54 protein-coding genes (1 of these 54 running past the window's edge) are annotated in these 54,944 nt (G+C 67.2%); 21 read left to right on the forward strand and 33 right to left on the reverse strand.

Annotated elements, in window-relative coordinates:
* Positions 1–176: 176 nt before the first annotated feature.
* Positions 177–1,037: a fumarylacetoacetate hydrolase family protein gene (locus AC07PA_RS28035; RefSeq protein ID WP_494608067.1), complete on the reverse strand. Its 861-nt coding sequence runs from the start codon at positions 1,035–1,037 to the stop codon at positions 177–179.
* Positions 1,034–1,675, reverse strand: a complete 642-nt coding sequence (locus AC07PA_RS28040) for an FMN-dependent NADH-azoreductase (RefSeq protein ID WP_494608065.1) — start codon at positions 1,673–1,675, stop codon at positions 1,034–1,036. The genes AC07PA_RS28035 and AC07PA_RS28040 overlap by 4 nt, the downstream gene beginning before the upstream one ends.
* Before the next feature lie 131 nt (positions 1,676–1,806).
* On the opposite strand from AC07PA_RS28040, the gene AC07PA_RS28045 reads away from it, so the two are divergent.
* On the forward strand, positions 1,807–2,709 hold the full coding sequence (locus AC07PA_RS28045; protein ID WP_494608063.1) for a LysR family transcriptional regulator: 903 nt from the start codon (positions 1,807–1,809) through the stop codon (positions 2,707–2,709).
* 17 nt (positions 2,710–2,726) lie between these two features.
* On the opposite strand, the gene AC07PA_RS28050 is transcribed toward AC07PA_RS28045, so the two are convergent.
* From AC07PA_RS28050 to AC07PA_RS28095, 10 genes are all read right to left on the reverse strand, one after another.
* Positions 2,727–4,853, reverse strand: a complete 2,127-nt coding sequence (locus tag AC07PA_RS28050) for a hybrid sensor histidine kinase/response regulator family protein (protein ID WP_494608060.1) — start codon at positions 4,851–4,853, stop codon at positions 2,727–2,729.
* Between the two features lie 149 nt (positions 4,854–5,002).
* A complete protein-coding gene (locus AC07PA_RS28055; RefSeq protein WP_494608058.1) occupies positions 5,003–7,657 on the reverse strand; it encodes an excinuclease ABC subunit UvrA in 2,655 nt (884 codons plus the stop codon).
* 59 nt (positions 7,658–7,716) lie between these two features.
* Entirely contained in the window at positions 7,717–8,508 is a 792-nt protein-coding gene (locus tag AC07PA_RS28060) for an SDR family NAD(P)-dependent oxidoreductase (protein WP_494608056.1), read from the reverse strand.
* Positions 8,509–8,823: 315 nt separating this feature from the next.
* On the reverse strand, positions 8,824–9,309 hold the full coding sequence (locus AC07PA_RS28065) for a CZB domain-containing protein (protein ID WP_494608054.1): 486 nt from the start codon (positions 9,307–9,309) through the stop codon (positions 8,824–8,826).
* Positions 9,310–9,468: 159 nt separating this feature from the next.
* Complete coding sequence (locus AC07PA_RS28070) at positions 9,469–10,260, reverse strand: DUF72 domain-containing protein (protein WP_494608052.1); 792 nt, start codon at positions 10,258–10,260, stop codon at positions 9,469–9,471.
* The gene (locus AC07PA_RS28075) at positions 10,257–11,066 is read right to left on the reverse strand and encodes a hypothetical protein (RefSeq protein ID WP_494608050.1); all 810 of its coding nucleotides are present in this window, start codon (positions 11,064–11,066) and stop codon (positions 10,257–10,259) included. The genes AC07PA_RS28070 and AC07PA_RS28075 overlap by 4 nt, the downstream gene beginning before the upstream one ends.
* Before the next feature lie 113 nt (positions 11,067–11,179).
* On the reverse strand, positions 11,180–12,640 hold the full coding sequence (locus AC07PA_RS28080) for an iron-containing redox enzyme family protein (protein ID WP_494608048.1): 1,461 nt from the start codon (positions 12,638–12,640) through the stop codon (positions 11,180–11,182).
* A gap of 129 nt (positions 12,641–12,769) precedes the next feature.
* Positions 12,770–14,068 carry a phosphoribosylamine--glycine ligase gene (locus tag AC07PA_RS28085; protein ID WP_494608046.1) on the reverse strand — a complete coding sequence of 433 codons (1,299 nt, stop codon included), beginning with the start codon at positions 14,066–14,068 and terminating at the stop codon, positions 12,770–12,772.
* The gene (locus tag AC07PA_RS28090; protein WP_494608045.1) at positions 14,065–15,018 is read right to left on the reverse strand and encodes a methyltransferase; all 954 of its coding nucleotides are present in this window, start codon (positions 15,016–15,018) and stop codon (positions 14,065–14,067) included. The genes AC07PA_RS28085 and AC07PA_RS28090 overlap by 4 nt, the downstream gene beginning before the upstream one ends.
* A gap of 7 nt (positions 15,019–15,025) precedes the next feature.
* On the reverse strand, positions 15,026–15,238 hold the full coding sequence (locus AC07PA_RS28095) for a hypothetical protein (protein ID WP_494608043.1): 213 nt from the start codon (positions 15,236–15,238) through the stop codon (positions 15,026–15,028).
* A gap of 244 nt (positions 15,239–15,482) precedes the next feature.
* Between AC07PA_RS28095 and AC07PA_RS28100 the strand changes: the two genes are divergently transcribed.
* On the forward strand, positions 15,483–15,698 hold the full coding sequence (locus AC07PA_RS28100; RefSeq protein ID WP_494608041.1) for a hypothetical protein: 216 nt from the start codon (positions 15,483–15,485) through the stop codon (positions 15,696–15,698).
* 69 nt (positions 15,699–15,767) lie between these two features.
* Here AC07PA_RS28100 and AC07PA_RS28105 read toward each other — a convergent pair whose 3' ends face one another.
* The 5 genes from AC07PA_RS28105 to AC07PA_RS28125 all read right to left on the reverse strand — a co-directional run bounded on the left by AC07PA_RS28105 (position 15,768) and on the right by AC07PA_RS28125 (position 20,561).
* On the reverse strand, positions 15,768–16,400 hold the full coding sequence (locus AC07PA_RS28105; RefSeq protein ID WP_007857152.1) for a response regulator: 633 nt from the start codon (positions 16,398–16,400) through the stop codon (positions 15,768–15,770).
* A 50-nt stretch (positions 16,401–16,450) separates the two neighbouring features.
* Positions 16,451–18,994, reverse strand: a complete 2,544-nt coding sequence (gene ligD, locus AC07PA_RS28110) for a DNA ligase D (protein WP_494608039.1) — start codon at positions 18,992–18,994, stop codon at positions 16,451–16,453.
* A gap of 3 nt (positions 18,995–18,997) precedes the next feature.
* Positions 18,998–20,005 (reverse strand): non-homologous end joining protein Ku, encoded by a 1,008-nt coding sequence (ku, locus tag AC07PA_RS28115; RefSeq protein WP_494608037.1) that lies wholly within the window; start codon positions 20,003–20,005, stop codon positions 18,998–19,000.
* Between the two features lie 13 nt (positions 20,006–20,018).
* On the reverse strand, positions 20,019–20,156 hold the full coding sequence (locus AC07PA_RS28120; protein ID WP_494608035.1) for a DUF3606 domain-containing protein: 138 nt from the start codon (positions 20,154–20,156) through the stop codon (positions 20,019–20,021).
* A gap of 105 nt (positions 20,157–20,261) precedes the next feature.
* A complete protein-coding gene (locus AC07PA_RS28125; protein WP_494608033.1) occupies positions 20,262–20,561 on the reverse strand; it encodes a hypothetical protein in 300 nt (99 codons plus the stop codon).
* Between the two features lie 264 nt (positions 20,562–20,825).
* On the opposite strand from AC07PA_RS28125, the gene kaiC reads away from it, so the two are divergent.
* From kaiC to AC07PA_RS28145, 4 genes are read left to right on the forward strand one after another with little or no spacing between them, the layout of a single operon-like run.
* A complete protein-coding gene (gene kaiC / locus AC07PA_RS28130) occupies positions 20,826–22,595 on the forward strand; it encodes a circadian clock protein KaiC (RefSeq protein ID WP_494608031.1) in 1,770 nt (589 codons plus the stop codon).
* A gap of 5 nt (positions 22,596–22,600) precedes the next feature.
* Complete coding sequence (locus AC07PA_RS28135; RefSeq protein ID WP_007857158.1) at positions 22,601–22,927, forward strand: circadian clock KaiB family protein; 327 nt, start codon at positions 22,601–22,603, stop codon at positions 22,925–22,927.
* Positions 22,928–22,932: 5 nt separating this feature from the next.
* Positions 22,933–23,268, forward strand: coding sequence for a circadian clock KaiB family protein (locus tag AC07PA_RS28140; protein ID WP_494608029.1), 336 nt, complete (start codon positions 22,933–22,935; stop codon positions 23,266–23,268).
* The gene (locus tag AC07PA_RS28145; protein ID WP_494608027.1) at positions 23,265–25,571 is read left to right on the forward strand and encodes an ATP-binding protein; all 2,307 of its coding nucleotides are present in this window, start codon (positions 23,265–23,267) and stop codon (positions 25,569–25,571) included. The genes AC07PA_RS28140 and AC07PA_RS28145 overlap by 4 nt, the downstream gene beginning before the upstream one ends.
* Before the next feature lie 54 nt (positions 25,572–25,625).
* On the opposite strand, the gene AC07PA_RS28150 is transcribed toward AC07PA_RS28145, so the two are convergent.
* The 5 genes from AC07PA_RS28150 to AC07PA_RS28170 form a co-directional block, all read right to left on the reverse strand.
* Positions 25,626–26,054 (reverse strand): hypothetical protein, encoded by a 429-nt coding sequence (locus AC07PA_RS28150; protein ID WP_007857161.1) that lies wholly within the window; start codon positions 26,052–26,054, stop codon positions 25,626–25,628.
* A 143-nt stretch (positions 26,055–26,197) separates the two neighbouring features.
* On the reverse strand, positions 26,198–28,606 hold the full coding sequence (locus AC07PA_RS28155; RefSeq protein WP_494608025.1) for a catalase: 2,409 nt from the start codon (positions 28,604–28,606) through the stop codon (positions 26,198–26,200).
* Positions 28,607–28,827: 221 nt separating this feature from the next.
* Positions 28,828–29,073, reverse strand: a complete 246-nt coding sequence (locus AC07PA_RS28160; protein ID WP_494608023.1) for a hypothetical protein — start codon at positions 29,071–29,073, stop codon at positions 28,828–28,830.
* Between the two features lie 15 nt (positions 29,074–29,088).
* Complete coding sequence (locus AC07PA_RS28165; protein WP_494608021.1) at positions 29,089–29,769, reverse strand: glycosyltransferase family 2 protein; 681 nt, start codon at positions 29,767–29,769, stop codon at positions 29,089–29,091.
* Between the two features lie 49 nt (positions 29,770–29,818).
* A complete protein-coding gene (locus tag AC07PA_RS28170) occupies positions 29,819–30,076 on the reverse strand; it encodes a hypothetical protein (RefSeq protein WP_494608020.1) in 258 nt (85 codons plus the stop codon).
* 222 nt (positions 30,077–30,298) lie between these two features.
* Between AC07PA_RS28170 and AC07PA_RS28175 the strand changes: the two genes are divergently transcribed.
* From AC07PA_RS28175 to AC07PA_RS28185, 3 genes are read left to right on the forward strand one after another with little or no spacing between them, the layout of a single operon-like run.
* Positions 30,299–31,363, forward strand: coding sequence for an acyl-CoA dehydrogenase family protein (locus AC07PA_RS28175; RefSeq protein ID WP_494608018.1), 1,065 nt, complete (start codon positions 30,299–30,301; stop codon positions 31,361–31,363).
* Complete coding sequence (locus AC07PA_RS28180) at positions 31,351–32,157, forward strand: PIG-L deacetylase family protein (RefSeq protein ID WP_494608016.1); 807 nt, start codon at positions 31,351–31,353, stop codon at positions 32,155–32,157. The genes AC07PA_RS28175 and AC07PA_RS28180 overlap by 13 nt, the downstream gene beginning before the upstream one ends.
* The gene (locus tag AC07PA_RS28185; RefSeq protein ID WP_494608014.1) at positions 32,154–32,771 is read left to right on the forward strand and encodes a class I SAM-dependent methyltransferase; all 618 of its coding nucleotides are present in this window, start codon (positions 32,154–32,156) and stop codon (positions 32,769–32,771) included. The genes AC07PA_RS28180 and AC07PA_RS28185 overlap by 4 nt, the downstream gene beginning before the upstream one ends.
* A gap of 12 nt (positions 32,772–32,783) precedes the next feature.
* Here AC07PA_RS28185 and AC07PA_RS28190 read toward each other — a convergent pair whose 3' ends face one another.
* The 7 genes from AC07PA_RS28190 to AC07PA_RS28220 form a co-directional block, all read right to left on the reverse strand.
* A complete protein-coding gene (locus tag AC07PA_RS28190; protein ID WP_494608012.1) occupies positions 32,784–34,733 on the reverse strand; it encodes a hybrid sensor histidine kinase/response regulator in 1,950 nt (649 codons plus the stop codon).
* Between the two features lie 3 nt (positions 34,734–34,736).
* A complete protein-coding gene (locus AC07PA_RS28195; protein ID WP_007857170.1) occupies positions 34,737–35,609 on the reverse strand; it encodes a sensor histidine kinase in 873 nt (290 codons plus the stop codon).
* Between the two features lie 4 nt (positions 35,610–35,613).
* Positions 35,614–36,588: an ATP-binding protein gene (locus AC07PA_RS28200; RefSeq protein ID WP_007857171.1), complete on the reverse strand. Its 975-nt coding sequence runs from the start codon at positions 36,586–36,588 to the stop codon at positions 35,614–35,616.
* A gap of 29 nt (positions 36,589–36,617) precedes the next feature.
* Positions 36,618–37,022: an anti-sigma regulatory factor gene (locus AC07PA_RS28205; protein ID WP_007857172.1), complete on the reverse strand. Its 405-nt coding sequence runs from the start codon at positions 37,020–37,022 to the stop codon at positions 36,618–36,620.
* On the reverse strand, positions 37,012–37,386 hold the full coding sequence (locus AC07PA_RS28210) for an STAS domain-containing protein (RefSeq protein ID WP_494608009.1): 375 nt from the start codon (positions 37,384–37,386) through the stop codon (positions 37,012–37,014). Before AC07PA_RS28210 ends, AC07PA_RS28205 begins: the two co-directional genes overlap by 11 nt.
* 12 nt (positions 37,387–37,398) lie before the next feature.
* Complete coding sequence (locus AC07PA_RS28215; RefSeq protein ID WP_494608007.1) at positions 37,399–38,250, reverse strand: STAS domain-containing protein; 852 nt, start codon at positions 38,248–38,250, stop codon at positions 37,399–37,401.
* A 248-nt stretch (positions 38,251–38,498) separates the two neighbouring features.
* A complete protein-coding gene (locus AC07PA_RS28220) occupies positions 38,499–39,791 on the reverse strand; it encodes a sensor domain-containing diguanylate cyclase (RefSeq protein ID WP_494608005.1) in 1,293 nt (430 codons plus the stop codon).
* Here AC07PA_RS28220 and AC07PA_RS28225 point away from each other — a divergent pair.
* The 4 genes from AC07PA_RS28225 (at position 39,790) to rbp (ending at position 43,168) form a co-directional block, all read left to right on the forward strand.
* Complete coding sequence (locus AC07PA_RS28225) at positions 39,790–40,209, forward strand: BLUF domain-containing protein (RefSeq protein WP_494608003.1); 420 nt, start codon at positions 39,790–39,792, stop codon at positions 40,207–40,209. The genes AC07PA_RS28220 and AC07PA_RS28225 overlap by 2 nt on opposite strands.
* Positions 40,210–40,535: 326 nt before the next feature.
* Positions 40,536–42,188 (forward strand): methyl-accepting chemotaxis protein, encoded by a 1,653-nt coding sequence (locus AC07PA_RS28230; RefSeq protein WP_494608001.1) that lies wholly within the window; start codon positions 40,536–40,538, stop codon positions 42,186–42,188.
* Positions 42,189–42,487: 299 nt separating this feature from the next.
* Positions 42,488–42,697: a hypothetical protein gene (locus tag AC07PA_RS28235; RefSeq protein WP_007857184.1), complete on the forward strand. Its 210-nt coding sequence runs from the start codon at positions 42,488–42,490 to the stop codon at positions 42,695–42,697.
* A gap of 117 nt (positions 42,698–42,814) precedes the next feature.
* Entirely contained in the window at positions 42,815–43,168 is a 354-nt protein-coding gene (rbp, locus tag AC07PA_RS28240) for an RNA-binding regulator (protein ID WP_007857185.1), read from the forward strand.
* A 385-nt stretch (positions 43,169–43,553) separates the two neighbouring features.
* Here rbp and AC07PA_RS28245 read toward each other — a convergent pair whose 3' ends face one another.
* The gene (locus AC07PA_RS28245) at positions 43,554–44,369 is read right to left on the reverse strand and encodes an EAL domain-containing protein (RefSeq protein WP_494607998.1); all 816 of its coding nucleotides are present in this window, start codon (positions 44,367–44,369) and stop codon (positions 43,554–43,556) included.
* A 100-nt stretch (positions 44,370–44,469) separates the two neighbouring features.
* Positions 44,470–45,021 carry an ATP-dependent Clp protease proteolytic subunit gene (locus AC07PA_RS28250; protein ID WP_494607996.1) on the reverse strand — a complete coding sequence of 184 codons (552 nt, stop codon included), beginning with the start codon at positions 45,019–45,021 and terminating at the stop codon, positions 44,470–44,472.
* Between the two features lie 211 nt (positions 45,022–45,232).
* On the opposite strand from AC07PA_RS28250, the gene AC07PA_RS28255 reads away from it, so the two are divergent.
* Positions 45,233–45,727 (forward strand): hemerythrin domain-containing protein, encoded by a 495-nt coding sequence (locus tag AC07PA_RS28255; RefSeq protein WP_007857189.1) that lies wholly within the window; start codon positions 45,233–45,235, stop codon positions 45,725–45,727.
* Between the two features lie 46 nt (positions 45,728–45,773).
* Here AC07PA_RS28255 and AC07PA_RS28260 read toward each other — a convergent pair whose 3' ends face one another.
* On the reverse strand, positions 45,774–46,901 hold the full coding sequence (locus AC07PA_RS28260; RefSeq protein ID WP_494607994.1) for a YihY/virulence factor BrkB family protein: 1,128 nt from the start codon (positions 46,899–46,901) through the stop codon (positions 45,774–45,776).
* Positions 46,902–47,110: 209 nt separating this feature from the next.
* On the opposite strand from AC07PA_RS28260, the gene AC07PA_RS28265 reads away from it, so the two are divergent.
* Positions 47,111–47,560: a CBS domain-containing protein gene (locus tag AC07PA_RS28265; RefSeq protein WP_494607992.1), complete on the forward strand. Its 450-nt coding sequence runs from the start codon at positions 47,111–47,113 to the stop codon at positions 47,558–47,560.
* Here AC07PA_RS28265 and AC07PA_RS28270 read toward each other — a convergent pair.
* The gene (locus AC07PA_RS28270; RefSeq protein ID WP_494607990.1) at positions 47,557–48,486 is read right to left on the reverse strand and encodes a restriction endonuclease; all 930 of its coding nucleotides are present in this window, start codon (positions 48,484–48,486) and stop codon (positions 47,557–47,559) included. The genes AC07PA_RS28265 and AC07PA_RS28270 overlap by 4 nt on opposite strands.
* A 193-nt stretch (positions 48,487–48,679) precedes the next feature.
* Here AC07PA_RS28270 and AC07PA_RS28275 point away from each other — a divergent pair, with 193 nt between their 5' ends.
* From AC07PA_RS28275 to AC07PA_RS28300, 6 genes are all read left to right on the forward strand, one after another.
* Positions 48,680–50,311, forward strand: a complete 1,632-nt coding sequence (locus AC07PA_RS28275; RefSeq protein ID WP_494607988.1) for an esterase/lipase family protein — start codon at positions 48,680–48,682, stop codon at positions 50,309–50,311.
* Positions 50,312–50,536: 225 nt separating this feature from the next.
* Positions 50,537–52,759, forward strand: a complete 2,223-nt coding sequence (locus AC07PA_RS28280) for a putative bifunctional diguanylate cyclase/phosphodiesterase (RefSeq protein WP_494607986.1) — start codon at positions 50,537–50,539, stop codon at positions 52,757–52,759.
* 172 nt (positions 52,760–52,931) lie between these two features.
* A complete protein-coding gene (gene hemP / locus AC07PA_RS28285; protein ID WP_007857198.1) occupies positions 52,932–53,177 on the forward strand; it encodes a hemin uptake protein HemP in 246 nt (81 codons plus the stop codon).
* Between the two features lie 596 nt (positions 53,178–53,773).
* Positions 53,774–53,956 (forward strand): hypothetical protein, encoded by a 183-nt coding sequence (locus AC07PA_RS28290; RefSeq protein ID WP_007857199.1) that lies wholly within the window; start codon positions 53,774–53,776, stop codon positions 53,954–53,956.
* A gap of 294 nt (positions 53,957–54,250) precedes the next feature.
* On the forward strand, positions 54,251–54,622 hold the full coding sequence (locus tag AC07PA_RS28295; RefSeq protein ID WP_007857200.1) for a hypothetical protein: 372 nt from the start codon (positions 54,251–54,253) through the stop codon (positions 54,620–54,622).
* A 92-nt stretch (positions 54,623–54,714) separates the two neighbouring features.
* Positions 54,715–54,944, forward strand: the 5' portion of a protein-coding gene (locus AC07PA_RS28300) for a VOC family protein (protein ID WP_494607983.1). The gene runs 211 nt beyond the window's last position; only the first 230 of its 441 coding nucleotides appear in the window; its start codon is at positions 54,715–54,717; the stop codon falls past the right edge of the window.

The raw sequence follows: 54,944 nt of genomic DNA on the forward strand, positions 1-54,944 counted from the left end.
GACCGCCACCGCTGATTCGATCCTCGAAAAGTTGCATCGACTTTGCTCACGTATCAGCGGGACAGCACACTAGGCGCAAAGCGCAGCCATAGCCCGTGCTATGGCGAGCATTTGCAACGCCGCAGACCGCCCAAACCAGGGTGCGCGGCGCGCGAAGGACTTGGTTTTGCGTTGCCCTAGGGCTCGGCGATCACACGGTTTTCTATGGTGCCGATGCCCTCGATCTCCACGCGCACCACATCGCCCACCTGCAGGTAGCGCGGCGGGTCCATCAGGCCGCCCACGCCGGCGGGGCTGCCGGTGGTCAGCACGTCGCCCGGCTCCAGGGTGAAGGCGGTGGTGAGCTCCACGATCATGTCTTCCACGCGGTAGGTCATCTCGCGGGTGTTGCCGTCCTGGCGCAACTCGCCGTTGACCCAGGTGCGCAGGCGCAGGGCATGCGGGTCGGGCAGCTCGTCGCGCGTCACGATCCAGGGGCCGAAGGGGCCGTGCGTGTCGAAGGACTTGCCCAGTGTGTGCGTGGGCGATCGCATCTGCCAGTCGCGCACGCTCAAATCGTTGGCCACCACGAAGCCGGCCACCATGTCCATGGCGTCCTCGCGGCGCACGTGGCGGCAGCGCCGGCCGATGACCACGCCCAGTTCGCCTTCGTAGTCGAACTCGTGCGAGACGCGCGGCAGGTGCACCGGCGCGTAGGGGCCGTTGACGCAGGTCACCTGCTTGTTGAACCAGGCCTGGCCGGGGTTGCGCACCAGGTTGACCTTGCGCGCCTCTTCCAGGTGCGAGGGGTAGTTGCCGCCCAGGCCCAGGTACTTGCGCGGCGCGGGGATGGGCGCGAGCAACTGCACGGCGGCCAGGTCCAGCCGGGGGGCGCTGGCGGCGGCGGTGCGGGCCCAGTCCAGCCCCGGCGGGCCCAGGGCGAGCAAGGCCATCAGGTCCCGGGGGGCGCCGGCGATGGCGCCCAGGTCGGCCACCGCGGCGCCTTCGACCACGCCATAGCCAGCGCGGCCGTCGATGGAGAAACTGGCGAGCTTCATGGTGCCACCGCCTCTTGCGCGGCGAAGAGCTGGGCGATAGCGGCCCGGGCCGAGGCCAGCGCGGCATCGCGCACCTCGGGCCCGCGGTTCACGCCCTCGGCGCGCACCACGTCGAAGCGGGTGATGCCCATGAACTGCAGGGCCGCGACCAGGTAGCGCTCCTGGAAGTCCTTGTCCTGCATCTGCGGCGGGGTGCTGTAGATGTTGCCACGCGACGAGGCGATGACCACGCGCTTGCCGCCAGCCAGGCCGCGCGGGCCCTGGGGGGTGTACTCGAAGGTGCGGCCGGCCTGGGCCAGCGCGTCGATCCAGGCCTTGAGCTGGGTCGGTACGCCGAAGTTGTACATGGGCGCACCGATCACGATGGCATCGGCCGCCAGGAACTCATCGAGCAGGGTGTTGATGTGCGCCAGGTCGGCCTGGCCCTGGGCGCTGGCGGGTTCGCTGCGCAGGCGCAGCGCAGCCACGGTCTCGGGCGTGAGCTGGGGCGGCACGGTCACCGCCAGGTCGCGGTAGGTGACGCGCACGGAGGGATCGGCAGCGCGCCAGGCGTCCACCGTTTCGCGGCCCAGCAGGCGCGAGACGGAGGCCGGGCCGGTGAGGCTCGAATCCAGGTGGAGAAGGTTGAAGGGGGTCATGGTTTTCTTGCACGAGCGGTGGAAAACCGATGATCGGCGCGCACCTCGTTCCAAACAACGGGGTCTGGCGCAACGCATCGTTCCTCCAATGGAACGATAATGGCGCAGATCATGGGCACGGGAGACACGCTATGGAAGACCTGAACGACCTGATGTTCTTTGCCAAGATCGTGGAGCACGGCGGCTTCAGCGAGGCCGGGCGGCGCCTGGGCGTGCCCAAGTCGCGCCTGAGCCGGCGCATGGCCGCGCTGGAAGAGCGCATGGGTGTGCGCCTGCTGCAGCGCTCGCCGCGGCGCATCACGCTGACCGGCGCGGGCCAGGGCGTCTACGAGCGCTGCCGCACGCTGGTGGAGCTGGCCGAATCCACCCACGAGCTGGCGCGCCAGGCATCGGCCACGCCGCAGGGCGAGGTGCGCATCAGCTGCCCGATCACGCTGGCGCAGGTCTGGCTCACGCCCATCCTGCCGGGCTTCATGCAGGCCTGCCCGCTGGTGCGCCTGCATGTGACGGCCACCAACCGCCGCGTCGACCCCATCGAGGAGCGCATGGACGTGGTGATCCGCGTGCGCCGCCCGCCCCTGCCCGACTCGGACCAGGTGGTGCGCAAGCTCGGCGAGTCGACCGATGTGCTGGTGGCCGCCAGCCGCCTGTTCGACACCCTGCCCCGCCCCCGCGAGCCCGAGGACATCGCCCGCCTGCCCACGCTGTCCTGGCCCGGCCGGGGCGAGCGCGTGGGCTGGAGCCTGGCCAGCGCCGGGCGCACGCTGGAGCTGCAGCATGTGCCGCGCCTGGTGACCGACGACATGTTCGCGCTGCGTGAGGCGGCCCGCGCCGGCATGGGCGTCGCCCTGCTGCCCCGGCGCATCTGCCAGGCCGATATCCGCGAGGGGCGGCTCGAACAGGTGCTGCCGCACTGGGCCTCGCCGCGTGCCGATGTGCTGGCCGTGTTCACCAGCCGGCGCGGCATGGTACCTGCGGTGCGCGCCCTGCTCGACTACCTGGACCAGAACCGCGAGGACGATACGGATGCATGAGCCTGCAGGAGATGGCCCTACTGGGTGATGCGCGCAATGGCCACGTGCAGCATCTGCGGTGTGCAGGGCTTGGGCAGCACGTCGAAGCCCATCTGGTGGATGTGGTCCAGCTGCTCGGCGTAGCCCGTCATCAGCAGCAGCTTCTGCGCGGGCCAGGTCTGGCGGATGTGCCGGGCCAGGCCCACGCCGTCGATCTCGCCGGGCATCACCACGTCCGAGAGCACCAGGTCCGGGCGCTGCCCCTCCTCCAGCAGCGTGCGCGCCTTGGCGGCGCGGTCCACGCGCGTCACCCGGCAGCCCAGCGATTCGAGGATGGGCACCAGCGATGCCGCCACCTCGTCGTTGTCCTCCACCACCAGCAGGCTCTTGCCCAGCGGGGCCAGGGCCGGTGCGGGGCCGGCTGCATCCTCGCGCGCCGCCTGCGGACCGGCGCCCGGAAAGAACAGGCGGATGCGGGTCCCCGTGCCCAGGGTGCTGGCGATCTCCGCGCGCCCGCCCACGCGCTGGCACATGCCGTACACCTGGCTCAGGCCCAGGCCCGTGCCCTCGCCCACGGCCTTGGTGGTGAAGAAGGGCTCGAACACCTTGCTGAGCAGCTCCGGCGGTATGCCGCTGCCCGTGTCGGTGACCTCGATGAGCACCATGGCGGGCATGCCCTGCCCGGCCTCGCTCTCGCTGGCGTTGCGCGCGCGGATCACCAGGCTGCCGCCCTGGGGCATGGCATCGCGCGCGTTGATGGAGAGGTTCAACAGCGCCAATTCCAGCTCCGCCAGGTCGAGCACCACGGGGGCGGTCGCGGGGTCCACCTGCACGTCCAGCTGGATCTGGCTGCCCAGCACCGGGGCGATCAGGTCCTTGGTGGGCGGCAGCTTGTCCTGCAGCACCACGTGCTCGGCCACCAGGGGCTGGCGGCGCGAGAAGGCCAGCAGCTGGCGTGTGAGGTTGGTGGCCGACTTCACGGCCCGCGCCATGGAGTCGATCTGCTTGGTGCCCACATCGGGCACGGTGCGCTTGAGCAGGTGCAGGTTGTTGCTGATGACCATCAGCGCGTTGTTGAAGTCGTGCGCCACCCCGCCCGTAAGCCGGCCCAGGGCCTCGAGTTTCTGCGCCTGCAGCAGGGCTTCCTCGGCGCGGCGGCGCGTGGCGATCTCCTTTTCCAGGCTCTCCGTGGTCGACAGGGCCGTGCGGGCATTGCGCAGCGCCATGCGGGCAGCGAAGAACAGCGCCGCCACGGGCAACGCGCCCAGCGCGAACAGGGCCCCCAGCTGGCGCAGCACCTCGTTGCGCAACGAGGTCAGGTTCATGCCCGTGCCCACGTACATCGGGTAGGCGCCGACCTTGCGGTAGGCAATGATCCGGTCCTGCCGGTCCACCGACGAAACGCCGCGCATCTGCGCCGAGGCCTCGCCCTTGAACAGCCGCTGCATCACCGGGCTGTCCGGCGCCAGCCGCTCGGGGGCATTGCCGACCAGGGGCCAGCGGGTGTAGATGGCCCCGTCCTCGCGGAAAAGGTTCACGGCCAGGCCGGGCTCGTCGGCCACCAGGTCGCTGTAGAAGTCCTGGAAATAGGCGCTCAGCAAGCTGACGTTGATGACCCCGCCGAAGTGGCCGTTGTGGTCCTCGTAGCCGATGCTGATGTCGACGATCTTCTCCTTGGTGGTGCGCGTGACCAGCGGCGCCGAAATGTAGCGCTGGCCCGGCGGCCGCAGGCGGTGGAACTGGAAATAGTCGCGGTCCGACACCTCGAAGACCGGCAGCTGCGCAAACCGGCTGCTGGCGATGGGCTTGCCCTCCGAGTCGATGATCCAGATGGACTGGATCTGCGGCTGGTCCTTGACCCTGGCGAGCAGGGCCGCATGCAGGTCCGCGGCATGGATGCGCAGCTCCTGCGGGCTGCGGCCGCTGACCATGGCCAGCACCCGGTCCTGCAGCGCCTCGGACGCGGCCATGACCTTGGAGGCGTGCTCGTGCGCCACCCTGAGCGAGCGGCTCACGCGCAGCTCGGCCTCCTCGCGCGCATCCACGTAGCCCACCGCACCGAACACCAGGTAGATGAACAGCGGCACGGCCACGCTCAGGATGACCAGCAGGCGCAGCCATTTCACCGAGGCCTGGGCTTTGGACTGGTTGTCTTCACGAGCCACTGCGGTATCCCATGTCGTGGCGCCCGGCAAGGCGCGCCCGTTGTTGTTTCAAAGCTGGCGCAAGCCCGCCGGTCCTGGGGCCCGCGGCAAGGCCCCCCAAAGTATCAACCAAAAATGCACTCCCCAGTCGGTACTGGGCTTGCGGCCCTTCAGCCCAGGCTGCGGGCCAGGTAGGGCGCCGTGCGGCTGCCCCGGCTTTGTGCCACCTGCGCCGGGGTTCCCTGTGCCACGATGCGCCCGCCCTCCTTGCCCGCGCCGGGCCCGATGTCCATCACCCAGTCGCAGGCAGCCACCACGCGCATCTCGTGCTCGACCACCACCACCGTGTTGCCGGCGGCGACCAGGCCATCGAGCTGCACGAGCAGGCGGTCCACGTCGGCCGGGTGCAGCCCGGTGGTGGGCTCGTCAAGCACGTAGAGGGTGCCGCCGCGCTGCGTGGGCCGCTGCAGCTCGGTGGCGAGCTTGATGCGCTGGGCCTCGCCGCCGCTCAGCTCGGTGGCGGGCTGGCCCAGGCGCAGGTAACCCAGGCCGATGTCGCGCAGCACCGCCAGCGGGCGCAGCACCTGGGGCTCCTGGGCAAAGGCGTCGCAGGCCGCATCCACCGTGAGGCCCAGCACCTCGGCGATCGACAGGCCGTTCCAGCGGATTTCCAGCGTCTCGGTGTTGTAGCGCGCGCCGTGGCAGGCAGGGCATGGCGCGTACACACTGGGCATGAACAGCAGCTCCACGCTGACGAAGCCCTCGCCCTCGCAGGTGGCGCAGCGGCCCTTGGCCACGTTGAAGGAAAAGCGCCCCGCGTCGTACCGGCGCTTGCGCGCGGCCGGCGTGGCCGCAAACAGCTTGCGCACCCCGTCGAACAGGCCCGTGTAGGTGGCCAGGTTGGAGCGCGGCGTGCGGCCGATGGGCTTCTGGTCCACCTGCACCAGGCGCCGGATGTGTTCGCTGCCGGCCGCAATGCGCCCGGCCTCAGGGCCCCCCAGGGGCGAGGCATCGCCGGCAGCGGCCTCGCCATCGTCGGGCACGGCCACACCCTCATCCTCGTCGGCCGCCAGCGGCCGGCCCAGGTGGGCGGCCACCAGCTCCAGCAGGGCCTGGCTCACCAGGCTGGACTTGCCCGAGCCCGACACGCCGGTCACTGCCGTCATGCACGCCAGCGGAAACGCGGCATCGAGCCCCTGCAGGTTGTTGCGCGTGATGCCTTCGAGCCGCAGCCAGCCCTGGGCGGTACGGGGCGCGCGGGCAGGCAAGGCAGCACCGGCCTCGCCGAACAGGTAGTGCCGGGTCTGCGAGCGCTGCACCTGGGCCAGGCCCGCCGGCGGGCCGCTGTAGAGCACCTCGCCGCCCTGCTCGCCGGCGGCCGGCCCCACGTCCACCAGCCAGTCGGCGCGGCGCATGGTGGCCACGTCGTGCTCCACCACGAAGAGCGAGTTGCCCGCCGCCTTGAGGCCCTGCAGTGCCGCCAGCAGCGCCTCGCCGTCTGCCGGGTGCAGGCCGGCCGAGGGCTCGTCGAGCACATAGACCACGCCGAACAGCTGCGACGAGAGCTGCGAGGCCAGGCGCAGCCGCTGCAGCTCGCCCGGTGAGAGCGTGGGCGTGCTGCGGTCCAGCGAGAGATAGCCCAGGCCCAGTTCGATCAGTGCCAGCACGCGCTTGCGCAGGTCGCCGGCCAGGCGCTGGGCGGCGATCACCTTTTCCTCGGACAGCCAGGGCGTGCGGTGCACGTCGGGGGCGGCGGCATGGGCGGCAGGCCGCTTGCGCCGGGCGCGGCCCGCGGGCGCATCGGGGGCGGGGTCGCCCTCGCCCAGCCGACCATCGGCGGCCGGCCGCAGCAGCTCGGCCAGCGCGGTGAGCGGCAGCTGCGACAGGCTGCCGATGTCGTGCCCGGCGAAGGTGACGGTCAGCGCCTCGGGCTTGAGCCGCTTGCCCTTGCACACCGGGCACAGCGTCCCCACCATGTACTGGGCCACGCGCTTTTTCATGAGCGCGCTCTGGCTGTGGGCAAAGGTGTGCAGCACATGGCGCCGGGCACCGGTGAAGGTGCCCATGTAGCTCGGGGTGAGCTTGCGCCGGATGGCATCCTTGACCTCGGCCACGCTGAAGCCCGCATACACCGGCACAGTGGGCTGCTCGTCGGTGAAGAGGATCCAGTCGCGCAGCTTTTTGGGCAGCTTGCGCCAGGGCACGTCCACGTCGTGGCCCAGCGTGGTGAGGATGTCGCGCAGGTTCTGCCCCTGCCAGGCCAGCGGCCACGCGGCCACGGCGCGCTCGCGGATGGTCAGCGTGTCGTCGGGCACCATGGACTGCTCGGTCACCTCGTACACCCGGCCCTGGCCATGGCAGTGCGGGCAGGCCCCCTGCGGCGTGTTGGGCGAAAAATCCTCCGCATACAGCATGGGCTGGCCGTCGGGATAGTGGCCGGCGCGCGAGTACAGCATGCGCAGCGGGCTCGATATCGCCGTGACGCTGCCCACCGACGAGCGCGTGCTCGGTGTGCCGCGCTGCTGCTGCAGCGCCACCGCGGGCGGCAGGCCGTCGATGCTGTCCACCTTGGGCACGCCGGCCTGCACGATGAGCCGGCGCGCATAGGGCGCCACCGACTCCAGGTAGCGCCGCTGCGCCTCGGCGAACAGCGTGCCGAAGGCCAGGGACGACTTGCCCGAGCCGGACACCCCCGTGAACACCACCAGCGCATCGCGCGGAATGTCCACATCCACGTCCTTGAGGTTGTGCTCGCGGGCGCCGCGCACGCGCACCATGCCGGGCAAGGGGGATACGGAAACCTGGTCGGGGTCAGCAGAAGGCATCGGGGCAAAGCACAAGGTCGGGGAACCGGGGCGACTATCCTAACGGGGACGCCCGCGGATCAGCCCTTGAGGGCGGAGCCCGGCTCGGCCAGCTTGCGGTGCTGCTCGGCCAGCACCTGTGAGGGCGTGACCTTGGCCATGATGGCCTGCAGCTTGTTCTTGAGGCCATGCACGACATCGGCCTCGCCGTCCATCATGGCTGCAAAGCCCACCTTGGCCACATCGGCCGGATCGGCCTTGCCGTCGTCGGCGCCCACCTGGGTGTCCAGCATGTCGGCGCGCGCGAAGAACTCCGTGTCGGTGGCGCCCGGCATCAGGCAGGTGACGGTAACGCCCGAGTCCTTGAGTTCGTTGCGCAGCGCCGCCGCGAACGAATCGATGAAGGCCTTGCTGCCGTTGTAAACCGCCTGGAAGCTGCCCGGCAGAAAGCCCGCGATGGACCCGGTGATGAGGATGCGCCCCCGGCCGCGGCGGCGCATCGGGTGACCCAGCTTGTGCAGCAGGTACAGGGTGCCGGTGATGTTGGTGTCGATCACATGCTGGATGTCGCCGAACTCCTGCTCCAGGAAGCCCTTGCCCAGGCCATGCCCGGCATTGGCCAGCAGTGCATCCACCGGCCGCCCGGCGATGGCGTCCACCAACTGGTCCACGCCCTGGCGGCTGGCCAGTTCGGCCTGCACCACCTGCACCGTGGCGCCGAGCATGCGCAGGTCGCTGGCCGCCTGGTCGAGCGCCTGGTCGGCCGCGATCACCAGGTCGAAACCATTTTCTGCACAACAGCGTGCCAGGTGGTAGCCGATGCCGGACGAGGCTCCAGTGACGACGGCGAGAGGACGGGTGGTTGTGGACATGGCAGCACTCCTGAAACGCACCATTCTGGAATGGCCCGTCGGGCCGGGCCGTCAGCGGCCAGCGCGATGCCCGGGGTGCACCGTCCTACACCCCGCCTGGCGGCAACAGAGTTGAGGCAAGACGGCCGCCATGTAGGACAACAGGCCGAAAGCGGGGAAACTGCTTCCTTCGCCCGGCCACCGTGATTACATTGCACCTGCCGTGCATGCCTTGCGTTTCAGAGCCGCAATGCATGCATGGTGCAAACTCCGCCAGGCGCAAGCTTGGGGGAGTTTTGTCTTTCAGGGAGGTGGGGGCGGTCTGCAGGCTGCGGCTCAGCGCACGGCGTTGTTCTTGAGCTCCTTGAGCAACAGAACCACCTGGTTGGAGGCGTGCCGGCAGCTGGTCTTGAGCACCTTCTGCGACTGCTGCAGATCGCCTGCCTGGAACAGGGTGACCACGGCGGCCGCCTGCTGGTGGAAGTACTTGTGCCGCGCCACCAGCATGCCAAAGGCAGTGTGCTGGCCCAGGCGTGCGCGCCCGGCCCCCTGCAGCCAGCGGCCGAGCTGGCAGCGGTGGTCCTGGCAGACCCGTTCCGGGCGCATCACCTCGGTGCTGCGGCCGTGGACCATGTCCTCCAGGCGCGCGCGCCAGTTTTCGTGCAGGGCAATGCCGGCATCGATCTCCATCTCCATCGCCAGGTGGTCGGCGTACTCGGCATCGAGCACGAGTTCGCTGGCGTTGTCCTCTGCGTTCCATGCCGCTTCCGGGCTGGATCGGACCTGCTCGCGGACCCTGAGCAGCCGGCTGAAAAATCCCATCTGCATTCCTCTTGTTCTTGTGGCGCCGGTGGACTGCCGGCCAAACAGGTAGCCTGTCGATCCGCGCGCCCCATCCACTGGGTGTCGAGAGCGCGGTGTGGATGCTGAGGCAAGCGCCTCCCGAAATCCATAACCCAAATGATCTAGCCGCACGCGGATTCAGGCCCCCAACGCCCCGTGCAGATCGAGGGCGTTGTCGGTCGCGGCGCCGCTGGCCGTGTTGTCGAAGATGCACCACACACTGCCGGCTTCATGGGTGGCGGCCTGCAGCCGTGCGGCCAGGGCGCCGATGAGTGCGCCGTCGTAGGCCGAGTAGTACACGCGTGGCGATCCGTGCAGCCGGCAGTACACCAAGCCAGGCCAGCCGCCGGGCGCCCGCCCCGGGTCATGAAGCACCGGGTCGGCCAGCACCCGGGCCGCGCGCCAGTGGGCCAGCAGTGCGTTGCCTTCCGGCGTGAACCAGCTGGCATGGCGCGGCTCGACCGCAACCCCGCCCTCGCCATGCAGGTGCCGCAGGCTGCGAAAGAAAGCATCGGTCACCGGCCGGTCGAGCGCCAGGCTGGGCGGTAGCTGCACCAGCAGGCAACCCAGGCGATCGCCCAGTCCCGCTGCCTGGCCCAGGAAGGCCTGCAGCAGGGGTTCGGTGTCCTTGAGGCGCGCCGTGTGCGTGATGCTGCGCGGCAGCTTGGCGCAAAAGCGGAACGCAGGCGGCGTGGCCGCGGCCCAGCGCTCGTAGGTGGTGCGCTGGTGCGGCCGGTAGAAAGACGAATTGATCTCGACGGCCGAAAGGTGCTGCGCGTAGCGCTGCAGGTGGGTTGCGAGCGGGTCTGCCGTGGCAAAACGGTGCTGGCTGCTGTGCGGCAGGCCCCAGCCGGCGGTGCCTACGAACAGCGGGGCCGCAGGGGGATCGCCCGCAGGCAACGGGCTGCGTCCGGCCTCGGAGGGCTTCATCCGGGAACCACGGACGCGCGGAACTTGGGACGGGGCTTCGCGCTGCGGGCGTAGGGGCGCCATGCATGCAGCGGCTGGGCAAGGCGGTCCGCCACCACCCTCAGCACGGCCGGATTCCAGGGCATCCCGCAATGGCTGCCTTCGATCTCGATGGATTCGGACCGCCCCGTGCGCTTCATGTCCCTGCACGCTTGCCATGCCACCACGCCGTCGCTACGGCTGTAGATCGACGTGGTAGGAACGGGGGGCGCCTGGCGCAACCTTGCCAGCAACGCCGGGTGCGATGGTGGCATGCTGCCGTTCAAAAGGCGGTAGACCAAACCAGCATTCGTGTGCTCCGCGGCACCCGCAAAAGGCGTTCCGATGGTGATCACCTGCCGCACGCGCGAGCGCAGCCGCTTGGCGACCTCACGCGCATAGATGCCACCCAAGCTCCAGCCCACCAGGCTGATGGGGGCGGTGTGGCCAGCGGTGCGCTCCCGAACGCGTTGCGCCAGCGCGTCAAGCCAGCCATCGATCTCGCCCTTGGGGCCGGTGTTGAGCCCCTGCCCCCAATCAAGGACGCGGTAACCCAGGCGCTCGCAAAATGCATGCAATGGGCGTACCACGGTGGCGTTGGTGGCCAGTCCCGGAAATACCACGACCGCATGCCGGTCGCCTCGGGGCAAGGCGGCTTCCCCCATCACATGGTGCCCCGCAAACTCCAATGCGGCGCGCACGGGTTCCAGCGCAAGCAACGCATACGAAGGGCGGCGGATGGGCGAGGTCGATCTGTGCATGAAGGCTCCGATGTGAATGGCCTCCATGGTGCGGCCACAAATGCCGGTGCAATGCACCATTTATCCCCCAGTTGGGGTCGGAGCGTTCTTACGCTGTCCACCCAATGTCGGGCGAGCCCCTTGCGATACTTGCCAGGAACTCACGCCCGGTTCAGGAACATCCGTGTGGCCTTGAGCCCCACGGGCGTCCAGTGCAGCGCCGGCGACATGGCCTGGACCAGCAGATCCCGCCGCTCGACGGCGTCCAGCGTGGGATAGCGCTGCTCGAAGATCTCGAGGTCCGTGTCCAGGGCCGCTGGCGCAGGCTCGGAGCGCCCCCCCTTGGCGGCCTTGAGCCGTTCGGCCACGCGAAAGCTCATCTGCCGCTTGCCCGTGGCCGGGGTGGCGCCGGTCTCGAAGGGCGCCCCATCGGCACTTGCCGCGCCACGGATCCAGTCGTGGATCACCTGCAGTTCGTAGGGCGAGAACACGCCGAACATCTCGGCACGCTCGCCCTGCAGCAGGTGCCAGAAGCGGCTGTCGGTCACGGGCTGGTTGCGTTTGATCCAGTGGGCCTGTTCAAGCACAGCCAGAAACGCAGGCAGGTCATCGGCGTTGGACAGCCAGTCGTTCACGCTGCGGCCGGCCACCTTGCAGAAGTCGGAATGCGCGCCATGGCCTGACGGCGCCTTGCGCGCCAGGATGGCCAGCACCTCCCTGTCGATGTCGAAGCCGTTGATCACGTCCAGCGTGCTGATCCCCACGTTGCCCAGCTTGGCACCTGCACGCACCCGACGCCAGTAGTCGCCACCATCGTCGATGCGCGGTGCGGCCTCCAGCGCTGCCACGCAGGCGCGCTTGGCATGTCCCGTGTCGGCATTGTCGACCGTGACGTGCAGCGTGAAATAGTAGGGGTCGATACCCAGTTCATTGAGTTCGTAGGCGGTGATGAGCAGGTGCAGGGGCAACTGCTCGTAGCCCAGGTTAAAGCCCACGATCTCGGGCAGGAAATCCTGCGAATTCCATCCCAGCGCGACCTGCACCAGCCCCTGCTGGTACAGCGCGTCGGGCAGGTCATCGACGGGGTCAAGGCCGTAGTGGGCGAGCAGCGCGCGGTACAGCTTCACGTGGTTCTTGTCGGCCAGGCCGTCACCCAGTTCTTCCACATAGGTGGTGACCAGGTCCGACAGGCGGGAGTTGTCCGCATGCGCGCACAGGCCATACAGCCACGACCCGTCGACCAGCTTGGTGGGCGCGACATTGCGAAGAAAGTACAGGGCGTGGGCCCGGTTGGTGAAGTACCGGCGTGGTGCGCCGGCCTTGCGGGCATCCAGGTAGGCCTGGTACTGGCCGTGGACCCGCAAGATATTGGACTCCATCCAGGCCATCAGATCGGCAGGGTGTGCGGGCAGATCGTCGTCGCCCAACTCCAACCCGTGCAGGGTCTCGCGCAGCAAGTCTGCAGCGGCCCCACGCTCCTGCGCGCCGGGGATATGGTTTGCCAGGCGGTCATAGAGGGGCGCGTAGAGCGCTGCTGCTTGTGCGCCCGGGGCGGATGCGATGGCGGCAAGGGAAGCGATGGTCGTTTCGGAACGTGGGCGTTCCTGCAAATGGAGGTACATGGTGTGTTGTCGTTGGATATGGCCTCAGGGTGGGCCCTTGCCATCTCCGCCACTATCGGGGCAAGGCTCCCATGGGCGTGGGCAGCCTCCTACGACCGCTGGCTCGCCACCCCTTGCGGCCAAAGAAATCTACAGATAGCCCCATTGCCGCAGACGGGCCAGGCTTTCATCCGATACCCGCGCACCGATATCGTTGCGGTAGCGCAGATTGGGCACGTAGACCTTGCGCGCCACGTCGAGCGCGCGAAGGCGCGCCGCCTCCACCGTCGGTGCGCACCCGGTGGCCACGCCCACGTAGCCGCAGGTGCCGCTGGTGACCAGGGAGCCCTGGCGCATCTCCACCTCGGCGAAGGCGATGGCCGCGCGCTCCGCGTGCGACAGGCTTTCGTCCAGGATCACCGGAATGCCCTTGGAGAGCTCTTCATATCCCTGTGCATAGGGAAACGGCGGTACGGTGAGCACCACGCCCACCGCAAAGCCAGGTACCGTGGCGAAGCGGGTGTGCGAGCGGCGAAGCATTTTCAGGAAGATCGCTTCCCACGGTTCCCGGTGCAGGCTTTCGCAGATGGCGTAGCCGGGATAGCCAAAGCGGCTGGTGAACTCCAGCGGCCACAGCCCTTGTGCGTTGGCCATGAGGTTCACATTGATGTAGCCGCAATAGCCGCCATCGCGCAGCACGCCCGCCAGGGGTTCCAGGACCAGCTCGCGCAGCCTGCCGCTGCCGCCGTAGCTGACCACCGTGCCCATCTCGCCCGTCAGCTCCCCCAGCTCCCCGGGAAAGAAGCGCTTGTGCTCGAAGTCGATGCATGCCGTCTCGAGAAACTCGGCACCGTTGAAGTACCCGCCCACGCCAATCTCGATGCCATCGATGTATTCCATGAGCACGAAATCCGGGGAGGGCACGGGTGCTTCGTGCGCCGCGTAGAACTCCAGCAGCGCGGCCAGGTCGCTGCTGTCGCCCTTCTGGGCAATGTAGCTCCTCGTGCGCGGGCTGGCGGCGCCGTTGAACTTGAGCACGAAGCGCTGGCGCCGGGCGGCGAGAAAGTCCACGGCCTGGCGGTAGGAGGTGAACGAATGGCTTGCCGCAGTGCGCAGGCCAGCCTGCCGGAGCACGGACTGGCCATACTCGCGCTCGGCCTCCAGCCGGTCGCCCAGGGCGCTGCCACCGATGACCTGGAAGCCTTGCGCCCGCAAGGCGTCCTGCACTTCGCCCTGGTCCGCTGTCTCGAAAAGGATCAGCCCCTCGGGCCCGGCCTGCCGGACCCAACCGAGTTCCATGTTCCAGTCGTCCGTGCGCGTGAGCATGCCCGCGAACACGCCATGGCTGGCCGGATCACGGACGAACACCCTGACCTCGTGCCCCCGCGCCTGCATACCGCCGTACATGGCGGCCAGGTCGTTGCTGGCCCCGATGCCCAGGATCCTCATGCTGCCGGCTTGTGCACCACCAACCCGATGGCGGCGATCCGGTCCACCGGGGCGTACTCCGGCCGGTCGAGTTCCTCGCCAAAGACATCGGGGTCGATCTCGCGCCGCGTGAACTGGCAAGCCGCGCGTGCTGCCGTGGCAGCAGCCCACTCGGAAAAGGGGTCCACCCCCTGTACCACGGCGGAGCCTGTATACAGGATGACCCGGCCACCAGGGCGCAGGTGGGCGATGGATTGTTCGAGGATGCGCTGCGAGAGCCCTTCGCCATAGTCGCCGCCACCGTGCCGGTAGGTGCGCTTGTCCGCATCGACCAGGTACGGCGGGTTGGAGACGATCAGATCGAAATCGCCCAAGACATCCTGGAACAGATCGGTCTGGGCGAAGGTGCAGCAAGTGCTCTGCGCAAGGCGGGCATTGGCCTGCGCCAGCACCAGCGCCTGGGGATTGATGTCCGCAAGCACCAGCTCCTGAACGCTGTTTGCGGCCGCGCGCGCCGCCACGATTCCACCCGGCCCACCGCCGCAGCCCATGTCCAGCAACCGGCTCGCGGCCCCCACGGGGCGCACGGCCAGTTCGGATCCGATCAGGGCCGCGAACCGGTAGGTATCGGGGCCGAAGAAAACCGCATCCTCCTGCAGCGTGGGAAACCCCGAGTGGGCATACAACCCACCGGCCAGGCTGCTGTACCGCACGGCGCTTTGGTGCAGGCCGCCCTCCAGCTCCGCGATGAGCTGTGCTGACACCAATTTCTCCGATAAAAGCGCTGGCAGCAGCGCGCCATCGAAGGGCAGGTTCCAGCCAAAGGCATCGCGCAGATCGCGCGCCGGCAGGTCGCCCCGGTTGCGCAGCACCCGCTGGTGGGTCAAGGGCGTGACCGTCGTGAATTCGTAGTTACGGGCTTGCAGGTAGGCGCCCAACTCGACCAGTGCAGCAATGCAGTGTTCGTCCATGGCGTGGTCAGCATCCCCGGTACGGGTAGGCCTCGAAGCGGTTTCCCAGGCATTTTCCCAGTTCGCTCTGCGGAATATCCGCCGTTGCGGCAGGTACCTTGGCAGGGGCTTCGACCCCCTCCACCAACCCCACGGCGGCAGACGCCCCATAGGCGACCATGGCCAAACCTGCGCCGATGAACGACACGGCGCTGGCCGCGGGGGGAAATGGCTGGAACATGGTGACCTCCAAGGGGTGTCGAGAGCACATCATGTTCCCAGGCCAATAGGCTGCCCTGTAGGAAAAGTGGCAGAACCCCGGTCATCGGGGCAGGACGTTCATCACCTCTTTGAGCGGAACTCGCGAGCGCCGGACAGGGCGACACCCTGGCCGGCATCATCGCCGTTGTCTTACCCCGGGTACCGTGACGCGCTGAAAGAATGGACCGATCCGGCGGACATCACCCGCCAAGCAGGAGCAGGCCATGACCACGCATACCACCCAATCCCCTTCCTCCTGGCCATTCCCGGCTGCCGACCATTTCCGAGCCGCCGCCACCCGCCCGGAGCCCGAACCTGAGGAACAGGACGACACACCGGACCATGTGGAGCAGGAGCTCGTGGACGAGCAACTCGAACGCGACCGCAAGGCCTCGCGGGCCGTGGACAGCAAGATTCCCGGCCGCAGCGCCCCACCGTGAAGGCGCTCGCAGGCCCCGCAGACGGCGCGGCGGCTGGGGCCGCCAAGCCCCTGCCCCGCCGACCGCCGCTCACTGGATCAGGTTGTTCTTCAGTGCGTAGTAGGTCAGGTCACTGTTGGAATCGAGGTGCAGCTTTTCCATCAGGCGTGTGCGGTAGGTGCTCACGGTCTTCACGCTCAGCGACAAGTCTTCGGCGATCTCGCCCACGTTGGCGCCCTGGGCGAGCTTGAGGAACACCTGGAACTCGCGCTCCGACAGGTGCTCGTGCGCGGGCCGTTCGCCGGGGCGGTTGAGCTGCTGGGCCAGCAGTTCGGCCACGGTGGGCGTGAGGTAGCGTTTGCCCAGCGCGATGACGCGGATCGCCTCGACGATTTCGGAGGGCTTGCACTCCTTGTTGAGGTAGCCGCTCGCACCCTGGCGGATCAGGTTGATGGCGTAGTGCTCTTCGGGGTAGCCGCTGAGGATGAGGATGCCCATGTCGGGCGCCTTGGCGCGCAGCATGGACATGGCATCAAGGCCGCTCTGCCCGGGCATGGCCAGGTCCATCACGAGCACGTCGATGTCGTGCTCGCGGATGAGGTCGATGGCTTCGCGCCCGTTGCCGGCTTCTCCTTCCACCCGCAGGTCCACGTGGTCGGCCAGGAACTGGCGCAGGCCTGCACGAACGATTTTGTGGTCATCCACGATGCCGATCTTGATCATTTTGGTTTTTTCTATGGTTGATGAGAAAGCTGAAATGGGGTGAATTCGGTTCAGTCCTTGGCGCTGTAGCCCAGCAGGCGCATGGCGCCCGACAACGAGACGGCGGCCGCCGCGTAGCCCTGCCAGGGCGCATTGCCCTGGCGCAGGCGCTCGCCTACGGTGCGCACCGTCCAGTGCGCGCCGCTGGTGAGCGCGTCCAGTTCCTTCCAGGCCACGGGCACCGAAATGCCCATGCCCTCGCGCGAGCGCGCGGACCAGGCGCTCACGGTGGTGGCCCCACGCCCGTTGCGCAGGTAGTCCACGAAGATCTTGCCCACCCGGTTGCGCGGGCCGCTCTTGGCAACGAAGCGCGCGGGAATGGTCTCGGCCAGGTGCTGCACCACGGCCTGCGAGAAGCCCTTGACCGTGTCCCAGCCCTGCAGCCGCTTGATGGGCACCACCACGTGCAGGCCCTTGCCGCCGCTGGTCTTGAGGAAGGCCGGCAGGTGCAGCTCCTTGAGCATCACCTGCACCAGCTGGGCCGCCTGTTGTACCTGCTCCCAGGACACGCCCTCGCCCGGGTCCAGGTCGAAGGTCATGCGGTCGGGGCGCTCGATCCGGTCCTTGCGCGCGTTCCAGGTGTGGAACTCCAGCACGTTCATCTGCGCGGCCGACAGCAGGCCCTCGGGCCGGGCCACTTCGAGCAGCGGCGCATGGCCTGCGTCGAGCGCCGGATCGAGCAGCGCCACGCCTTCCATGCTCCCCTTGTCCAGGTGCTTCTGGAAGAACAGCTCGCCGCCCACGCCGTCGGGCGCGCGCACCAGCGAGACGGGCCGGCCCTTCAAGTGTTCCAGCATCAGCTGCGCTACGGTGGCGTAGTAGCGCACCAGCTCGATCTTGGTGATACCGGTTGTGGCATCGATCACGCGGTCGGGGTGGGAGATGCGCAGCGCATCCGGCAGGGATGCCGCGGCGGCCGTGGCCTTGCGTACGACCGGTGGTTTCTTCTTTTTCTCGATGGCGGCCATGGCCTGGGGTTTCTCCTGCACGATGGCTTTGGCGGGCTTGTCCGCGCGCAGGCCATGGAACACCGAATGGCGAATGCGCCCTTCCTTGGTCCACTCGGCAAACGACACCTCGGCCAGCAGGCGCGGCTTGACCCAGTGGGCCGGCTTGCCAACTGCCGTGCCCTCGGGGAACGGGCTCTTGGCGGTGGTCAGCGCGGTGAGCTGGGTGTGCAGCTCCCGCAGCGTGCGCTCGCTGAAACCTGTGCCCACGTTGCCCGCATAGCGCAGCGCGCCATCGTCGCCATGCACGCCGAGCAGCAGCGATCCGATGCCGGTGCGCGAGCCCTGGGGATCGGTGTAGCCGCACACCACGAACTCCTGCCGGTGGCTGCACTTGAGCTTGATCCAGTCGGCATTGCGCCGCGAGGCATAGGGCGCCGACTTGCGCTTGCCGATCACGCCCTCGAAACCCAGGTGGCAGGCCGAGGACACCAAGTCCGCAGGCTGGGCCTCGAAGCTTTCGCTGAAACGCACGCGGTCGCTGGCCCCCTGCTCCACCAGGGCGCGCAGCCGCTCGCGGCGCTGCGCCACGGGCAGGCCGCGCAGGTCGTGCCCGTCGGCATAGGGCAGATCGAACGCATAGAACACGAGGTCCTTGGCCACGCTGGCATCGAAGGCGTTCTGCAGCGCCTGGAAGTCGGGTGTGCCGTGTTCGTCCATGGCCACCACTTCGCCGTCGAGCCAGCCCGAGGACAGCGGCAGCGCGCCGATGGCCTTGACCAACTGCGGCATGCGGTGCGTCCAGTCGTTGCCGTTGCGCGTGAACAGGCGCACGGAGCGGTTGTGCACCCGCGCCAGCAGGCGGTAGCCGTCGAACTTGAGCTCCCACAGCCAGTCGCTGGTGTCGGCCGGGGGCTTGTCCACCAGGGTGGCCAACTGGGGTGCCAGGGTGTCGGGCAGCGGCACCTTGGCCAGCTTCGCGGCGCGGGCCGGCGGTGCTTCGGCGCGGGCGATGCCTACAGCCCCAGGGGGAGGCAGGGGCGCGAGCGAGGTCACGCTGTCGGGCATCTCCTCGACGATGCTGAACTCGGCCGCAGGGCGTTCGAAATCATCGTGCTCCTTGATCAGCAGCCAGGGGGCCTGTTTTTCACCGCCCTTGCCATGCATGCGCACCAGCGTCCAATGGCCCTTGAGCTTGTGGCCGTGCAGCGCGAACTTGAGCTTGCCCTTGCGGTAGCCCTCGGCCGCATCGCCCACGGGCACCCAGTAGCCCCGGTCCCAGACGATGACCTTGCCGGCACCGTACTGTTTGGGAGGGATCTGGCCTTCGAAGCTGTTGTACGAGATGGGGTGGTCCTCCACCTGCACGGCCATGCGCTTGTCGGCCGGGTCCAGGCTCGGGCCCTTGGGCACGGCCCAGCTCTTCATGGTGCCATCGAGTTCCAGGCGCAGGTCGTAGTGCAGGCGGCTGGCCCAGTGCTTCTGGATCACGTACTGCAGCGCCGGCCCGCCCGCCTCGCCGCCCTCGGCCGGCTCGGGCGTGATGGCGAAGTTGCGCTTTTGCTTGTAGAGAGCGAGCGAGTCGGCCATGTGCGGGTCTTTCGCCATGGCTCAGGCCGCCCGGCGCGCAGGCGCCTTCTTGGCGACCGTTTTCTTGGCGGCTGCCTGCTTGGCTGGAGCTTTCTTGGCAGCGGGCTTGGCCGCCGCCTTTTTCTTCGCGGCGGGCAGCGGCGTCACGGATGCCGCCTTGCCCTTGGCGTCTTTGGCCGTGGCCTTGCCGCCCTTGCCCTCCAGGCTGCGCTTGAGCAGTGCAGTCAGGTCCAGCACATCGGCACCGGCCGGGGCGCTTTCCTTGCCACTGTCGACCTTGACCACCGTGGCGGTCTCACCCGAGGCCACCTTGGTCTCGACGAGCTTGTGGATCTCCTGCGCGAACGAGTTGCGAAAGCCGTCTGCGTCCCACGGTTGGGTCATGTCGTCGATGAGCTGCAGCGCCATGTCCATCTCGGCCGGCTTGATGCCGGCGGCCTTGGCATCCAGCGGCGGCAGGTTCAATTGCTCGAACGAGCGGATCTCGCCGCCCCAGCGCAGCAGGTTCAAAATCAGCGCGCGCCCGCAGGGGATCAGCACCGCCAGGTGCTGCTTGGTCTGGATGACCACCTTGGCCACGCCCACCTTGTTGCTCTGGCGCAGGGCCTCGCGCAGCAGCGCGTAGACCTTCTCGCCGCGCTTGAGCGGGGCCGTGTAGTAGGGCCGCTCCAGGTAGACGAAGGGGATCTCGTCGGCATCGAGGAAGGTCTCGATCTCGATGGTCTGCGTGATCTTGGGGTAGGCCGCGGCGATTTCTTCGGGCGTGAGCACCACGTAGTGCCCGTCCTCGTACTCGATGCCCTTGACGATGTCGGCCGTGGCGATCTCCTTGCCCGTGACCTTGTTCACGCGCTTGTAGCCCACGGGCTCCATGGAGCGCTTGTCGAGCCAGTCGAAGTCGATGCCCGAACTCACCGTGGCCGAGTACAGGCCTACGGGAATGTGCACCAGGCCAAAGCTGATCGCCCCCTTCCACATCGTGCGGGTGGAGGTGGGTGCCTTGCCTTCATCTTCTGTTGCCCGGGCCATCGCGCCGCCCTCTTCAGCGGGTGTGGCTCAGGTACTCGCGCAGCTGCGCCTCGGTCACGCCCAGGCTGTTGCACCAGTCGCGCACTTCGTAGTGCTCGCTGAGGTTGATGAAATGGCGGTCCTGTGCAGTCTTGTCCTTGTCGTCGCTCATGGCGCTTGTCCTTTCCAGAAGGTGCTCTGGAAAGTAACACCCGCCCAGGGGCGGCCTTGTAGGACAGCAGCCGCTCCGCCTCCCGGCCAAGCGCCCGAAATCGGGCTAGGAGACTGGCAGCCGGATGTTCAGGTGCGGCCCGGCCGTGAGGTCGAACACATCGGCCTTCGCCAGGTCGGGGCTGTGGTGGAACTGCGCCTCGATGTACTCCGCCGTGAGCTGGCTGGCGATGGCCTCCAGCAGGGCATGGGCCGTGTCCAGCCCGCCGGCTGCGAAGCCGTTGCCCTCCAGCGTGTAGCTGTAGCGGCCATTGCGGTGGCTGACCAGTGCCAGCGCGATCAGGTGCCCCTCGGTATCGCCCGCGTACACCCGCCCCCCTGGGTAAAAGAGGGTGTAGCAGCGCACTTTCTGCAGCTGGTCCTGACCGGGCGCGTGGGAAATGGCAACCTCCGGAGGTGGGCGGGTTGAAAAGCATGTGGGCTGCGGCGGCAACCGACCTGGCAAATTCTGCGGCGTGAACCGCGTCTGCGCAAGGGCCGGTGCCCACCGCGCAGCGCAATCCGGTCGTGTCCTACAGTGAGGCGGTCAGGGATTTCCTACGATGCTTACGTCCGGTCACGGCCGGAGCATCGCCAGCCCTTCATTCCATCTCCACCTGATCGCGCACCGATGGCCGCCACCCGTAAAAAGCAGAAAGCCCCGCCCACAACGCCCGCCGGCATTGCCAAGTCGCCCACCGGCATCTCCGGCCTCGATGAAATCACCGAAGGCGGCCTGCCCGCCGGGCGCCCCACCCTGGTGTGCGGCGCAGCGGGCTGTGGCAAGACCATGCTGGCCGCGGAATTCCTGGTCCGAGGGGCTACCGAATACGACGAGCCCGGCGTGTTCATGATGTTCGAGGAGTCGGCCGAGGAACTGGCCGAGAACATGCGTTCTCTGGGCTTCGACCTCGAAAAGCTGCAGCGGCAGAAGAAACTGGCACTGGACTTCGTGCGCGTGGAGCGCAGCGAGATCGAGGAGACCGGCGAGTACGACCTCGAAGGCCTGTTCATCCGCCTGGGCTATGCCATCGATTCGATCGGTGCCAAGCGCGTGGTGCTCGACACCGTGGAGGCCCTGTTCGCGGGCGTGCCCAACCATGCCATCCTGCGCAGCGAACTGCGCCGGCTGTTCCGCTGGCTCAAGGACAAGGGGGTCACGGCCATCATCACCGCCGAGCGCGGCGACAGCGCCTTCACCCGCTATGGACTGGAGGAGTATGTAGCCGACTGTGTGATCCTGCTGGACCACCGCATCGCAGAACAGGTCTCCACCCGACGCCTGCGTGTGGTGAAGTACCGCGGCTCGGCCCATGGCACCAACGAGTACCCCTTCCTGATCGGCCGCACCGGCCTGTCGGTGCTGCCTATCACCTCGCTGGCGCTCAACCACCAGGCCTCACGCGAGCGCGTCTCCACCGGCATCGCCGGCCTGGACGACATGCTGGGTGGCCGAGGGGTATATCGGGGCAGCAGCCTGCTGGTCTCGGGCGCGCCCGGCACGGGCAAGAGCAGCATTGCTGCCAGCTTCGCGAATGCCGCCTGCGCACGTGGCGAAAAAGCCGTGCTGTTCGCCTACGAGGAATCCGAGAGCCAGTTGCTGCGGAACATGGAGTCCATCGGACTGAACTTGCGCCGTTGGGTAGACAAGGGCCTGCTCAGGATTGAATCCACGCGCCCCACCCTTCAGGGCCTGGAGCAGCACCTGGTGCACATGTACGACCTGGTGCGCGAATTCGCGCCCAGCGTGGTTGTCGTGGATCCCATCAGCAACCTGACCTCGCAGGGCGATGACGCCGGGCTCAAGATCACGCTGATGCGGCTCATCGACTTCCTCAAGACTCAGGGCACCACGGCGCTGTTCACCAGCCTGACGGCCGATGCGGCCAACACCCCCCTGGCCACCTCGGAGGTCGGCGTGTCCTCGCTGATGGACAGCTGGCTGCTGCTGGCCAACGTGGCCGTCAACGGCGAGCGCACGCGCACGCTGCAGGTGCTCAAGTCGCGCGGCATGCCGCACTCCAACCAGGTGCGCGAGTTCGTCTTTTCCGACACGGGCGTGGACCTGGTGGACGTGTACCTCTTTGGCGACCAGGTGCTCACCGGCACGGCACGCATCGCCCACGAGGCACAGCTGCTGGCCACCAACGACCTGCGCGGGCGCGACCACGCGCGCCGCCTTCGCGACCTGGCCAACCGCCGCAAGACACTGGATGCGCAGATCGCGGCCCTGAATGCGCAAGCCCTGGAGCGCGCCGGCGAGGTGGAGTTCGAGATCGAGCGCGAGCAGCTGGAAGCCCAGGGCGTGCAGGATCGCGCGCGCAGCATCGCGGCCAGGCGCGGCACCAGCGGCAGCGGCAGCGGCAGCGCCGCCAGCAAAACCGCCGCACGCAAAGGCTGACTTCCATGGCAACAATCACCCCCCTGCGCGAAAAGGCATCCGCCACTTCCGCCAAGCCCGAATGGCAGCTCAGGCTGTACGTGGCCGGCTCCACGCCCCGCTCCGCCGCCGCGCTGGAGAACCTCAAGCGCCTGTGCGAGACGCACCTGGCGGGCCGCTACAGCATCGAGGTAGTGGATCTGCTGGTCAACCCGCAGCTGGCGGCCGGCGACCAGATCCTGGCCGTGCCGACGCTGGTGCGCAAGTTCCCCGAGCCGATCCGCAAGATCATCGGCGACCTTTCGAACGAGGAGCGCGTGCTCGTCGGGCTGGACGTGAAGCCCCTCGTCTGAACCCCATGACCGAAACCCGCCATGTTGCGCACCGCGATCAGCCAGCCGAGGTTTCGCCCCTCAACGACTACCGGCTGTATGTGAGCATGGCCTCGCCCATATCATTGCGTGCCATCGCCAACGCGCGCCGTATCCTGCAGGAGGCCTATCCCGGCGCGCACCAACTCACGGTGTTGAACATCGCCGAGAACGTAGATGCGGCGCGGGCCGACCAGATCATCGTGTCGCCCACCCTGCTGCGCCTGGCGCCGCTGCCGCAGCGCCGCTTTATCGGTGACCTGTCGGACCTGGGCCGCTTGCGCAAGGCCTTCGGCCTGCTGCCATCGCCGGGGGCCGTATGACGGCGGACGCATTCGAACCTTCCCCGAGCCTGGGCAGCGAGGGCGACCTCACCGCCGAGAACGCCACCCTCCGGTTGCGGCTGCAGGAGCTGGAGGAAACGCTGCACGCCATCCACACCGGCGACGTCGATGCGCTTGTGGTGAACAACGCCATCTATACCCTGGAGAGTGCGCACGCGGCCACTGACCAGTTGCGCCAGGACGTGCTGGGCCAGATGGAGGACGCCGTCTTCGCCTTCGACCAGGACGGGCTGGTGATGTACGTCAACACCGCCGCGGAGCGGCTCTACGGCGTGCAGTCCTCCGACGTGCTGGGCCAGCCCCGGCAGTTCATCTTCACCGAGATGCCCGGCAGCGGCGGGGAGGACTCCGCTGTGAGCGCCCCCGGCGCCCCCCTGGCCACGTTGGGCACCGTGCACCGCGTGAACGATGGCCGGCTGATCGACGTCGAGGCCGTGGTCTCGCCCCTGCTCGGCCCGCTGGGCCGGCCCCTGGGCTCGCTGGCCGTGGTGCGCGACGTCACCCAGCGCCGGCGCGCCGAGCATTGGCGCAACCTGCTGGCGCGCCTGCCTGAGCGGCTGCGCGAGGTGGGCGAGCTGCCGGCCATCGCCGCCGAAGGCGCGCGCCTGCTGGGCGAAGCACTGCGCGTGGACCGGGCCTGCTACGGCAGCATCGACGCCACGGGCGAGCTGTGCACCATCGACCAGGACTGGAGCGGCCATGGCCTGGCCACGCTGGCTGGCACCTGGCGCGTGAAGGACCTCGCCTCCTTCTCCGATGTGCTGCGGCGCGGTGACCCCCTGGTGGTGGCCGACACCGCAGCCGACCCCGCCCGCTACCCCCGGGGAACGCTAGATACCCAGGGGGTGGGAGCCCTGCTGAGCGTGCCGCTGATCGAGCAGGGCCAGCTCGTGGCCATCCTCTTGCTGCACTACGGCGGCACGCGCCAGTGGACGCTGGAGGAAGTCGACTTCGTGCACGAGTTCGCCGAGCGCATCCGGTCGGTTTCCGAACGCGTGCGCAGTGCCAACGCCCTGGCACTCAGCGAAGCACGGCTGCGCGATGTGAACGAGAATCTCGAAGCCGCCGTGGCGGCGCGCACGGGCGAGCTGATGGCCGTGGAAGAGGCACTGCGCCAGTCACAGAAGATGGAGGCCGTGGGCCAGCTCACGGGCGGCATAGCCCACGACTTCAACAACCTGCTGGGCGCGGTGAGTGCCAGCCTGCAGGTGCTCAAGGTGCGCATGCGCCAGGGCAAGCTCGACCAGGCAGAGCGCTACATCGCCATGGGCCAGGACTCGGTCAAGCGCGCAGCGGCGCTGACCCAGCGACTCCTGGCCTTTGCCCGGCGCCAGACACTGGACCCCAAGGCTACCGACCTGAACCGCCTGGTGGCCGGGCTCGAAGAGCTGGTGCGCCGCTCGGTCGGGCCGGACGTGCAGGTCGAATGCACGGCGGCCGAGGCCCTGTGGACCACCCGCGTGGACCCTTCGCAACTCGAGAACTCGCTGCTCAACCTGTGCATCAACGCGCGCGACGCCATGCTGCCCGGCGGCGGGCGCCTGGCCATCGCCACTACCAACATCGCGGCCACGGACGGTATGGTGCGCAGCCAGGGCCTGCCGGTGGCCGACTATGTGTGCCTGTCCGTCACCGACACCGGCTCGGGCATGCCGGCCGAGCTCATCGAGCAGATCTTCGACCCCTTCTTCACCACCAAGCCCACGGGCCAGGGCACGGGCCTGGGCCTGTCGATGGTGTATGGCTTCGTGCGCCAGTCGGGTGGCCACGTGCGCGTGCAATCCGAGGTGGGCGTGGGCACCACCATGCGCCTGTACCTGCCACGCCACGACGGTCAGGTGCTGGAAGACGCGGCGGAAAGCCCCACCGACAGCGTGCAGCAGGGCGATGGCGAAACCATCCTGGTGGTGGAGGACGAAAGCACCATCCGCACCCTGACGGTGGAGGTGCTCAAGGACGCCGGCTACGTGGTGGTAGAGGCCCACGACGGCCCCAGCGCCCTGCGCACCCTGGCTTCCATGCGCCGCGTGGACCTGCTGCTCACCGACGTGGGCCTGCCCGGCGGGCTCAACGGCCGCCAGGTGGCGGACGCGGCACGGCAGGACCGGCCGCAGCTCAAGGTGCTGTTCATCACCGGCTTTGCCCAGAACGCTGCCGTGGGCAATGGCCTGCTCGATGCGGGCATGGAAGTCATGACCAAGCCCTTCGAGCTCACGGCCCTGGCCCGCAAGGTGCGCGACATGATGGATGGCCAGACCGACCGTACCCGGGCCGCACGCTGACCCTGGCCCGTACCTGGCGGTGGTCCTGCCAGTACCGGCTGGGTTGGAAGAAGGTTAGGTCAGGAACGTCGCATCGTTGGCAATGGCGTTGCAGTAACCGTCGCCCCCCATCCGGAAATACAGGGGCGAGGCATGGACGATGGCCAGGAAGGCCCCGAACAGATGCGCCGGCAGCGTGAGCGTGCCGATCGCCTCGCGAGATGCAATGCTGAAGCTGGGCGCCGGCAGATCGGGTGCCAGAGAAAAGCCGATCAGCAAGGTGGTATGGGTCTGCCCCGCCTTATTGCCCGTCAGCTCGATGGAGCCGACACAACGCTCCACCGTGTAGACCCCGTTGGAGCAGGCTTCATGGCCTGCGTGCGCGGCCACGCGAAACGCCCTGGCCTTGATAATGCCGCCCACTTGCCAGTCGGTCGAGAGATCGACCGGCGCGAAGGGATGGGTTTTTCCTCGGGGTCGGGAATGGGGAAGAAATTCTTGCATGGTGAACAACAGGGCATGCAGGCATACCGCTAATTTGGGTTGACGCATCCGGCCATGCCGGTACGCGCGGATTTCTTCCAGTGCCTTGTGGCCACACCGGGCCGCAAAGCTGCGAACGAATGGCCTGCGGGTTGGGCCTGGCCTCACACAGCAGGAGGATCGGTCTCCCGCTCAGGATGGCGATGGCGGGCAATGCCCTGGATGAAGGCCCCGAAGTCCGCTGGCGTGGAACCCAGGAACAGCCCGGGATCGGGATCTCCCGAAGGCAGCGTCGACGGGATCTGGGCCTTGAGCATCAAGGCCGAGGACGCGGGCATGACCAGGATGGTCTTGCAATGCCGGTGCTGGTCCTTGAGGAACTCCATCGTGTGGCCGTCGGTCGCCAGCATCCGCACACCCTCTTCCCCATCGGGCAGCGCCAGCGCATCGAACAGGAAGCCCGGTTCGTTCTCCAGCGATGCATCCGCGTCGATGGCTACCTGGTCGGCCGTCTTCACCGGACCAATGCGGGGCGCCACGAAGCGCGGCACGGCGCCCTGCGCAAACAGGGCCGCGTGCAGTTCCACGGCGCTCTGACCGACGATGCCATCGGCCACCAGGATGGCAATCTTTCGCCCCTGGATGCTGCCGTCGCCAGGGCGTGCAAGCAGTGACAGTGCGGGCGAAGCTGCCACCTCGGGCTTGGGCGGCTTGGCCAGGGCCCGGGGCATGGCGTCCGGCAAGGCCGCCATGCCGATGCCGGTGGCGACCTGCCGGGCCAGGTCATCCGACACGTTGCGCAGCGAGGAGACCATGCGCTCACGGATCGCCGGCACCGTGACCTTGCTCAGCTCGAAGCGGAAGGCGGCGGCGATGTGGGCCTGCTCTACCGCGGTCTGGCTGTCGAAGAACAAGGTGGCCTGGGTGTAGTGGTCGGCAAACTTCTCGGGCTTGGCACGCACCTTGCCCTGGGCTTCCTTGGCCTCGATGCGGGCGGGCACAGAGACAAAACCCTGCGCTGCCCCGGCCTGGAACGGGCAACCACCCCCTAGCGAGTTCGGCTCGTACGCCACCTTGCCGCGATGGATGGCCTGGCGGTGCATGCCGTCGCGCTGGTTGTTGTGCACCGGGGCGATGGGCGAGTTGATGGGCAGCTCGTGGAAGTTGGGTCCGCCCAGTCGCGAGATCTGCGTGTCCACGTAGGAGTGGATGCGGCCCGCCAACAGGGGGTCGTTGGAGAAGTCGATGCCCGGCACCACGTGCGCAGTGCAGAAGGCCACCTGCTCGGTCTCTGCAAAGAAGTTGTCGGGGTTGCGGTTGAGCACCATGCGGCCGATGGGGCGGATGGGCACCAGCTCCTCGGGGATCAGCTTGGTGGCATCCAGGATGTCGAAGCTGAACGCGTCGCCCTGCTCTTCCGTGAACACCTGCACGCCGAGTTCGAACTCGGGGTAGGCGCCGCCCTCGATGCGCTCCCACAGGTCGCGGCGATGGTAATCCGGATCGGCGCCGGAAATCTTCACCGCCTCGTCCCACACCAGCGAATGGGTGCCGGCCTTGGGAGTCCAATGGAATTTGACGAACACCGACTCGCCCGCCGCATTCACGAAGCGGAAGCTGTGCACACCGAAGCCCTGCATGGTGGCATAGCTGCGTGGAATGCCGCGGTCGGACATCACCCACATCAGCATGTGGGTGGACTCGGGCATGAGCGAGACGAAATCCCAGAAGGTGTCGTGCGCGCTGGCGGCCTGCGGCATCTGGTGGTGCGGCTCGGGCTTGACGGCATGCACCAGGTCCGGAAATTTCATCGCATCCTGGATGAAGAACACGGGCATGTTGTTGCCCACCAGGTCCCAGTTGCCTTCGTCGGTGTAGAACTTGACAGCAAAGCCGCGCACGTCGCGCGCCGTGTCCTTGGAGCCGCGTTCGCCCTGCACGGTGGAAAAGCGCACGAACACCGGGGTGACCTTGCCGGCCTCCTTGAACGGTGCGGCGCGCGTGAGGTCCGTCAGGGGTTTGTAGCACTCGAAGAAGCCATGGGCGCCCGAGCCCCGGGCATGCACGATGCGTTCCGGAATGCGCTCATGGTCGAAGTGCGTGATCTTCTCGCGCAGGATGAAGTCCTCGAGCAGTACTGGGCCGCGCTCGCCGTACTTGAGCGAGTTCTGGTTGTCGGCTATGGGCACGCCCTGGTTGGTGGTGAGCACCTGGCCGGCGGAATCGACACGCACGCGGTCCAGCGGCGCGATGGTGGCGTTCACGCCTTCTGGCGCCACCGTGCCGGTCTTGGCGCTGCTGTTTTCCTCGGAGACAGTGCTGCCCGATGGCAGGCGCGAAGCCGGCTCGGCAGTGGCGCCCTGCGCGGGGTTCACGCCGTTGGCAAAGCCGTGCTCGCCGGCCTTGTTGGGGTTGTAGGGCCTGGCGGCGACAAGGTCGTTGGTCTGTATCGCCCTGGCGGACAGCGCATCGACAGCGCCCGCCATGGCAGAGGGTGCACTGTCGGTATTTCTGGCGGGCGCAGCATCTGCGCTTTTCTTGCCGGCCTTGGCGCTCTTGGGGTCTTGGATCATGGGGAACCTTGCTTCAGGTGATGGAAAATTGGCGAGAAGCTTCAGGGTAGGCGCATGGCCTCACGAAGATGTAGGACACACGCTGCAGTTGGCCTGACCGCATGGCTGCATGTACACCACTGGCGGGCTGTCGACCACGTGCAGCATGGCTTACCGACGATTGCGGGGCGCCGGACTGCGACGACAGACGAGCGCCTGTCCTACGACGGGCAATGGGCAGCTCAACTGTCTGAAGCGTCTTCCGTCTTGAACAGGCCGCGGATGTTCATAGCCGCCAGGCAGACTTGCAGTGCGATCAATGCAATCGCATGGGAGTGCACGCCCCAGGCCACCCACAGCAGGTTGCTGCCCAGAAACACCCAGAATCCTGCGTTGCGGCGCCGGGACTCCTTGGAGCCCACCAGCCACGCAGCCAGCACCGAGGCGGCGAAGGCCGGCCACTGTATCCAGTCAAGCCAATCGTTCATGGGGCAGGTCTTTCGTCACCCAAGCAGGGCAGGCAGCGCCGTCAGCGTGGTCCCCAGCTGCAGCAGCGTGGCGCCAAAGCCGGCTGGCGCACGGAACTGCTTGCGCGCACTGGTCGTCACGCGGGTGGCAGAGGTCCAGGCGATGGACAGACCGCGTTCCTGCAGCCGATGCACGAGGGCCACGTCCTCCCCCGTGGCCAGGGGCTCGAAGCCGCCGACCTCGCTGTAGGCCTGCGCTGTGAGCCCCAGGTTGGCACCGTGGATGTGCCGGTGACCGTCGCGGTCCTGGTAGAGCGCATCGAACTGCGCGCGCACGGCATCGCCATGCGTGCCCCAGTCGCGCACCTGCACGGTGCCGCACACGGCATCGGCCTGCTGGCACAACTGCTGCGCAATCCAGGTGGAGGCCACCTCGCTGTCTGCATCGGTGAAGGCCAGCCAGCGCGCACCGGCCGCCAGTGCCAGATGCGCGCCAATGGCCCGTGCCGTGCCGACGTTGCGAGCCTGGCAGTCCACGGTGCGCGCGCCCAGTGCGGCAGCAATGCCCTGGGTGCCATCGCTGCAATCGTCCAGGACCACGATCACCAGCACGGCTTCGCCCATCAGATCGGGGCAGGCCGAGGCGGCCGCCAGCGAACGCAGGCAGGCCCCGATGTGGTCCTCTTCATTGTGGGCCGGGACGATGACGGCAATCATGTGCGGGCCCCGCCCGGCGCTTGTCGCAGAGCGTGTGTGGGGGCCGGCTTCATTCCGAGGACTCTGAAGACGGCGCGGCCGTGACCAGGGTCGCCTTGGGTGCCGGCTGCACCTGTGCCTGCACCGCACCGGCCGTGGTGGGCCAGAACCCAGGATCCATGCTATTTGCCAGCACCAGCGCCAGCACCACCAGGGCCCCCGCCACTTCGGCGTACAGAAGGCCACGGCTTTCCCATGGCGAAACGGGCTGCGGGAATTCGCCGGCAGGGCGGCGGACGGAGGTGGCGGGCGGGGGCTGGGTGGTCACGGCATGCTCCTTGTCAGGTGGGTGGCTGAAAGTAACCTTTGGCCTGCGCCGGGCTTGTCAGACAGCATCCTCAAGCGTTGTCATGCACGCAAAAAATGGGCCTTGCAGCCTGCGGTCCCGTGCTTGGGCACCTGTCCCACAACGCAGGCCGCCACGGGCCGACCAGGCACCGCGCGCACTGCCGCGACAGTGGTGGGATCGAACCATACAAGGGCCGAGCGCATGCCAGTTTCCCCCAACCGCCAGGCCACCATCCCCCGCCCGCCCACCACGACCCATGCACTGGCCGCTGCCTTGCCCGGCATGGCCACTTTGCCGATTGCAGCCCAACTGCGGCACCTGGCAGGCCAGGGCCTGGCCCACCTGCCGCAGCCCGGCACGGGCAGCACCCTGCAGCGCTGGCAGGCCCTGAGCCGCGTGGCGCAGCACAGCCTGGCCCTGGCCAAGCTGTATGAAGGGCACACCGATGCACTGGCCATCCTGCACGAGCTGGGCGCTGACCGCAGCCGTGCAGGAGAAACCTGGGCCATGTGGGCTGCCGAGGCGCCCGGTCAGCGGGTGCAGGTTCAGCCACAGGGCGGCAACAGACAGGCCACGTTGTCCGGCGCCAAGGCCTGGTGCTCGGGCGCGCAGGGCGTCAGCCACGCGCTGCTGACCGCATGGCTGCCCGGGGAGGACCAGAGCCAGCTCGTCGCCGTGGACCTCAGCCACCCCAGCATCCGCATGGACACCGGCACCTGGCAGGCCGTGGGCATGGCCGACACCTTGAGTGCGGAAGTCTCTTTCGACGGCACGCCCGCCGTGCTGGTCGGCGAACCCGGTGACTACCTGCACCGGCCCGGCTTCTGGCACGGGGGCGCTGGCATTGCGGCCTGCTGGTACGGCGGTACGCTGGCGGTAGCCGATGCGCTCTACCGCGGCATGCGCGGCATGCCGGCCGAGCACCCAGGCCATGCCTACCGCGCCGCAGCCTTCGGCAAGGTGGACCGCGTGCTCGCGGGCGTGGCCGCGCTGCTGCACGGCAGCGCCGACTGGATCGATGCGCACCCGCATGCGGACGCCATGGCGGTGGCCCTGCGCGTGCGCCAGGCGGCCGAAGCCGGGGCCCGCTGCGTGCAGGACGAAACCGGCCGCGCACTGGGGGCAACACCCTACTGCCGCGATGCGGCGCTTGCACGTGCCGCGGCCGACCTGCCGGTCTTCATCCGCCAAAGCCACGGGGACCGCGACGACGCAGCCCTGGCCCGCGCCGTGCTGGCGCAAGAGGACTACCCATGGGCGCTGTGAACCACCCCGCCCCGGTGCAGGACCTGGCCCACGCCACCCGCTTCATCAGCGCGCCGCGCGTGGACGCGCGGTTCTGGCAGTCCTGGCTCTGCGAGGAAGGCATAGAGCGCGTGCCCGCCAATGCGCTCGTGGGCAAATGGCAGCGCCTGGTGGTGGTGGCGCCGCACCCCGACGACGAGATCCTGGCCTGTGGTGCCCTGCTCCACTCCCATGTGGCGCAGGGCGGCACCTGCCTGGTGGTGGCGGTGACCGATGGCGAAGCCAGCCATGCCGACGCGGCAGGGCACGATGCACAGGCCCTCGCCCGGGCACGCCAGCAGGAAAGCGCTGCGGGTCTGCAGCGCCTGGCGGTACCGGCGCAGGCCGTGACCCGTCTGGGCCTGCCCGATGGCAAGCTGCTGCACCGCGCCGAGGAACTTCAGGCGCAGTTGGCGGCGCTGATCCACCCGTCGGACGTGGTGCTGACCACCTGGCGGCTCGACGGGCATCCCGACCACGAGGCCTGTGGCCGCGCCTGCGCGCAGACCTGCCAGGCCAACGGCGCCACGCTCATCGAGGCGCCGGTGTGGATGTGGCACTGGGCCGAACCCTGGGACCCGCAGGTGGACTGGACCCGCCTGACCGGCGTGGGCATCGACGCCGACACCCTCGCGCGCAAGCTCCACGCGTTGGCCGCGCACCGCTCGCAGCTCACGCCCCGCTCGCCCACCCTGCCCCCGGTGCTGGACGCCGCGCTCATCGAGCGTGCCGGCTGGGATGCCGAATACTTCTTTACCAGCAGGCAACCACCATGATCGCCAAGGCCCCGCAAAACCTGTTCGACCCGCTGTTCGCCCGTGGCCCCGACCCCTGGCACTTCGAGGGCAGCTGGTACGAGGCGCGCAAGCGCGACCTGCTGCTGGCCAGCCTGCCGCGCCCGCGCTATGCATCGGTGTTCGAGCCCGGCTGTGCGGGCGGCTTCGTCTCCGAGCAGCTGGCCCAACGCTGCGACCGGCTGCTGGCCTGGGACGGCTCCCGGCGGGCGGTGGCCTACGCGGCCGACCGGTTGAAACCCCATGCGCACGCCGAAGCCGCGCACGGCTGGGTGCCGGACCAATGGCCCGACGGCCACTTCGACCTCATCGTGCTCGGAGAACTGCTGTACTACCTGACGGAGCGCGACATCGAGCGCCTGGCGCAGCGCTGCCGCACCACGCTGCTCGCCAGCGGACCCGAGGCCACGGTGGTTGCCTGCCACTGGCTGCACCCGTTCGAGGGTTTTCCGCTGGGCGGCGCGCGCGTGCATGCCATCCTGCACGAGCAGCTGCAGATTCCGCGGGTGGCGCAGTGGCACGATGCAGACTTTGGACTGGAGCTGTGGTCCGCCGATCCGCAAAGCACGGCCCAGCGGGAAGGGCGCAGGGACTGAGCCAGCCGGCGTTCAGGCCAGCGCCTGCAGCAGCAGGTGCGGCTGCAGCGGCTTGCCCAGGTGCTGGTCGAAGCCTGCGGCGAGCGCACGGTCACGGTCCTGCGGGCGGGCAAAGGCCGTGAGCGCGATGGCGCGCAGCCGCGGTCGTCCCGCAGCCGCCTCCATCTCGCGCACCTTGGCGATCAGGTCGTAGCCATCGCGGCCCGGCAGGCCGATGTCGCTCACGAACAGATCGGGCCACGCCATCTCGAACTGGGCAATGGCGGTCTCGTAGCTATCGGCCACGCGCACGCTGGCACCCTCGTCGGTGAGCACGATGCTGAGCATCTCGCTGGTATCGGCGTTGTCGTCCACGACCAGGATGTCCTTGCCCTGCAGCAGGCGCACTTCGCGGGCCTGCGGAATGGCCTGCACGTCGCCGTCGCTCGCCGGCGCCTCCTCGTAGGCGACCAGCAGGCGCGCCGTCATTGCCGTACCCTTGCCGGCCCCCGCGCTGCTGGCCGAAATGGTGCCCCCGTGCAGGTCGACCAGGTGCTTGACGATGGACAGGCCCAGCCCCAGACCGCCGTGGGCGCGGTTTCCCGGCGCGCCGCTTTGCGTGAAGCGCTGGAACAGATAGGGCAGAAATCCCACCTCTATGCCTGCACCGTGGTCCTGCACAACGAGGATCAGTTCATCTGCCTCCCGCCGCAGGCGCAACTGGACCGTACCGCCTTTTTCCGAGAACTTGATGGCATTGGTCACCAGGTTCCACACGATCTGCTGGAAGCGTGTGATATCGAGCCAGGCAGGCTCGTCCGTATCGTCACAAGTCACTTCGAGGGTGATGTTCCTGGCCAACGCCAGGTCGCGCAATGCATCGAGCGAGATGCGCACGAGTTCCACCGGGTTGGCCCACTCGCGGTGCAGGCGCAGCTTGCCCGATGCGATGCGCGAGACGTCAAGGATGTCGGAGATGATGCGCCCCTGCGCCTTGGCACCGCGCTCGATGGCATCGATGCCTCGCGCCAGCGTGTCGGCGTTGGTGTTCGGGCGCTTGAGCATGTGCACCCACCCGGTGATCAGCGTGAGCGGGGTGCGCAACTCGTGCGAGAGCACGGCCACGAAGTCGTCCTTGGTGCGGCTGTGCCGCTCCGCCAGAACGCGCGCTGCCTGTTCGCGCTCGAGCAGCTCCTCGCGTCGGCGTTCGAAGTCGATGCGCTCTGACAGGTCGGACGCAATGCCGATGCGGATGCCCCGCTCCACATGGTTGGACATGCTCCATTCGAGCAGCATTTCCTGCCCATCGCCGCGGATCAGCGGAAATTCGCCCTGCCAGTTGGCGTCGGCAGGGCTCAGCATGCGGCCCTGCACGAAATCCTTCCAGGCCTCGGGCGCGAACGAGGTCACTGCCAGCCCGACCAGTTCAGCGCGGCTGCGCTGAAACAGCACTTCGGCGGCGGGATTCACGTCGGCGAAACAGCCTGCCGAATCGACCAGCATCATGGCCACAGGGGCTTGGTCATAGATGGCACGAAAGCGGATTTCACTGCGGCGCAGATCCTCTTCCGCAGTGCGTGCGCGTATCAGCGCCTGCAGCGTGGCCACCATCAGCGGCGGCTCGGCGGGATGCACCATGTAGGCGTCTGCGCCGGCATTGAGCCCCGCTACCTTGTGCTCGCTTTGCATGTAGGTGGCGGACAGGTGGATGATGGGCGTGAACTCGGTGCGCGCATCCGCGCGCAGAACCCGGCACACCTCGAAGCCATCCATGTCCGGCAGGTGCACGTCCAGCACCACGGCCGAGACGTTGAGCTTGGCCGCTTCGATGGCTGCGCCGCCCGTCGCGGCCTCTTCCGTCTGGAAACCCGCGGCGCGGATGACGCGCGCTGTGGCATACCGGGTTACCGGATTGTCGTCAACCACCAGCACGGTGTGCCGGCTGCGGTCGATCGTGGGAAGGATGATGGCGGGGTTGGTCATGGATCAGGCCTGCACGCGGCCGCCGGCAGCGGCAGGTGACAGTTCCACGGGGACGATGACGGAGAAGACGGAGCCCTCGCCCACCACGCTGCGCACGTCGATGGAGCCCCCCAGCAGCGTCGCCAGCTGCTTGGACAAGGCCAGGCCCAGGCCGGTTCCGCGCAGGGGCTTGCGCACCGGGGCCTCTACCTGCGAAAAATCGTTGAACAGCACCGGCAGGTGCTCCGGCGCGATGCCGATGCCGGTGTCCGACACGGCGAAGCGCACCATGCCCTCGCCTTCCAACGTCACCGATACCCGCACCTCGCCGCGAGCGGTGAACTTGAGCGCGTTGGAGATGAAATTGCGCAAGATCTGCGAGAGCTTGCGGTCGTCGTTGTACAGGCGCGACAGGCCGACCGGCTCCTCGAACACCAGGCTGAGGTCCTGGTTTTCCACAATGGGCTTGAACATGCCGCGCAGGGCCGTGAACAGGTCCATCATCTCGAACCATGCGGGCGAAACGTCGAGCCGGCCGGCCTCGATCTTGGCAAGGTCGAGCAGGTCGTCGACCATGCTCGAAAACTCCTCGGAAGTGGTCTGGATAAAGCGCACCTGGCGCTCCTGCTCCTCGGTCAGAGGGCCATCCACCCGGTCGAGCAGCAAGCGCACCAGGCTCAAGGTGGCGCCAATGGGCGTGCGGAACTCGTGGCTCATGTACGACAGAAACCTGCTCTTGAGCTGGGTGGCGTGCTTGAGCTGCTCGGCCTGCTCGTCGAGCTCTGCGTAGAGCGCCACCACGCCGCGGTTGGTTTCCTCGAGCTCTTCCCGCAGGGCCTGCATTTCGGACTGCAGGGCCTCGACTTCGGCCTGGCTTTGCTCCAGCTGGGCTTTCATATCGTCACTCAAGCGTGTCTCCCTGTTTTACCACCAGCACGGTGGCGTCATCGCGGCCCCGGCTCTGCTGCCACAACAAGGCCGCGGCAATCAGCGTGGGGTCGCGCTGCAGCAGCGGCACCACTTCCTCGGACTTCCAGCGCGAGGCAATGCCATCGCTGTGCACCACAGCCACCGCGTGGTCGGGCAGTACCAGCCGCGCCACCTCGGTCTTGCGCACCTGCACGCCCACGGTACCATGCTGGGTCACCATGGAGCGGTCGAACACGCCCGAGATGATGCGCCCCATCACGTTGCCAGCACCAGCGTACTCCAGTCGGGACGAAGACTCTATCCGCATGGCGAACAATGCCGCCCCGCGCGTGGTCTGCAGCCCGGTGTGGACGTCCTGCACCAGACGGTCGAGCGGTACGAAGGGATCGCCGGCAAACACCTCCAGCGCCGCCTCGGCCGCGGCGGCGGCATGGGGACCATGGCCCAGGCCGTCTGCCAGCACCGCCGACACCGTGCCGTTGTCGATGGCCACGGCCCAGCCATCGCCGCACACCGTTTCTCCAGGTGCCGCGACGCTCACGGCACCCCACTGGCGCTCAGGCCTTGCCGCGTGCCCGGTGGCGCGCACGCGCACCACGCATACCGTGCCCCGCGCGGTGGAGTGGATGTCGAACCCGCTGGCAAGCCGGCGTATGGCCCCCAGGCCGGTGCCGGGCGAGCCCGATCCGGTCGACACGCCGTCCTGGAAGGAGCGCTGCACATCCTCCATGCCGGGGCCCTTGTCCAGCGCCAGTATCTCCACCTCCTGCGCTGCGGGCAGCGCAGCTATCCACAACTCGCCCTGCACCGCGTGGCGAACGAGGTTGGTGCCCAGCTCGGTGGCAATGAGGGACAGGCGTCCTGCATCCACCTCGCTCCAGCCCCAGCCCTCGACGGTCCTGGCGCAAAAGCGACGGACGTCACCGACGCAACTGGCATCCGTCATGCGAAAGGGCCGGTGGCTCCACCCGCGTGTCACTTCCACTTGGTGATGCTCACGCGGGTGCCCTGGCCGGGCGCAGATTCGACCGAGAAGTCGCTGACCAGCCGCTTGCTGCCGGGCAGGCCCAGGCCCATGCCCCCACCCGAGGTCCAGCCATCGGTCATGGCCAGCTTCATGTCGGCGATGCCGGGGCCTTCGTCCTCGAAATGCAAGGCCAGACCGGTCTTGGTCCCGGCTTCGACCACTTCCCAGCGCATGCGGCCGCCGCCGCCATGGATGAGGGTGTTGCGCGAGAGCTCGCTCGCGGCGGTGATCATCTTGGTCTGTTCGACCAGCGAGAACTTGAGCAGTTGGCACAGCGAGCGCACGGCCTGCCGGCTGGCCACGATGTGCTGCTCACTCTGAAGCGGCAGCGTGCCGGTGCGTTCAATCGACAAAGCCGCTCTCCTCGCGTGCGCGCTGCAGCAAGGCCAGGCCGCGCTCCACGTTGAGTGCAGTCTTCACGCCTTCGAGCGAGAGGCCCAGTTCCACCAGCGTGATGGCCACGGCCGGCTGCATGCCCACCACGACGGTGGTGGCAGAGAGGATGCGGGCAATGCCCGAGATGCTGGCCAGCATGCGTCCCACGAAGGAGTCCACGATCTCGAGCGCCGAGATGTCGATCATCACGCCGCTGGCTCCGCTCTTGGCGATGCGGTCGGCCAGGTCGTCCTGCAATGCCAGAGCGGTCTGGTCCTGCATGTCCACCTGGATGGTGACCAGCAGGGTTGCGCCCATGCGCAGTATCGGTATGCGTTCCATGTGCGCTACCGCTCAGGCGACCTGGCGGGTGATGCGCCAGCCCGTGCGCTGCAGCGCCAGCGACAGCGCGTCGGCCAGCGAGGCCTTGGTGCTGATGCCCTGCAGGTCGATGCCCAGGTGCACGATGGTCTGCGCGATCTGCGGGCGGATGCCGCTGATGATGCAGTCCGCCCCCATGAGGCGGATCGCCGTCACGGTCTTGAGCAGGTGCTGGGCGACCAGGGTGTCCACCGTGGGCACGCCGGTGATGTCGATGATGGCCAGCTCCGAGCCCGTGTCCACGATCTTCTGCAGCAGCGTCTCCATCACGATCTGCGTGCGGTTGCTGTCGAGCGTACCGATCATGGGCACCGCAAGAACACCCTCCCAGAGCTTGACCACCGGGGTGGACAGTTCCAGCAGCTCTTCCTGCTGGCGCGTGATGATCTCCTCGCGCGCACGTTGGAAGGTGGTGGCCGTGAACTGGGCCATGCCGTCCACCAGCTTGGTCACGCTCCAGAAAGCGGATGCCAGTTGCGCATTTTCGATGCCTTCGCGCCGATGCAGAGCGGTGAGCAATGGCTTCTTGAGCGCCAGCACGAAGACGCTGGTCTCGCCGACGCTCTGGCCCTGCGCAGCACCCGAGCGCGACAGGTCCGACAGCACCTGCTGCAATGCGGACCACTTGGGATCGGTGAAGGAATCGATGCTGGCGCCATTGCGCAACGCGTGCGCCATTGCCAACGCGACCTCCCCTGCATCCGCCGTGGCTGACCGAGGAAGGCTGGCGTTGCCGGCCTTAGCTTCCTCTATCCATTCCTGGACCAAAGCGGTCCTCTTGTCATCTTGCAGTGCGTCGAGGATCTGAGTGCTCTGGGTATTCATGAAGCTTTCACCAATAAAAGGCCGCTATGCCCGCATAAGGGCTTGGCCAGGGATGTAAATCATTGTAGGTGCCGATCCTGCCACCTCTGCAGGATGGGCGTGCGCGAAGCGCACTTTGCGCTGTTGTCCTACGTTGCAAACGGTGGCAACTGCGGGATTTAACGTGCCAATTGCGACCCGCGCCCTATCTCTCCAACCAAGCTTGCACGTGAGGCCCCAATACCACGTGGGTCGGAACGCCTCAGTGCTCAGGCCATTGCCACGCGATTGCGCCCCGCCTGCTTGGCACCATAGAGCGCCGCGTCTGCACGGGCATACAGGCCGCAGGCGTTTTCGCCGCCCATCAGCGTCGCGACGCCCACGCTGACCGTGGCAGAAGAGGCCTGCGACCATGGCGCCTGGGACACCGCCACGCGCATGCGTTCCGCGACCTCGACTGCGTCGGGCATGTTCGTGTTCGGGAGCAGTATGGCGAACTCCTCGCCACCCACGCGGGCAACCACATCGATGACCCGGGCACCCGCGCTCAGAATGCAGCCAATCTGCTTGAGCACCTCATCTCCGCCCGCATGGCCCAGGCTGTCGTTGATGCGCTTGAAATGGTCTACGTCCAACATCAGCAGGCTCAATGGTGAACTGCGCCGCTCCACGATAGCCAACTCAAGCGCCAGGCTGTGGTCGAAAGCGCGCCGGTTGAGCAGGCCAGTGAGCGAGTCCTTCGTGGCCAGTTCGGCCAGAGCGCGGTTGAGCTCGTCCACCCGCTGCAGCTGCTCCAGCAGGCGCCGGTTGAGCGCATCCGATTCGCGCACGGCCCTGCGCAGCTGGATTTCACGCATCGCAGAATGCGCCAGTTCGACCAGGACTTCGATGTCGGTCTCCGTCCACTGCCTGGGCTCAAAATCCACCGCGCAGAAACTGCCCAGCACCTGCCCCTGGGCAGTCACCAGAGGGATGCCGGCATAGGCACGCACCCCCAGCGAGCGGACAGTGGGGACGTCGCAGAAGCCCGCCAATTGCGTGACATCGGGGAGCACCAACGGCCCATCAGACACCATGGCGTAGTGGCAAAACGAACGCCCCTCCAGCTGGCGCGTGGTGTTCAGAGGCTCGCCCAGGCCGAAGGCGCTTTTGTAGAAGTCCCGGCTGGAGTCCAGCAGTGAAACGAAGGTGACGGGAGCCCCCGTGAGTCTGGCCGCAAGGCGGGTCAGCCGGTCAAAGCTCTCTTCGGGCGGTGTGTCCAGAAGGCCGGTGTCCCGGACCGCCGCGACACGCCCCGAATCCATCAACGCCACCAGGATGCTGGCTTCGTCTGCGGGAACGGGAGACGGAGTTTCCATGGGATTCAGCACCTTGTAAAAGTGCCGGGACGTTACACGATCATCCGAAGCCGCGCCCGTTGGCACGCAAAGCCCCTGAATACCTTTGAGGGCGCTGGAGATCTCTTTGTTGCCATGCAATGGCGAGCGGATCTGCGGGGTATTCAGCCCATGCCCCACGTCCCCACCCAGGGCTGACACACTCGGCATTTCGGAGGCAAACATGTTGATACAACTGATCTACGCGAGCCGCTGCTCGCGCGTGCTGGGGCCTGCAGATGTCAAGGACATCCTGGGTGCATCGCAGCGCAACAACACCCGCGCGGGCGTCACGGGCGCGCTGTGCCTGAACAACGGCATCTTTCTGCAGTTGCTTGAAGGCGACCGTGCTGCAGTGAATGCGCTGTACCACCGACTGCTCAAGGATGACCGCCACCGCGACACGGCGATCCTGGACTTGAGCGAAATCCTGCACCGCCGCTTCACGGGCTGGTCCATGGGGCTGATTGCATCACTGGAAACCAACCGGCAGCTGTTTCTCAAATACTCCGGCACTGCGGATTTCGACCCCTACACCATGGGCACGGCAAGCTTGCGCAGCTTCTTTGAAGAGATCCTGCAGAACGTGCGCTGGCTGGAGTAGCGCAGCGCAAGGACCTCGACCCTCATCGGCGGATCTTTTCGAGAGAAAGCCGCTGGCCGTGGCGCGCCCTACCGGCTGGCGTGCCGAATGAGCCCCTGAGCGCCCACGCACCTGGCAGCCCTGCAGGCAGTGCCTTCCCACAGGCACTGCCCCGGCCGCAAGCCCATGCCTCTACTATCGGGTAAATAGAATATACCAATCAGTCACTTTATGACCAATTGGTAAATTCATGATGAAATGTAAACACCCATGCGACGGCGGACGCGCTGTCGACATGCCGGTTTTTCCGTCGTCATCACCGTCCACCCCCTCTGAGGCACTCTTCAATGCATACGTGGAAAATCAGTCACCGTCTCATGGCCGGCTTTGGCCTGGTGATTCTGGCCTTGCTGGGCATGTCGATCTACAGCGTGCTCATCGCGCGAGGCATCGACAGCGCATTGACTGCCAATGCGACGCAGAACGCAGCCATCCAGCGTGCAGCCATCAACTTTCGGGGCTCGGCCCATGACCGCTCCATTGCCGTGCGCGATGTGGTGTTGGCGCCCAGCGAAGAGGCGCTCAGGAAAGAGGTCGAATCCATTGCGCGGCTGGCAGATTTCTACGCCCAGTCGGGCGCTCAGCTGGATGCGGTAATCAAGGCTGCCAGCCAGGTCCCCCCGGAGGTCGGACCCATGGTCCAGGCACTCAAGGACATCGAGGCACGCACCGTGGCCACTACCGGCAAAGTGGTGGCACTCACGCAGGCAGGCGATCGCGCAGGTGCGCAGGCACTGCTCTGGGAACAGGCGAAGCCGCAGTATGAACAGTGGCTGGCAGCCGCCAACAAGCTGATCGACTACGAGGAGGCCCGCATCATCAAGAACAGCAACACCGCCAACCAGGATGCCAGCCAGTTCACCGGCGTGATGCTGTCCATCACCTTGCTGGCCGTGCTTATCAGCGTGGCAGCCACGGTGACGGTCTCTCGCAGCATCGGTCGCGAGTTGGGGGCGGAGCCCAGCGAAGTGCGGGCGGTGGTGCAATCCATTGAACAGGGCAACCTCACGGTCGCTGTGCATGTGATGCCGGGGGATACCGGCAGCGTGATGGTGGCGGTGAGGGACATGCAGCAGCGTTTCCACGAACTGGTGTCGGCAGTGCGCGACAACATCCAGCAACTGCGCGTCGCCAGCGACCACATCAGCAGCGGCAACCGGAACCTGGGCAACCGGACCGAACAGGCCGCCAGCAGCCTGGAACAAACGGCTGCCAGCATGGAAGAACTCACCGCCACCGTGCGCCAGAGCGCCGACTCGGCTCGCCAGGCCAACCAGTTGGCCACGGCGGCGGCCGGCACCGCCACCAAGGGCGGCGAGGTCATGCAGCAGGTGGTCAGTACCATGCAGGACATCCACCAGAGCAGCAAGAAGATCGCCGACATCATTGGGGTGATCGATGGCATCGCTTTCCAGACCAACATCCTGGCACTCAATGCGGCGGTCGAAGCCGCGCGGGCGGGGGAACAGGGGCGCGGCTTCGCCGTGGTGGCATCCGAAGTGCGCAGTCTGGCCCAGCGCAGTGCCGCTGCAGCCAAGGAGATCAAGACGCTGATCCAGAACAGCGTCGAGAAGGTGGATTCAGGCACCCAACTGGTGGCCAATGCAGGCGCGACGATGGGTGAAATCGTCCAGGGTGTTCAGCGCGTCAATGGCATCATCGGCGAGATCAGCACCGCCGCCGCAGAGCAAAGCGACGGCATTTCACAGGTGAACGTGGCGGTTACCCAGCTGGACCAGATGACCCAGCAAAACGGTGCTCTCGTCGGCGAGAGCACCACGGCCGCAGAGAATCTGCGCGAGCAGGCACGGCGCCTGGCCGAACTCGTGGCGGTGTTCCAGGTCGCTGGCGGTGGCGCAGCAGACAACGCGGGCACCTACAGCCCACAAGGCGCTCCCGGCACCCTGCAGTCAGCGCACAGACCCCGTATTGCAAGGTGAGGTGAAGGAGCCTTGGGGCGGGACAATCTCCACGCCCAAGCCTTCATTGAGAAAAAGAATAAAAATTTGCAATTTAATAAAAAAAGGCAATATAATCGAGGCTGTTGCAGTGAAGGCTCTTGACGAAAGCTTGCACCGCAACGCTCGCTGGATGGCTCCCCGCCCCCGGCTTGCGCCTTCTGCGACCCTTGTCGCCCGTGTTGGTCTGTAGAGCTGCAGCCAACCGCGTTTGTTGATGCTCACGCAGGCTTACGGGCCTGTGATCCTGACTGAATCAGATTTCCAAAACCGCCATTTCCATGGGCAAGTTCGTCGTATCGCCCGCGACACACCCGACCGACTGCGGCAATTTCCGCGCCTCATTCTCGGTCCATCGATCCCAGGGCAACGGCAGCTACTGCCGCGTGTTCCGCTTCGACAAAGCGTTTGCCTCTCGCGAGGCCGCGCGGCTTTTTGCCGTCACCCAGGGCTGGCTGCAAACCTGCATGCCGCACCCCCCCACGTGTTGATGCTCTGCTGACCGCAGAACCCATCCATCCCTCCCCGGTGCGGCTGACTGCCGTTCCGCACACCTGTATCCCAACGGTGCGTCACTCGTTGCGCGCCTTCTTAAGAAAGGCTCTTTCATGAGCAGCAAAATCTACGTGGGCAACCTGCCCTACTCTGTGACCGACTCCACCCTGGAAAGCAATTTCTCCGAGTTCGGCAACGTCACCTCGGCCAAGGTCATGATGGACCGTGAAACCGGCCGCTCCAAGGGCTTCGGCTTTGTGGAAATGGCATCGGCCGAAGTCGCCCAAGCCGCCATCACCGGCCTGCACGGCATGTCTGTCGATGGCCGCTCGATCGTCGTGAACCTGGCGCGCCCTCGTGAAGAGCGCAGCAGTGGCTCGGGTGGTTACGGCGCGGGCGGCTACAGTGCCAGCAATCGCGTGGAAACCGGCTATGGCAACGGTGGCCACGGCGGTGGACGCTACTGATCTCACAGATCTGTGCAAAAAACCGGCTCTTTCGAGCCGGTTTTTTTTCGTCCGGGCTTTGGCGTGTCAGTGCAGCCGACGCCGGTTGCTTGGGGCTCCGGCTCCCGCAAGAGGCGATGGCAGGCCTGCTTCAACAAGCGCAGACGTGCGCTGCACGCGCCGTACCGCATCACGCGCGAGAAGGTAGGCGTCAGTTTGCAGCTGCGACAGGTAGCGCATCGATGAACCACTGCGCCGGCCCGTACCAGGGGACGAATCGTCTCTTCCCGAAGAGGGAGATGGGGAATGCGAATTCATGGTCAAACTCCTTTCTTGGCAAGTGAGCCGGGTGCTCGTGGTGGGTGGTGCAAAGCCTGCGAAATGATAGGAAATCGCCGCCAGAATTTCAAGATCGGGCGCCAAATGTGCTGGCATCTAGCTCGGCGATGGAGCGAAAAGCCGGCCTGGCAAACAGATAGCCCTGCATCAGGTGGATGCCCGTATCGCGCAGGAAATCGCGCTCCGCAGGCGTCTCGATGCCTTCTGCAATCACCTCTATGCCCATGTCCTTGCACAGGGACACCAGGCTGCGCACAATGGCTTGTCGCGCGCGATTGGCGTCCACGTTGCGGATCAGGTCCATGTCGATCTTGATGATGTCGGGCTGGAAGTCCGACAGCAGCTTCATCCCCGCATACCCCGCCCCGAAATCGTCGATGGCAGTCTTGAACCCGCAGCGCTGGTACTCGCGCAAGATGGAAGCGAACCAGGGCCCGTCCTGCACGCGCTCGCCCTCGGTCACCTCGAAGATGATCTGGTCGAGCGGAAAGTGGTGGATTCGGGCGGCCTCCAGCGTCGTGCGGATGCACACCTCGGGTTTGTAAATGGCGTTGGGCAAGAAGTTGATGGACACCGGCTCGCGTATGCCCAGCTCGCTCGCCCCCTTGATGGCCTTGACCCGACAGGCCTGGTCGAAGCGGTAGCGGTTGCCGTCGTTGACCTGGGACAGCACGCTCATGGCGCCCTCGCCTGCGGGCCCGCGCACCAGGGCTTCGTGCGCGAACACGGTGCGACGCTCCAGATCCACGATGGGCTGGTAGGCATAGTCGAACTGAAAACCCAGCCTTTCGGCTTTGCCGCAGTCCTCACAGTCCTGCCGCGTGCCTTGCAGCGGGATGAAATCGGTGGGAAAACCAGGATTCACGTTGGGTGGGAGCAGCATCGTTGCAGTTTAAGGGCCCACAAAGGCTGGTGCTGATTTGGGTTTTTGCCATGGCAGCCACCCAGCCAATAGCGCGACCGTCGCTTTGCAACTGCGCGGGTCAGACCACCCCCGCGACCAGACCGTGGTCGAACGCCTCCTGTGCAGTGAGGTACCAGTCCTTTTCCAGCACCCTTTTTTCAACATCCTGGACGGTCAGTGAGCAGCCTTGCACCAGTTGCGCAAAACCCTGGGTCTGCAATCGCTGACCCGACTCGATCTCGGCAAGCACGTCGTTGATCTTGGCGCGGCAACTGCGCAAGGCGCCGTCCAGCGTGATCTGTCGTGTCATCTTGCGCTCGTGGATGAGCAGCTCGCAATCGCGCGTCAGGAAGCGGTGGCTGCGGGGCACGCCGGACATGATGGTGATGCCGGCGGAGAACACATAGGTCTTGCCCAGAAAGAAGATTTCGGTGCCCGCTTTCTGCCACAGGCGCAGCTCTTCGGCGATGCGCCGGCCCGACTCGGCATCGCCGCCTGAGGTGCTCAGCTCGAACACGATGGGGGCATCCGTCTTGGCCTCTGACTGCTGCCGAAAGAACTCGGACAGCATGCTTTCATTCACGTTGCCGAACAGGCGGATATCGGGTGCGAGAGAGGGTAGGGATTTCATTCAGGTAGAGGGGATGGGTGTGCAGGAGCTGGGAAATACCGAGCGTAAAGCCCCACGGCAACAGGGCTGTAGGACGCGCCCCCGACCTCTGAGCAAGTCGGAACATGCTCAATCGCTGCGGCTGCTCCTACGTCCGCTGCGAGGCCGCGCCTACAGTGTCCGTGCGCGCGCCGCCCAATGATCAAGGCCCCCACTACTTACGGAGCCCAAGATGCCCACCACCCCAGCCCGCCGCGAGAAAGATGCCTGCGACCTGCTCGATGCAGACCACAAGGCCGTCAAGAAGATGTTCAAGGAATACGAGGAACTCATGGAGTCCAAAGCGCGCCCTGCCAAACAGAAGCGCCTGGAACTCGCGGCACAGATCTGCAAGGAATTGACCGTGCACGCGCAGATCGAGGAAGAGATCTTCTACCCCGCCGTGCGTGCCGCCATCAAGGAGACCGACCTGCTGGCCGAAGCCGAGGTGGAACACCAGACCGCCAAGGACCTGATCGCGCAGATTGAGGCCGCCACCGAGGTGAACGAGCAATACGACGCCAAGGTCATCGTGCTGGGCGAGTACATTGACCACCACGTCAAGGAAGAGCGCAACGAGATGTTCCCCAAGGCCCGCGCTGCGAAGAAGCTCGACCTGGTCGCCCTGCGCGATGCACTCGAGGCACGCAAGGCCGAGCTCATGGAGCCGGAACTGGCGCCTGCCTGATCGCCGGCCTTCCCAGACAAGGGCCCCTCGCGGGGCCCTTTTCGTTTCAAGGCCGCGCCGTTGGCGCGGACCGATGGGCCCGCACCGCCTTGGCGCGTTGGCGCTCCTCGAACCATGACACGGCCGCCTCGCGCACTGCGAACAGACCGCCCAGCGCCACGACCAGAGCGAAGCCCGTGGCCAACGGAACACCCGCCTCTTGCAGCCCCTGTTCGCGCGTGGGCGCCGCAAGGGGATGGCCCTGTGGATGGGTACCGCCAGCCGCCGGCAGGGGCTGCGGGTCCTGGCTTTTCATCGGGGTCTCGGGCGCCTCGGTGGGGATCTCGTGGCGGTGGGACCCGTATTCGGTGGCGTAGACCTTGGTGAACTCGGCACCCAGCAGGAAGATCTGCGCGGCGTAATACACCCAGATCAGGATGATGGCGATGGAGCCGGCCGCGGCATAGGTGGAGCTGATGCCGGCCTTGCCCACGTACAGCCCGATCAGCACCTTGCCCAGTTCGAACAGCGCTGCCGTGACGGCGGCGCCCACCCAGACATCGCTCCAGGCGATGCGCGTGGAGGGCATGAGCTTGAAGATCATGGCGAACAGCAGGGTCTCGACCACGACCGAAATCGCCATGTTGAGCCCCTGCAGCACGATCTCCCAGCCCGGCAGCAGGGCCGAGAACCAGGTGCCCAGCGCGGCCACGGCGGCGCTCACGGCCAGCGAGGCCATGAGCAGGAAGGCGAGCCCCAGGATCAGGCCGAACGACAGGAAGCGCGCGCGCAGCAGGCCCCACAGGCCGCTGGGCTTGGCCTTTTCGGGCACATGCCAGATGCGGTCGAGCGCGCTCTGGATCTCGGCAAACACCGTGGTCGCGCCCACGACCAGAAAAACGATGGAAATGCCGCTGGCGACCACGCCCTCGGTGGGCTCGCGCGCGCTGCTGACCAGGCCCTGGATGGCGGCCGCGCCATCGCTGCCCACCAGGCCCGATATCTGGCCCTGCAGTGCGCCGCGCACCGCCTCCTCGCCAAACACATAGCCCGCGATCGCGATCACGATGACCAGCAGCGGCGCAATGGAGAACGCCGTGTAGTACGAGATGGCGGCCCCCATGCTGGGGGCGTAGTCGTCCACCCAGGCCATGGCGGTTTTCTTGCAGATGTCGAACAGGGTGGAGGGCTTCATGGTGGGCGGGTGCAGTGTCTGGGCCATTTGTACCTGCGGATCAGCCCCCTGCGTGTAGGCAAGGAGCGCGGCCCTCGTCCGCTCTGACGGGGGGCATCCGAATGGCGGGTGGGTGGGGGCCCCGCCGGAGTGAACGCGAAGGGCTTGCACTCCTACATACGCCAACGGATCGCACGCATAAATTGGATCCTTTGCCCTGAAGGAGAACCATGACAGCCGTATCCGAAGTGATGACCCGTGGCGTGCGCAGCCTGGCGCCGACCGACAACGTGCTGCTGGCAGCCCAGGCCATGGAAGAGCTCAACGTGGGAGCCATCCCCGTGTGCGAAGGTAATCGGCTGGTGGGCATGGTGACCGACCGCGACATCGTGCTGCGCTTGGTGGCACAGGAGCGCAATGCCGGGACGACCCAGCTCAAGGACGTGATGACCACCGACGTGCAATGGACCCGCGAGGGCGAATCGATCGATGAGGTGTTGCAGCAGATGTCGCGCGCACAAATCCGCCGCCTGCCGGTGTTGGGCGACGACAAGCGCCTGGTGGGCATTCTTTCGCTGGGCGACGTGGCGGTGAAAGAGCGTGGGGAGGCCCTGGACGTGGCCGCCTCCCTGTCCGGTATTTCCGCACCGGCCCGGCCGGACCGCTCAGGTCAATCCTAATCCACCTGCCGCACCCCTCTGCAGGCCGGAAAGGTAGAGCAGCCCCAGAACGCCCCCCCGGCATTGTTGCCAGTGCGCGCGATGCGGCGGACCATGCCGCAACCGCACTTGGGGCAGCCGGGCTGGGTGCCGCTGGCGGTGACGCTGGCCAAGGCACCTGCGGCCGCCCGGGCCGGCGCAGCCGCCGGGGGTGGCGCCGGTTCGTGGTGCACCCCGCCATGGGCGGCGATGACCGCCGCCACCGCCGAGCGCGACTGCTGCGCCTGCTGCAGCATGGCCAGCAGGCGCGGCCCATCCACCAGCTGCAGGTTGCGCCCCTGGGTGAAAAGCTTTGCATCGTTGGTGAAGCGCCCCGAAGTCACCACGAAGCCACCCGTGGCACCCCGCGCAGCCATCACACCATAGAGCTCGCGCACGGTCTCCACGCCCACCTTGAAGGCCTTCCACTGCTTGCACTGCACGAAGAATGTCTCGCCGCCCCGGGTCAGCACCAGGTCCACGCCGCCGTCGGGCCCGCCACCACCAGTCTCGGTCACCTGAAAGCCCTGCAGGCGGTAGGCCTCGCCCACCAGCATCTCGAACTCGGTCCAGGACATGCCGTCGATGGTGCTCGCGGCGGGGGCCTGCGCCACTGCATCCACCAGGGCCCGGCGCTGGCGGCGGCGCCAGACCGACAGGGAGGCGCCGGCCAGGCAGACCACAGGCACCACGTACTGGGCTATCGTGGCCAGGCCGCCGATCAGTGCGCCCTGCACCAGGGCCCCGATCTGGCCGGGCCTGGCCGCCGCCGGCTGGCCGAAGGACGCCGCCAGCTGGCTGAACAGCAGGTAGCTGAGCACTGCCAGCCCCAGGCCGGCCCACCAGGGCAGCAGGGCGACGAGGTCCATGGTGTCTTCCAGGGGGCTGGTTTTGGTGCGCCGTGCCATGGTGGTGTGCCTCCTCGTTATGGGTATGTGCCGCACCATTATTCGAAACAGAGGGATCTTGACCAGCTTTGAATTGCACGCAGCCGGCCGCGCGTACCGCGCCACTATTTCTCTTGACGCCCCGCCCGCGCGCCCAGACCATCGCGCACTGGCAGTCGCCTGCGGCCGCTGCACCACCGGGAGCGCGATCGACATGCCTGCAGCGACCTACAAGGCACCCTACTTCCCCATCGTCTACGTGCGCGGCTACGCGATGGCGCAGGGCGAGATCGACCAGACCACGGCCGACCCGTTCTGCGGCTTCAACGTGGGGTCGACCGTGCACCGCGCCGTGCCGGATCGGCGCAGCAAGCCGCGCAAGCACGTGTTTGAGTCGCCGCTGGTGCGGCTGGCATCGGAGTACGGCTATGCCGACGTCTACGAGGACGGCTACGACATCGTGGACCCCGAGTGGGAGACCACGGCCGACGGCAAGCCCACGGGCAATGTGCTCTCGGGGCAGAGCATCATCATCTTTCGCTACTACGACAGCGCCTCGACCCTGCTGGGCGACGGGCAGACACCGGACATCGAGGACTTTGCCAAGGAGCTGAGCCAGCTTTTGGCCCGCGTGCGCGATCTGGTCTGCGGCAACCCGGCGAACGCGGTGGCGCCTGCGGACTTTCGCTGCTATCTGGTGGCGCATTCCATGGGCGGGCTGGTGTGCCGCGCCATGCTGCAGAACCCGGCACTCGACTCCCAGCGCATGCGGCCCCACGTGGACAAGTTCTTCACCTACGCCACGCCGCACAACGGCATCGACGTGGCGGGCATCAACGCGCCGGCCTGGCTGTCCACCACCGACATCAACAACTTCAACCGCGGCAAGCGCATGGTGCAGTACCTGGACCTGGCGGGCGCGTACGCCACGCACCAGCGCGTCGACCTGCTGCCCGAAGCCCTGTTCCCCGCAAGCCGGGTGTTCTGCATGGTGGGCACCAACCGGCTGGACTACGAGGCGGCGGCCGGCCTGTCGCGCACCTTCGTGGGCAATGGCAGCGACGGGCTGGTGCGCATCGAGAATGCCACGCTGCACGGCCTGAAAGCAGATGGCACGCTGGGCGAGCCCTGTGCCAAGGCGTTTGCCTACCGTGCGCATTCGGGCTTCTACGGCATCGTGAACAGCGAGGAAGCGTTCCAGAACCTGGCGCGCTTCCTGTTCGGCGACGTGCGCGTGGACCTGTGGGCGGACATCGAGGACGTGCGCCTGCCCACGGCCGTGCAGGCCCAGGTGGATGCCGGCCACAAGGTCAATGCGCTCTACCAGATGGAGCTGCGCGCCTCGCCCCGCGGCAAGCTGTGGTACCTGACCCGGCGCACCGCCGAGGAGGATTCGGTCGCCTGCATGGCCCATGCCCAGTGGCAAAGCGACCGCCACCACTACCTGTCGAGCGTGTTCCTGGCCAACAGCGCGCGCGTGAACCCGCGCCGCCGCTCGCTGGCCTACGGGCTGGAGTTCGGGGTGCGCGCACCCGACTACGAGATCGAGCGGCGCCTGTGGATCAACGAGCACTACGAGGGTGGCTACCTGTTTCGCAATGCGCTGATCCTGGAGATGGAGCCCCCACCCGACAACGCCACGCCCTGGAAGGTGAAGTACTCCTGGCAGGGCACGGGCATGGTGCAGGCGCAGACCGTGCTCGACGTGCAGCCGCTGGGCGACGGCCGGGTGGAGGTGGTCATCCCCTTCGACAGCCACACCGTGGACGGCCGGGGCACGCACAAGCCGGCCCACCCGGGCGTGCGCGGGCAATTGCGCTTCGTGATATCGGCCTGGAACCCCTGACGCCGTTCGACAGGCGCCAAAAGCCCGCCCCCGCTGCCATGGCAATAAACAAGGCGGTTTTTTGAACGGCCCATGGTAAAAGTCGAGGCACATCATTGGCTTGTCCCGCAACCGGCCTGATCTGTCAGCGCCGTCTGACAGCGAGGACCGCGAGGGGCGTTTATTTTTTGGGGAGGTGGCATGTGTCTCCGGGGGCGGAGACCTGCTCACCCAATGGAGTTCCACATGAAGTGCCCCCCTACCCTGCCGGCCGAGGAGGCGCGGCTGCAGGCCCTGGAAGACCATGGGCTGGGAGATGAACAGGCCCTGCCCAGCCTGGACCCGGTGGTGCGCATCGCCGCCCGCATGTTCGGCATGCCCGTATCGGCGGTGAACATGATCGGCAGCGACCATGTGTTCTTCGCCGCCAGCGTGGGTGCAGGGACCATGGACATGGGCCGCGACGTGTCTTTCTGCGCCCATGCCATCACCCAGAACGGCGTGATGGTGGTGCCCGACACGCTGCAGGACGAGCGCTTTCACGACAACCCCCTGGTCACCGGCCCGTCCAACGTGCGCTTCTACGCCGGTGTGCCGCTGCTGTCGCCCGAAGGCCACGCCATGGGCGCGCTGTGCGTGCTCGACGACCGGCCGCACGACGACTTCGGTGCCGAAGACCAGGAGCGCCTGCGCGAGCTGGCGCGCATGGCCTCCGACCGGCTGGAGCTGCACCGCATCGAGACCTCGTCCGAGCGCACGCGGCCCTCGTTCGACGAGTACGCGGGCAACTCCACCACGCCGGTGGTCTGGTTCGACGAGCAGCGGCGCGTCGTGGCGATCAACACCGCCGCCGCCGCGCTGCACGGCTACCACCCGGCCGAATGCGTGGGCCAGCCGCTGGACATGCTCCTGGCCGAGGAGGAGCATGCCACCTTGCGCGAGGGCATTGCGCGCGCGGTGGAGGCGGCCTCGATGCAGGACCTGAAGATCCCCACCGAAGTCTGCGGGCGGCGCAAGGACTTCACGCACTTCCTGCTGGGGATCTCGCTGTTCATCTGGCGCCACAACGGCCGCCTGCGCTTCGAGGCCGTGCTCAAGGACCTCACGGCCCAGCGGCGCGAAGAGGACGATCTGCGCCGCCAGGCCGCCAGCGACCCGCTGACCGGGCTGGCCAACCGCGCCTGCTTCTACCGCCGCGTGCAGGATGCCCTGCTCAAGCCTGCGCCCGATGGCGCGGCCGCCGTGCTGATGCTGGACCTGGACGGTTTCAAGGACCTCAACGACACCCTGGGCCACGCCGTGGGCGACAGCCTGCTGCAGGAGGTGGCGCGGCGATTGGCGCGGCTGGCGGGCCACACCCTGTTCGAGGCGCACCGCAGCCGCGGCCCCATCGCCGCCCGGCTGGGAGGCGACGAATTCGCCCTGCTGCTGCCCGGCGTGGGCGAAGCCGAGGCCGCCAACCAGCTGGCCCAGCGCGCCATCAGCGCCATCCACCAGCCGATCACCATTGCCGGGCACGAGGTGCGCGTGGGCGCCAGCTGCGGGGTCTCCGTGGCGCCCCTGCAGGCCCATGAAGCGCTGGAACTGGTGGGCAATGCCGACCTGGCGCTGTCGCAGGCCAAGGCCGAGGGTGGCGGGCGCAGCTATGTGTTCGTGCCCGCGCTGCGCATGGCGGCGGTGGCACGGCGCCTGTACGGCATGGAGCTGGACCGGGCGGTGGACAAAGGCGAGCTGGTGCTGTTCTACCAGCCCCAGGTGCACCTGGAGGATGGCTCCCTCTCGGGTGCCGAGGCCCTGCTGCGCTGGCAGCATCCGCAGCGCGGTTTGCTGGCGCCGGCGGCGTTTCTGCCCGCGCTCGAGAGCGGCCCCCTGGCCGCCAGCGTGGGCTCGTGGATCCTGGACGAGGCCTGCGCGCAGGCTGCCTACTGGCGCCGCCATGGCGCGCCGGGGCTGCGCATGGGCGTGAACCTGTTCGGCGTGCAGTTCCGCGTGGGCGACCTGGTCACCGAGGTCATGGACACCCTGGCCCGCCACGGCCTGCCGCCCGATGCGCTGGAGCTGGAGATCACCGAGAACATCGTGCTCGACCACGACGACGTGGTGCCCGGCATGCTGCGCCGCCTGCGCGACCAGGGGGTGGGTATCGCCTTCGACGACTTCGGCACCGGCTATGCCTCGCTGAGCCTGCTCACCAGCTACCCGCTCACGCGCATCAAGATCGACCGCGGCTTCGTGCAGGGCATGCTCGAATCGCGGCGCGAGGCCTCGGTGGTGCGCGCCATCCTGGACATGGCGCGCAGCTTCGACCTCAAGACCATTGCCGAAGGTGTGGAGACCGAGGCCCAGTGCGAGCGCCTGCGCAGCGAGCGCTGCGGCGAAGCCCAGGGCTACCTGTTCTCGCGGCCCCTGTCCGTGCAGCAGTTCGGCGAAGCCTACAGCCTGGGGCCGCTGCGCAAAGCGACTGCCTGAGCACTCCGGGCACTTGGCGCCCCGGTGCCGTCCCGCAACGCAGCGCTCCGCAGAATTACCTATTGTTTCAAAGGCTAATGAGACACATTCTCATTTAATGCTCTATACTTCACCCATACCGCAGAACAGCACCAGCCAACAGTCATCACCAACCAACCGATTCCTGCACACCATGTCGACACTTGCCATGCCCCGCCCCGTCCTTCGACTGCAGCGCCCCGTGGCGCCGCGCGTGTCGGCCGTTGCCGATGACGCGGTGGTGCAGGCACCGGCCGCAGAGTCGACTGCCGCGGGCTTCCTGCGCAGCATCAACAGCGCCACCATGCTCGGCACGGCCAAGGTCGTGAACATCCTGCACAACGGCTCGGTCTACCAGCTCAAGACCACCAAGCTTGGAAAGCTGATTCTGACGAAATAGGTTTCATCGTGGGGAGACTCCCGGGACCTCGGTCTCGAAGGGTCTTTTTTTGCTAGCCACCCGTAACCCGGCAGCCATGCTTTTTTTCCCCACCAACGGCATTCCCGTCCCCGCAAGCCCGATCACGGACAAGTGATACGCCGCCAGGGGGCGAGCCTCTTTCGCCACGCCCGTGCGGTTTGTGGCGCCTTCTCTCTGTACCCCCCATTTCTCGGTGGCGCGAGCGCATGCGCGCGGCGTGACGCATGGCGTTACACGCCGGCGCCTGCGCTGCCTTGCAGGGCCGTTTTGCGCCCCGCCCCGGGGCCGCACACCGTGCTGGTTGCAAGCATCTGCAACAGTCCCTGCGCACCGCCTGTTGCAGGCCTTGCAGGTTGGCAACAACGCGCCCGTTGCAGCATGGCAGAGTGGATCTGCGGACCCGCACGCAACCACCCGTAACAGCAGTCACAGACGTCATGAATCGCTGTTGTCTTACACGCGGAACTGAGACACTTTGCTGAAATCAAACCACTGGCCATTGAGGCTGGTATGGGGTCATTGAGGCCCCTGTCCCGGATTGTTTTCTTGCTCTTTTGACCACCAGGAGTCATGCCATGAAGTTCCACCACCTGCCTCCCCGCATGCGTGCCGTTGCTGCGTTTGTGGTGACCGTCGTGCTGGCCTTCCTGGCGGCCGCGGCCCTGCTCATGCCCGACATCATGGTGCAATCGGTGGACTCCATGGTCCGCCTGCCCGGGGGCGTGGAGCAGATCCTCACGCAAGGTTTCTCGCAGTAAGAGTGCGCACCCGGGTGTGTGTGCATGGGTGCCTGCAGGCACCCGGTGGTCCAGGCGGTTCGTTCATTCATCCGCCCCCCGTTGCCCCCGTTTCCTCCTGCGCATCCGCCGCAGGATTTCCCCTCCCCCTTTCCTGGCCGAACCCGTGGCGGCAGCGCTGCAGGCCCGCTGCCCCCCAAACTGGGCGCAAACGCAACGCCCGCGCGGAACCTGCTGGCAAAAAGAGGAGCACGCGAGTACCATCTGGCGCTGCACACCGGAATTTCCGGCGCTGCATACCGTAGGAGGAACACCGTGAACCCACGTTTCCTGACCCTTGACCGCACCACTGCGGCCGTTCTGGCCGCCACCCTGGCGGTCTCGCTCTCGGCCCTGATGGCAGGCTGCTCCAGCCCCCGCGAAGGCTCCCTCGACGAATTCGCCCGCTGGCACGACAACGCCAAGGCCCAGGCCCAGGCCGGCGCGCTGGCCTGGAGCGAGTTCTACAAGCAGAGCTTCGACCGCCTCACCGCCCTGCCCCCCTCCATCCAGCAGGACACGCGGCTGGAGAACACCGTGCTGCTGCTGTCCACCGCGCGCAAGTACGAGTCCAGCGAAATCACCGCCCTGCAGTTCAACACCGAACGCGAGCACATCGAGACCCAGCTGCAAGCGCGCCTGCGCTGAGCTTGCCCGCCCCACCCCTGGCCCCGCGACGATGAAGCGCGGTGGCCCATGGCATGCCAGGGCGAAGCCTGCCTGGTCCCTGGCCTCCATCCATGCACACCCATCTTCGAATAGCACGCCCCGTCGGCGATCTGGCACGCGCCGTGGCCCAGTACACGCAAGGCCTCGGCATCGAGCAACTGGGCAGCTTCAAGGACCACGCGGGCTTTGACGGCACCATGCTCGGCACACCCGGGGCCGGCTTTCACTGGGAGTTCACCCACTGCACCAGCCACCCGGTCGCGCCGGCCCCCACGCCCGAGGACCTGCTGGTCTTCTACGT

It is taken from the genome of Acidovorax sp. GW821-FHT09B03 (genome assembly GCF_059418305.1).

What these genes read in the sequence shown, in the direction of transcription:
- AC07PA_RS28035 (WP_494608067.1), bottom strand. Translation starts at nt 1,037, where the DNA reads ATGAAGCTCGCCAGTTTCTCCATCGACGGCCGCGCTGGCTATGGCGTG.
- AC07PA_RS28040 (WP_494608065.1), bottom strand. Translation starts at nt 1,675, where the DNA reads ATGACCCCCTTCAACCTTCTCCACCTGGATTCGAGCCTCACCGGCCCG.
- AC07PA_RS28045 (WP_494608063.1), top strand. Translation starts at nt 1,807, where the DNA reads ATGGAAGACCTGAACGACCTGATGTTCTTTGCCAAGATCGTGGAGCAC.
- AC07PA_RS28055 (WP_494608058.1), bottom strand. Translation starts at nt 7,657, where the DNA reads ATGCCTTCTGCTGACCCCGACCAGGTTTCCGTATCCCCCTTGCCCGGC.
- AC07PA_RS28060 (WP_494608056.1), bottom strand. Translation starts at nt 8,508, where the DNA reads ATGTCCACAACCACCCGTCCTCTCGCCGTCGTCACTGGAGCCTCGTCC.
- AC07PA_RS28065 (WP_494608054.1), bottom strand. Translation starts at nt 9,309, where the DNA reads ATGGGATTTTTCAGCCGGCTGCTCAGGGTCCGCGAGCAGGTCCGATCC.
- AC07PA_RS28070 (WP_494608052.1), bottom strand. Translation starts at nt 10,260, where the DNA reads ATGAAGCCCTCCGAGGCCGGACGCAGCCCGTTGCCTGCGGGCGATCCC.
- AC07PA_RS28075 (WP_494608050.1), bottom strand. Translation starts at nt 11,066, where the DNA reads ATGGAGGCCATTCACATCGGAGCCTTCATGCACAGATCGACCTCGCCC.
- AC07PA_RS28080 (WP_494608048.1), bottom strand. Translation starts at nt 12,640, where the DNA reads ATGTACCTCCATTTGCAGGAACGCCCACGTTCCGAAACGACCATCGCT.
- AC07PA_RS28085 (WP_494608046.1), bottom strand. Translation starts at nt 14,068, where the DNA reads ATGAGGATCCTGGGCATCGGGGCCAGCAACGACCTGGCCGCCATGTAC.
- AC07PA_RS28090 (WP_494608045.1), bottom strand. Translation starts at nt 15,018, where the DNA reads ATGGACGAACACTGCATTGCTGCACTGGTCGAGTTGGGCGCCTACCTG.
- AC07PA_RS28095 (WP_494608043.1), bottom strand. Translation starts at nt 15,238, where the DNA reads ATGTTCCAGCCATTTCCCCCCGCGGCCAGCGCCGTGTCGTTCATCGGC.
- AC07PA_RS28100 (WP_494608041.1), top strand. Translation starts at nt 15,483, where the DNA reads ATGACCACGCATACCACCCAATCCCCTTCCTCCTGGCCATTCCCGGCT.
- AC07PA_RS28105 (WP_007857152.1), bottom strand. Translation starts at nt 16,400, where the DNA reads ATGATCAAGATCGGCATCGTGGATGACCACAAAATCGTTCGTGCAGGC.
- ligD (WP_494608039.1), bottom strand. Translation starts at nt 18,994, where the DNA reads ATGGCGAAAGACCCGCACATGGCCGACTCGCTCGCTCTCTACAAGCAA.
- ku (WP_494608037.1), bottom strand. Translation starts at nt 20,005, where the DNA reads ATGGCCCGGGCAACAGAAGATGAAGGCAAGGCACCCACCTCCACCCGC.
- AC07PA_RS28120 (WP_494608035.1), bottom strand. Translation starts at nt 20,156, where the DNA reads ATGAGCGACGACAAGGACAAGACTGCACAGGACCGCCATTTCATCAAC.
- kaiC (WP_494608031.1), top strand. Translation starts at nt 20,826, where the DNA reads ATGGCCGCCACCCGTAAAAAGCAGAAAGCCCCGCCCACAACGCCCGCC.
- AC07PA_RS28135 (WP_007857158.1), top strand. Translation starts at nt 22,601, where the DNA reads ATGGCAACAATCACCCCCCTGCGCGAAAAGGCATCCGCCACTTCCGCC.
- AC07PA_RS28140 (WP_494608029.1), top strand. Translation starts at nt 22,933, where the DNA reads ATGACCGAAACCCGCCATGTTGCGCACCGCGATCAGCCAGCCGAGGTT.
- AC07PA_RS28145 (WP_494608027.1), top strand. Translation starts at nt 23,265, where the DNA reads ATGACGGCGGACGCATTCGAACCTTCCCCGAGCCTGGGCAGCGAGGGC.
- AC07PA_RS28150 (WP_007857161.1), bottom strand. Translation starts at nt 26,054, where the DNA reads ATGCAAGAATTTCTTCCCCATTCCCGACCCCGAGGAAAAACCCATCCC.
- AC07PA_RS28155 (WP_494608025.1), bottom strand. Translation starts at nt 28,606, where the DNA reads ATGATCCAAGACCCCAAGAGCGCCAAGGCCGGCAAGAAAAGCGCAGAT.
- AC07PA_RS28160 (WP_494608023.1), bottom strand. Translation starts at nt 29,073, where the DNA reads ATGAACGATTGGCTTGACTGGATACAGTGGCCGGCCTTCGCCGCCTCG.
- AC07PA_RS28165 (WP_494608021.1), bottom strand. Translation starts at nt 29,769, where the DNA reads ATGATTGCCGTCATCGTCCCGGCCCACAATGAAGAGGACCACATCGGG.
- AC07PA_RS28175 (WP_494608018.1), top strand. Translation starts at nt 30,299, where the DNA reads ATGCCAGTTTCCCCCAACCGCCAGGCCACCATCCCCCGCCCGCCCACC.
- AC07PA_RS28180 (WP_494608016.1), top strand. Translation starts at nt 31,351, where the DNA reads ATGGGCGCTGTGAACCACCCCGCCCCGGTGCAGGACCTGGCCCACGCC.
- AC07PA_RS28185 (WP_494608014.1), top strand. Translation starts at nt 32,154, where the DNA reads ATGATCGCCAAGGCCCCGCAAAACCTGTTCGACCCGCTGTTCGCCCGT.
- AC07PA_RS28190 (WP_494608012.1), bottom strand. Translation starts at nt 34,733, where the DNA reads ATGACCAACCCCGCCATCATCCTTCCCACGATCGACCGCAGCCGGCAC.
- AC07PA_RS28195 (WP_007857170.1), bottom strand. Translation starts at nt 35,609, where the DNA reads ATGAAAGCCCAGCTGGAGCAAAGCCAGGCCGAAGTCGAGGCCCTGCAG.
- AC07PA_RS28200 (WP_007857171.1), bottom strand. Translation starts at nt 36,588, where the DNA reads ATGACGGATGCCAGTTGCGTCGGTGACGTCCGTCGCTTTTGCGCCAGG.
- AC07PA_RS28210 (WP_494608009.1), bottom strand. Translation starts at nt 37,386, where the DNA reads ATGGAACGCATACCGATACTGCGCATGGGCGCAACCCTGCTGGTCACC.
- AC07PA_RS28215 (WP_494608007.1), bottom strand. Translation starts at nt 38,250, where the DNA reads ATGAATACCCAGAGCACTCAGATCCTCGACGCACTGCAAGATGACAAG.
- AC07PA_RS28225 (WP_494608003.1), top strand. Translation starts at nt 39,790, where the DNA reads ATGTTGATACAACTGATCTACGCGAGCCGCTGCTCGCGCGTGCTGGGG.
- AC07PA_RS28220 (WP_494608005.1), bottom strand. Translation starts at nt 39,791, where the DNA reads ATGTTTGCCTCCGAAATGCCGAGTGTGTCAGCCCTGGGTGGGGACGTG.
- AC07PA_RS28230 (WP_494608001.1), top strand. Translation starts at nt 40,536, where the DNA reads ATGCATACGTGGAAAATCAGTCACCGTCTCATGGCCGGCTTTGGCCTG.
- AC07PA_RS28235 (WP_007857184.1), top strand. Translation starts at nt 42,488, where the DNA reads ATGGGCAAGTTCGTCGTATCGCCCGCGACACACCCGACCGACTGCGGC.
- rbp (WP_007857185.1), top strand. Translation starts at nt 42,815, where the DNA reads ATGAGCAGCAAAATCTACGTGGGCAACCTGCCCTACTCTGTGACCGAC.
- AC07PA_RS28245 (WP_494607998.1), bottom strand. Translation starts at nt 44,369, where the DNA reads ATGCTGCTCCCACCCAACGTGAATCCTGGTTTTCCCACCGATTTCATC.
- AC07PA_RS28250 (WP_494607996.1), bottom strand. Translation starts at nt 45,021, where the DNA reads ATGAAATCCCTACCCTCTCTCGCACCCGATATCCGCCTGTTCGGCAAC.
- AC07PA_RS28255 (WP_007857189.1), top strand. Translation starts at nt 45,233, where the DNA reads ATGCCCACCACCCCAGCCCGCCGCGAGAAAGATGCCTGCGACCTGCTC.
- AC07PA_RS28260 (WP_494607994.1), bottom strand. Translation starts at nt 46,901, where the DNA reads ATGAAGCCCTCCACCCTGTTCGACATCTGCAAGAAAACCGCCATGGCC.
- AC07PA_RS28265 (WP_494607992.1), top strand. Translation starts at nt 47,111, where the DNA reads ATGACAGCCGTATCCGAAGTGATGACCCGTGGCGTGCGCAGCCTGGCG.
- AC07PA_RS28270 (WP_494607990.1), bottom strand. Translation starts at nt 48,486, where the DNA reads ATGGCACGGCGCACCAAAACCAGCCCCCTGGAAGACACCATGGACCTC.
- AC07PA_RS28275 (WP_494607988.1), top strand. Translation starts at nt 48,680, where the DNA reads ATGCCTGCAGCGACCTACAAGGCACCCTACTTCCCCATCGTCTACGTG.
- AC07PA_RS28280 (WP_494607986.1), top strand. Translation starts at nt 50,537, where the DNA reads ATGAAGTGCCCCCCTACCCTGCCGGCCGAGGAGGCGCGGCTGCAGGCC.
- hemP (WP_007857198.1), top strand. Translation starts at nt 52,932, where the DNA reads ATGTCGACACTTGCCATGCCCCGCCCCGTCCTTCGACTGCAGCGCCCC.
- AC07PA_RS28290 (WP_007857199.1), top strand. Translation starts at nt 53,774, where the DNA reads ATGAAGTTCCACCACCTGCCTCCCCGCATGCGTGCCGTTGCTGCGTTT.